The sequence below is a fragment of the Avibacterium gallinarum genome, assembly GCF_002921135.1.
GTDB classification, from domain to species: domain Bacteria; phylum Pseudomonadota; class Gammaproteobacteria; order Enterobacterales; family Pasteurellaceae; genus Avibacterium; species Avibacterium gallinarum.
The window spans coordinates 115,343-173,013 of sequence record NZ_PQVJ01000006.1; the positions used below are offsets into that span (position 1 = coordinate 115,343).

Sequence of the window (57,671 nt, forward strand, 5' to 3'; positions counted from 1 at the left end):
AGAAGACACTGTAATGGGGATTATGTTTTCCGGAATGTTCGCGCTAGGGCTCGTATTATTCAGCAAAGTGGAAACTGAGCAGCACTTAACGCATATTTTATTCGGTAACTTATTAGGCATCACACCGCAAGAATTAATCCAAACGCTGATTATCGCCGCCCTTGTTTTGCTGGTTATCTTGCTGAAAAAACAAGATTTTCTGCTTTTCTGTTTTGATCCCAATCACGCGCGCGTTATCGGGCTTGCGGTAACAACATTGCATTACGGTTTACTGTTTTTGCTCGCTTTAACCATTATTAGCACAATGCAAGTGGTGGGCATTATTTTAGTCACGGCAATGCTGATTTCGCCGGGGATTACCGCTTATGTGCTGAGTAAGAATTTCAACAAAATGCTCTTAATCGCCATTGCAACTGCCACAAGCAGCAGTTTTTTAGGCATCATTCTGAGTTATCATCTTGATGCTGCCACTGGCCCAACGATTATTTTATTGCAAGCCCTGTGTTTTGTGCTGGCTTTGGGCTATCGCAAATTTCGTCCCATCAAATAAGGTAGGTCGCCGATGAAAACAACGCTCAGCACCAATGCACTGTATATTTTGCTAATGGGGCTTGGTTTCCCGATTTTACGCCTGATGAGCCTACATTTTGACACTTTCAATAACAATGCCGTGCGTTTTTTATCGGGCGGTATTCTGTTTATCCTGATCTGCGCATTCAAATTTAGAAGTACCTTATTAGAGATTTTCAAACAGCCACGCTTGTTGCTCACCTTGCTGTTACTGGGCGTTTTTATGGCAGGGAATATGTATTTCTTTATTAATGGATTAAGGCTTACTTCCGCCCTTTCTGGCAGTATTTTTGGCATTTTAGCAATGCCTTTAGGGATTGCCATAGCAGCGATTTTTTTCGCTGATGAACGGCAAAAAGTGAAACAGCGTGGTTTTTATTTGGGATCGTTGCTTGCCATTATTGGCTCATTTATTTTTGTCTTGAATGGAAATCAGCAAGAGGGCGAACAGCAATTTGTCCTTGGCGCCGTGTTTTTATTTTTAGGTATTTTTATTCAGTCCCTACAAAATTTACTGGTGAAAAGTGCGGTGCAAAAATTGCCCGTTTTTGTCATTAGTGCGTCCACCGCCACCCTTGCAGGGCTGATTTTCTTAGCGCTTGCCCTATATTCTGGCAAAATTGCCGAACTTCAACACCCCCCAAGGCTAATGCTCAGCGCCCTTGCTTTGGCAGGGATTTATGGAATGGCAACGGGAATGTTGTTTGCTTTTTATATTGTGCAAAAACAAGGCATTGTCACCTTTAATTTGCTCCAATTGCTCGTGCCGATTTCTACCGCGATCATTGGTTATTACACCTTAGGTGAACGGATCAACCTTGCCCAAGCCTTAGGGGCAAGTGTTGTGTTAATCGGCTGTCTGATTGCGTTAAATCGAAGCAAAGTCTAATCTTTTAACGACAATGACTTAAGTACGGCGCACAGAAAAATCCTGGAAACTCTCATTATCAGGATAGTCTTCTATTATCACTTGTTTTACCACCGCACTGGGCGAGCCGAGCTGCAACCATTGATAAAGCTGGGTTAATTGTTCTTCCGACCCTTTGGCGATCACTAAAACACTTCCGTCCGAAAGATTTTTTACCCAGCCTGTTAGCCCAATTTTGCAGGCTTCTTTCCAAGTGAAATAGCGAAAACCCACGCCTTGCACACGCCCATAAACGGCAAATTTTTTAACTTTCATTTTCCCTCCCAATGATCCAAAATCACTCCAATGCCATTTAACCTCACAAATTTTAAGCAAAAATACAATTTTTTATTTTCATTTTTGCCAAATTAGAATAGCATAGCCAAGTACACTTTAGATGATTAAAGTGAATCAAAATAAAACATTATCCCTTATATGAAAGGAGCGAATATGAAATTTCGTTTTGCTGCATTAGCTACCGCAGCTTTATTAACCAGCACTGCAAGTTTTGCCGGTATGGTAACCAGTTCATCTAATGTTGATTTTTTAGCCATTGACGGACAAAAAGCAAGTAAATCTCTTTTAAAATCAACCAATTCTTTTAAAGCCGATGATGCGCAAACTCACCAAGTTGTGGTGCGTGTAAGTGAAGTGGTGAGATCAGGCGGTTCTGACCGTACATTATTTGAATCAAATCCAATCATCGTTACTTTCCAAGGTACAGCAGAAGATGTGGTTATTTCTGCACCACACCTTGAAGATGAGCGTGAAACCGCAGCTTATAATAAAAACCCTGTTGTTAGTGTAAAAACTGTTTCAGGAAAAAATGTGCCGTTTAAGCAAGATCTTTTAAAACAAGAAGGTTTCTTACCTGGCTTAAATCTCATTGACAATCTTTCTGAGTACAATGCGTCAGGGGCGGTTGCTTCAGTATCTTCTTTTGCGACAACCGCAATGCCTGCAGCACTTCCTTCTGCAGCAAAAGCGCAAAAAGGCAAAATTACCGTACAAGGTGAAAATGTGGTGGAACAACAATTACAATATTGGTTCCAACAAGCCGACAAAGAAACACAAGCACGTTTCTTGAACTGGGCGAAGAAACAAAAATAATCGCTAATGATTGATTAAGAAAAAGTGGGCTTTAGGCTCACTTTTTGCTATCTGGAGGAAAAATGCAAAATACCACTCGCCAGCTTACAGAAAGCAAACACATTGCCTTGGTTGCTCACGATCATTGTAAGCAAGATTTAATAAATTGGTGTAAAAAGCACCGCACTTTACTTTCTGAGCATACGCTTTATGGCACTGGCACAACAGGCAATTTAATCCAAGCGGAAACTGATTTACCCATCACCCCATTATTAAGTGGCCCGATGGGCGGCGATCAGCAACTTGGTGCATTAATTGCGGAGCAAAAAATTGATGTGCTGATTTTCTTTTGGGATCCAATGAATGCTGTACCGCACGATCCTGATGTCAAAGCCTTAATGCGTATTGCTACGGTGTGGAATATTCCTGTGGCAATGAATATGGCCAGTGCGGATTTTCTGGTGCAAAGTCAATTATTTAATCAAAAGGTGGAAATTCGCGTGCCAGATTATGCCAATTATTTAAAAGAGCGGTTAAAATAATGAAAATTTTTGCCTTTTAAGGATTGCACAAAGAATGAATAACTGGCTGAACGCAAAGGTTATCGCCACCATTCCTGTTTTTATTGCTGTCAATATTGCGGCTTTTTCCGTGTGGTTATTGGATATTTCGCAGCAAAGTATGCCGTTGGTACTCGGCATTATCGCAGGTGGTCTGGCGGATTTAGACAACCGCTTAACTGGGCGGTTAAAAAATATTTTTTATACCCTACTGGCCTTTTCGGTGTCCACCCTTAGCGTTCAGCTCACGCTCGGTAATGGCATTGCGTTCACTCTGTTAATGACGGTCATCACCTTTATTTTTACGATGATTGGCGCGGTGGGACAACGTTACAACACCATTTCTTTTGGCACGTTGGTGGTTGCCCTTTACACCACTCTAACCTATCAGCCCGAAACCCTGTGGTATCTCAATTCCCTATTAATTTTATTAGGCACATTGCTATATAGCATTACCGCCATTGTGGTTTATCTGTTTTTCCCAAACCGCCCCGTGCAAGATGCGGTGGCGAAATCTTTTGTGGCACTAGCGGAATATTTAGAAGCAAAATCCTTGTTTTTTGATCCTGATGATATAGATCAACTAGAAAGCAAGCAAATTACCCTTGCAATGAAAAATAGTCAGCTGATTAATGCCTTTAACGCGTGTCGCACTGCCCTGTTTTATCGTATCCGTGGGCAATATCGCCACACTCGCACCACGCAAATGATTAACTATTATTTTGCCGCGCAAGATATTCACGAACGCGCCAATTCCAGTTATTTTGATTATCAAGTTTTAACTCAGCAACTTAAGAATACGGATTTAATTTTCCGTATCCAACGCCTTTTAGAATTACAGGCGCAGGCTTGTCGCGATTTTGCGCAAAGTCTGCAACAAAACACCCATTACAGTTACAACGCACGTTTAGAACGTGCCATCACTGGGGTAAATCAATCCTTTGAACATTATGCGCAAACTCATCAAGATGATACGCAAAACACGGCGATCAAAACCTTAATTAATAATTTGCAAGGGGTGGATTGGCAGTTACGCCATTTAGGGCAAACACCTGAAGCGTCTGAAACACATCATCGTTGGGTCAAAATTCACGATGACAGCGATGTAAAAGGCTTCAAAAATATTTGGCTCACTATTCGCAGCCATTTAAGTTTTGATTCGCAGCTTTTCCGCCACGCCGTAAGACTTTCTATTGTGGTTTTTGTCTGCTGTACCATCGTAGAATTTTTACAGCTTTCGCGTGGTTATTGGATTTTGCTCACCGCGGTTTTTGTTTGCCAGCCGAACTATGCCGCCACTAAATTACGTTTAAAACAGCGTATTATCGGCACCATTTTAGGGGTGATTATTGGTTCATTATTGCCTTATGCACAGCCTACTTTGGAGTTACAAATGGGCTTGGTGGTTGCCACTAGCACCTTGTTCTTCTTTTTCCGCAGTAATAATTACAGCTTTTCCACTTTTTTCATCACCTTACAGGTGCTAATTAGCTTTAATATTATCGGGATTGATATTCACTCGGCCCTTTATTCACGCTTAATTGATACCTTAGCTGGCTCATTTATTGCGTGGGTTGCCGTGTCTTATTTATGGCCTGATTGGAAATATTTACAGCTCAATAAAGTGATTCATCAAGCCATTCAAAGTGACGGCAAATATTTGTTGTATATCATCAGCCAGTTACAATTTGGCAAATGTGATAGCTTGCAATATCGCATCGCACGGCGAAAAGCGCACGAATATGCCACCGCACTTAGCGCCACGATGTCAAATATGAACAGTGATCCAGAAAAATATAAAGATCACTTACAAGAAGGCTTTGAAATGCTAAAACTGAATTATTCCTTGTTAAGCTACATTTCCGCCCTCGGCGCATATCGCAAACACATTAAGCAAATTCAGCAAAATATTGATTTTATGGCAGAATATTACCCCATTGCGAAGAAATTGATTTACGCCTTGGAGCATATTGAATCCTTATCTCAGCCTGTATTTGACAAGCTACAAGAAAATATTCATCAATCCTTACAACAGCTCAACGAGCAACAAGGGGAAAGGCTAAGCCAATCTGAGGTAGGAATTCCTATTCAACAATTGAATATGATCAGTCAAATTCTCCCGCATATTTATGTGATTTTTCATAATAGAAAAATTGCACAAGAGAACTAAATTAGAAAGAAGAAAAGGAAAAAGAGAAAAGGCAAAGCATTTCGCTTTGCCTTATTCTTAAAGGATCTGAAATAATTTTGTTTATTCTACTACTGGGACAATTTTGGTTGCGTGAGAACCTTTATCACCGTGCACAGCTTCAAAATTGACTTTTTGCCCTGCTTTTAACGAACGATAACCTTCCATTTCAATCACAGAATAATGCGCAAAAATATCTGCGTCATTGCCTTCCGCTGAAATAAATCCAAACCCTTTTGCATTATTGAACCATTTAACAACACCAACTTCCATAATAAACATTTAACCTCTAAATGGATTTTCTATCTCAGATAGAACTTTGAAAACCAATAAAGCACTCGCCTTATTCCCTAATTTTTCGAGTAAATATTCAAATAAATTTCACTTTTTCGCAATAACAAATCTTCTAAAATCAAACAGAGATCACAAAATTTCTTTATATATGCGTTGCTTACACAGTTCAGCAAATAAAAAATTACTCCAAAATTTTTTATTTAGCTATGAAATTATTACTTAACGTGAATGATTTTCTGCATTTTGTTGATGTTGTTCGCGCAATGCTTTTGCTACCATCGCAATGGCTTCACCACTGCTTACGCCCTGCTCCATTAATGCTTGAATTTTTTCTACCGCTTCTTGCTGCTGTTCGTGGGTTAAACTTAATAATGCTTGATCTAACATATTTTTACCTTTATTCACCGAAAAGAAATCAGTAATATACCAACAAAATTTGCAAACACAACATAAGAGGAAACTATTATGCCTTTCAATTTAAAAAATCGTCATTTACTTAGTCTTGTGCACCACACCCCAGAAGAAATTAAGTTTTTGCTACAACTTGCCAAAGACTTAAAACGCGCCAAATATGCAGGCACAGAACAGCCTAAATTAAAAGGCAAAAACATCGCCTTAATTTTTGAAAAAACCTCCACCCGCACACGCTGCGCCTTTGAAGTGGCGGCTTATGATCAAGGGGCGAACGTTACCTACATTGATCCGAATTCTTCCCAAATTGGACATAAAGAAAGTATGAAAGACACCGCACGCGTACTCGGAAGAATGTATGATGCCATTGAATATCGTGGCTTTAAACAAGCGGTGGTGAATGAACTCGCCGAATATGCGGGTGTGCCAGTCTTTAACGGCTTAACTGATGAATTCCACCCAACCCAAATGCTGGCAGATGTGCTTACAATGATGGAACATTGCGACAAACCGTTGTCAGAAATTAGCTATGTGTATATTGGTGATGCACGCAATAATATGGGCAATTCATTATTATTAATCGGGGCAAAATTAGGAATGGACGTTCGCATTTGTGCGCCAAAAGCCTTACAGCCAGAAGCGGAATTAGTGGCAATGTGCCAAGAATTTGCGCAACAAACCGGGGCAAAAATCACCATTACAGAAGATGTGGATCTTGCCGTGAAAGGTGTTGATTTCGTGCATACAGACGTTTGGGTATCAATGGGCGAACCGCTTGAAAGCTGGGGCGAACGCATTGATTTGCTATTGCCTTATCAAGTAACCCCTGCGCTAATGCAACGCAGCGGCAATCCTAAAGTGAAGTTTATGCACTGCCTGCCTGCTTTCCATAATTGCGAAACCGAAGTCGGCAAAAAAATCGCTGAAAAATACCCGCACTTAGCAAACGGTATTGAAGTCACAGAAGACGTTTTTGAATCCCCAATGAACATCGCCTTTGACCAAGCAGAAAACCGTATGCACACGATTAAAGCGGTAATGGTAGCGTCTTTAGCATAATGACTTCATTGATATATAACTGCCACAAAAAATGCCCTTAATCGGGCATTTTTTATGCTAATAATTCCAACAACTGCCCTACGGTATAAAATGAACCAAAAACTAGCAGGACGTCATTTTCTTGCGAATTTTGCACCGCACTTTGTAGCGCTTGCTCCATTGAAGAAGATGAACTTGCTTTCAGCGTTTTGTTTTCTGATAACGCCACCGCTTGCAGTTCGGCTAACAATTCTTCACCACGTTGTCCACGATAGCCAGACAAGCTAATACAATGCCATTCATCAATCACATCAAGCAGTGGGGAAAGCACGCCTTGGGCATCTTTATCTTTCAAAATACCACAAACAGCCAGAATACGTTGCGTCGGTTTTTTAAGTGCGGTGAGTTTTTCCGCCAAATATTTTGCGGCGTGTGGATTATGCCCTACATCAATAATCACTTGTGGCAAGGCTTTTTCGTTACAATGTAACAGTTCACTTAAACGCTGTCGCTGTGCGCTATCCAAAGGTTGAAAACGCCCTGTAAGTTGGACATTTTGCAACGCTTCACGGATATGTTGTTCTGCAATGTTAAACGGCAAATAAGGCAACACCGCTAAAGCGGTGGCTGCATTCGCTAGGGGAATATGCGGAAAAGGCAGATTTTCTAACCGCACTTTTTTGCTTTCATTTTCGCCATTCTGACTGTGTTCACTTTGCCATTGCCAGTTTTGATCAGTTTGGCTGAATGTCCAATCTACCCCACGGCGGCTGAGCTGACAATGCAGCTTTTGCGCTTGTTCCAGCATTGTATTCGGCATATCAGGCTCACCAATAATGGCCGGTTTATTCGCTCGGAAAATCCCTGCTTTCTCAAAGGCAATTTGCTCACGGGTATCACCAAGAAAATCCGCGTGATCAATATCAATGCTGGTAATCACCGCAATATCGCTATCCACAATATTGGTGGCATCTAAGCGTCCGCCTAGCCCTACTTCCAAAATCACCACATCAAGCTTAGCCTGTTTAAACAAATACAACGCCGATAAAGTGCTGTATTCAAAATAGGTCAAAGATTGGGTTTTATTCTGCTCAATAAAGGCAAAAGAGGCACTATGTTGCGCATCGGGCAATTCTTGATTTTTAATGCGAACACGTTCGTTATAGCGAATTAAATGGGGCGAAGAATACACGCCCACCCGATAACCCGCATTGAGCAAGATCTGTTCCAACAAACGACAGGTTGTGCCTTTGCCATTTGTTCCACCAACGGTGATCACAAAAGGCGCAGGCTTGAGCAAATCAAGCTGTTCTGCCACCGATTTAATGCGCTCAAGACCTAAATCGATGGCTTTAAAATGGCTTTGTTCCAAATAAGAAAGCCACTGCGACAAAGGCGAAGTGGCTGTTAAAGAAGATTTAAGATTATTCATTCTCAGGGAGATTTTCTACTAATTCAGCTTGCACAAAAGGAGAAGGCTTATTAGAAAGTTTGCTTAACAAGCTCGCAAGGGTTTCACGCATATCACCACGTTTTACGATCATATCAATCGCCCCTTTTTCTAATAAGAACTCGCTGCGTTGGAAACCTTCTGGCAGTTTTTCGCGTACGGTTTGCTCAATCACGCGCGGGCCAGCAAAGCCAATTAAGGCTTTAGGTTCAGCAATATTAATATCGCCAAGCATAGCAAAACTTGCCGAAACCCCACCAAGGGTTGGATCCGTTAGCACAGAAATAAAGGGTACGCCTTTTTCACGCATTCTTGCCAAAACTGCACTGGTTTTTGCCATTTGCATTAACGAAATCAATGCTTCTTGCATACGTGCGCCACCACTGGCTGAAAAACAGACAAAAGGACAATTGTCTTCAATGGCTTTTTCCGCTGCTTTAACAAATTTTGCCCCAACCACAGCGCCCATTGAACCACCCATAAAACTAAAGTTAGACGCCGCAGCAACCACAGGCATACCATATAACGTACCTGCCATTGCGATTAACGCATCTTTTTCGCCTGTTTCTTTCTGTGCTGCGGTTAAACGATCTTTATATTTTTTTAAGTCTTTGAATTTTAAGATGTCTTTTGGCTCAAGATCTGCGGCAATTTCCACCGCACTTTCTTTATCTAATAAAGCTAATAAACGTGTACGCGCATCAATACGCATATGGTGTCCACATTTTGGACAAACTTCTAAATTACGCGTTAATTCATCACGATATAATACTTGTCCGCAAGAGGTACATTTTGTCCAAACCCCTTCTGGCACGTTGGCCTTGCGTGTGTTTGATGCCGTATTCTTACTAAAAATTCGATCAATCCAGCTCATTTTAACCCTTTCTTATTCATAAAAAATTCTGCTTATTACACCATAATTTGCACTAAGATTCTAGCTTTTAAACGCTATAACTGATCGGACAAATAAAGTGGCCCAAGTGCATTTTGCGGAATGGCAAATTGTTCAGGATAATGCACTTGCACTAAATAAAGCCCTTCTGGTTTGGCGGTGGGCGCAGCCAACTTGCGATCTTTTTGCGCAAGCAGCCAGCTTATCCACTCCACAGGCTGACGCCCTGCTCCCACTTCCATTAAGCTGCCTACAATATTTCGCACCATATGATGCACAAAGGCATTGGCTTGAATATCCACAATAATGTATTTTCCTTGTCTAATCACGTTCAAATGATGCACATTTCTCCAAGGCGTATTGGATTGACATTGTGCCGCACGGAAAGAAGAAAAATCATTTTCGCCCAACAATGCCTGCCCTGCTTGGTGCATTAATGCGTGATCTAATGGCTGATGATAATGGGTAACCCCTTCTGGCAAAATCGCCGAACGCAATTTATTGTTATAAATTACATAGCGGTAACGGCGTGCGGTAGCACTAAAACGCGCGTGAAAATCCTCATCAACCTGCTTTGCCCAAGACACCGCAATATCATCGGGCAAATTGGCGTTTACCCCAAAACTCCACGCACTTTCTGCACGAATGGCGCTGGTTTCAAAATGCACCACCTGCCCTGTTGCGTGTACGCCAGAATCCGTCCGCCCTGCGCAGAAAATTTGACAGTCTTCATTCGCCACAAAAGAAATGGCTTTTTCCAACCGCTCTTGCACGCTGGCAACACTCTCCTGCCGTTGCCAGCCAAAATAATGCTTGCCGTTATATTCAATGCCAAGCGCAATTTTCATTTTTCTATCCTAATTTCATCTAATGGGCTGGCATTATAAAGTAAATTTATTGCTTGATGAACCCTAACCAAGTGTTATCATACAGCCTTTGTATTTCAAAGGGTGTGATGATGAAAGTTGGATTAGTGTTAGAAGGTGGTGCGATGCGTGGAATGTTCACGGCTGGCGTGCTTGATGTATTTCTTAAAGAAAATGTGCATATTGACGGCATTGTGAGCGTGTCGGCTGGCGCGCTATTTGGTGTGAATTATCCTTCTAAACAAGCGGGGCGTGTTATTCGCTATAACCTAAAATACTTGAATGATAAGCGCTATCTTGGCTTTACTAGCCTATTTACCACAGGCAATATTGTTAATAAGGATTTCGCTTTTTATCAAGTGCCATTCACCCTTGATCCCTTTGATAACGAAGCGTTCAAACAAGCCGATACCGATTTCTACGCCACGCTCACCAATATTGAAACAGGGCAAGCGGAATATGTAAAAATCACCGACCCTTTTGCCCAGATGGAAACCTTACGCGCCACTTCCGCAATGCCTTTTGTTTCGCAATATGTTGAAATTAATGGTAAAAAATATTTAGATGGCGGAATTGCCGACAGTATTCCATTGGATTTTTGTCAACACTTAGGTTACGAAAAAATTATCGTCATTTTGACCCGCACTTTAGATTATCGCAAAAAACCGTCAGCAAAATGGCTGATTAATTGGTTCTACCGCAAATACCCACGCCTTGCCGAAAAGCTTATTCAACGTGCGGAAGACTATAATCAACAAATCGAGAAAATTATTAAGCTGGAACAGGAAGGGAAAATTTTCGTCATTCGTCCACCGCAAGATCTGCACATCAAACGCATTGAAAAAGATCCGCGAAAAATTCAGGCGATGTATGAATTAGGGCTGAATGAAGCAGAAAAACAAATGGATAGTCTTAAAGGCTATCTTAAAAAATAAAAAACAGCGTCCTTACAACAAGAACGCTACACATCAAGCAAAATTAAAATTGCTGCTTCCCCCCCCATTCTTTTGGTGCTTGATGTAAGGCTCGAACACGGGGGTGCTGCACAAGCCAACAAGGGATTTGGCGTTTCAACGTATAAGTTCCATAGCCTGTCATAATGCTTGCACAATAGATATGCTCTTTTTCACAAGCTTGAATTAGCGCCGCCAGCTCTAATTTCGCTTTCTCTCGGGTTAAACCGTGCAAATCCAAAAATAGCTCTGGAGAAAAATCACCACGGCGTAATTGCTTAAGCAGATAGGAATCCTCCCCCTCGCGTAAATATTTCACCGCCCCCTCTTCATTCAACAAAGGCTCATATTCGTCAGAAAAAAAGAACAAGGTATCTTCCCTTTCACGTTGCTCACGCTGCTCTTGTTTTTGTTTATTTTTTCTATAACCTGGCACAAATTCATTTTGCTTTAAAGGCGTAGCCCCTCGCACCGCATCACGAAACAATGCCATATCTTCATCGTTTAGCATATTTATTACTATAAACTTAGTTCCACAATACCTACAATTCTATCATAGAACTAGTTTCATTATTTCATTACGATAGAATCTCTTTACATTTGATTGAATTTCTACTCACCCCAGCGTTGGAATAAATCTTGTTCTAGCGCAATGCCAAATTGATCACAAAGGCGGTTGATGCTTTGGTTGATAATATCATCAATACTTTCAGGACGATGATAAAAGGCTGGCATTAAGGGCATTATGGTGGCGCCAATTTCTGCGGCTTGGGTCATCAAGCGTAAATGGCCTAAATGTAGCGGGGTTTCGCGTACGCAAAGAAAAAGCGGTTTGCGCTCTTTTAAACACACGTCTGCGGCACGAGTGATGAGATCATCGGTGTAACTGTGCGCAATGCCTGATAAGGTTTTGATTGAGCAAGGCAGAATCACCATTCCCAAAGTGCGGTAAGATCCCGAAGAAATTGCTGCGCCAATATCGCGCACATCATAGGTTTGATCCGCCAAGGCGCGCACTTGTTGAACGCTGTAATCCGTTTCTGCGCCCAAGGTTTGCTTGGCGGCGTTGCTGATAATTAAGTGGGTTTCAAGATCAGGGACGTTTTTCAATACTTCCAATAAACGTATCGCGTAAATCGCCCCTGAAGCGCCTGTGATGGCAATAATTAAACGTTGTTTGCTCATCATTAGCTCTCGTTGTGCATTTCAAGATTGGTCGCGTCTTTCTCACGCTTTTTCTTGGCACTATCATTGCGTAAATCGGCAATATGATCAAGATATTCGGGCGTAATGTCCCCTGTAACATATTTTCCAGTGAACACTGAGCAATCAAAATCTTTAATCGCAGGATTTTCTTGCTGAACAGATTGAGTAAGTGCATCAAGATCTTGGAAAATCAATTTATCCACACCTATGAGTTTGGCAATTTCGTCCACTTCTCGTCCATAAGCAATGAGTTCGTGTTTTGTTGGCATATCAATGCCGTACACATTTGGATAACGAATTTCTGGTGCCGCTGAGGCAAAATAGATTTTTTTCGCCCCCGCAGCACGTGCCATATCCACAATTTGCTCTGAGGTTGTACCGCGTACAATGGAATCGTCCACTAATAGCACATTTTTACCTTTAAACTCAGAAGAAATGGTATTCAGTTTACGGCGTACTGCACTCACACGCTGCGTTTGCCCCGGCATAATAAAAGTGCGCCCTACATAGCGATTTTTCACAAAGCCTTGGCGATAAGGCTTGTTCAAAATATGGGCGATTTGTAAGGCAATATCATTGGAGGTTTCAGGCACAGGGATTACCACATCAATGTCTAAATCTGACCATTCACGGGCAATTTTTTCGCCTAAATATTTCCCCATATGCACGCGTGCGGCATAGACAGAAACGCCATCAATATAGGAATCTGGACGGGCAAAATAAACATACTCAAAAATGCACGGCGTTAATTTTGGATTATCCGCGCATTGTTGTGCATAAAATTTGCCGTCAAAGGTGATATAAACCGCTTCGCCTGGTTGAATATCGCGTACAAATTCAAAGCCTACTACATCAAGTGCGGTGCTTTCTGACGCAAAAATATATTCTGTTTTACCATTTTCTTCTCGCTTTCCTAACACCAAAGGGCGGATACCATTAGGATCGCGAAACGCCACCATTCCGTGTCCGATAATCATTGCCACGCAGGCATAAGCGCCTCGAATATCATTGTGTGTTGCCTTAATGGCGTGGAAAATGTCTTCAGGCGAAAGATGTTGGGTATAAATATGATCCAGATGATAAGCAAGAATATTGAGCAAAATCTCTGAATCAGAATTGGTATTAACGTGGCGGCGAGCGCGTTCGTATAAGGTTTTTTTCAGCTGTTCAGAATTGGTTAAATTGCCGTTATGCACAAGGGTTAAGCCATAAGGCGAGTTCACATAAAAAGGCTGTGCTTCAGAAACGCTGGAGCTACCTGCTGTCGGGTAACGAACGTGTCCAATACCAGCATTACCTTGCAAACGTAGCATATGTACTTGCTGGAAAACATCGCTCACCAGCCCATTTGCCTTGCGTAAGCGGAAGCGATTTTCATCGTCAATGGTAACGATTCCCGCTGCATCTTGCCCGCGATGTTGCAACACCGTTAAAGCATTATAAATAGACTGATTCACTGGATTATGTCCAATTATGCCGACAATACCACACATTCGTGTTATCCCCTATTGAGTTAATGTTGAATTTAATAAACTGGAATTTTCCTGAATTTTTTGGAAGAACCATTCCACGATAAAACCAAAGTGCGGGATTAATTTTGATTCTTTCCACACTTCACTTTGGCTAAAGTTGGTAAAGGTATCTACGAAAAATAATAAGGCAGCGACAATTAGCACGCCACGCAATAAACCGAAACAGCCACCTAACACGCGATCAGTGCCTGATAAACCTGTTTTATCGACCAGTTGGCTGACTAAATAATTCACAATCGCGCCAATAATTAAGGTGGCAATAAATAAGATGGCAATGGCGGCGCCGTTACGAATATATCCTGATTCAATTTGAGTTAAAAAGTTGGCGACATAGGGATAAAAATGATTTGCCACCAAAAAGGCAACGACCCAGCTTGCAAGGGACATCACCTCACGCACGAAACCACGCAAAAGGCTGACAATAATGGAAAACGCAATAATTCCGATAATGATAAAATCTAAATAATTGTTCACGAAAATAATCTCTACAAAATATAGGATATTTATGACCGCCGTATTCTAACAAAAAACGAAAACGTTTGCGTAGCATTATTTGCAGTTTTTTATCCTAAGGGTTAAAAAGTGGCGTACTATATCACTCGCTCTTGGTAGGATCAACAAAGCACGCATTAAGAAAATTATAAGGATTGCCAAAAGTCTACGGGCAGTTTTTGCTCGGCTTTTTTTAATACTGATGCCAAATCTTGATAAGTGGGATTGTCTGGCACATTAACACCACTACCCGCTTTTTCCAATTGCTGACAAATTTGCGAAAATTGCACCGCACTTTGTGGTGGTAATGGAGTTTGCGCGCGTTTGCCAAGCCAATAAAGCCCTTGCAAAGGTAAACATAAGGAAAAAAGTGCGGTTAAAATGGTCGCGGCTAAGGCCACCATATCCCCTTTGGCATAAATTTGTTGCCACACTAACGCAAACACCGCCAGAAATGGCATCAGTTTTTGCGAAAACTGGGTGGCTTTGATAACGCGGTTTTCGGGAAAAATCATTCCTAATTTCGGGATTAACGGCCAAGTATTGAGATATTGTTGACCTTGTTGAAGTGCGGTGAAAAATTTCATTATTTTCCTTGTTTATACTGAGTTATGCTGATCGGTAATCAATTTGCCCATTATAGCTCATTCTTTTCCTTTCCTTCTTCTTTACTTCAATTTTATTTTTTATAAAAAATTTTAATTTTTAATCATTTTTTTGATAAATGTCGCATTTTTTCCACCTTGAGAATTTATTTTATTGAGTGAACAGTGTATCCTATACAGGATCTAACGACTTTTATATGTCGCTCCGTTTAGGCTATGTTAGACGGATTCCTTTTAACTTAATTAAAGATAGGTTACTTATGTCTCAAAAATTAGTTCTCGTACTTAACTGCGGTAGTTCATCACTTAAATTTTCTATTTTAGATCCTGTAACAGGTGAAGAAAAATTATCTGGTTTGGCAGAAGCATTTCATTTACCAGATGCGCGTATTAAGTGGAAATTACACGGCGAAAAAGGCAATGCAGAATTAGGTGCTGGTGCGGCACACAGTGAAGCCCTTGCATTTATTGTGAACAATATTTTCCCATTAGATCCATCATTAAAAGATGAGATTGTGGCAATTGGTCACCGTATTGTTCACGGTGGTGAGAAATTCACTTCTTCTGTAATCATCAATGATGAAGTTATTCAAGGGATTAAAGACGCGATCCAATTTGCGCCATTACACAACCCTGCGCACTTAATCGGTATTGAAGAAGCGTTCAAAATGTTCCCGCACTTAAAAGATAAAAACGTGGCGGTGTTTGATACAGCATTCCATACCACAATGCCTGAAGAAGCGTTCTTATACGCTATTCCTTATTCTTTATATAAAGATCACGGTGTTCGCCGCTACGGTGCGCACGGTACAAGCCATTTCTATGTAAGCCAACAAGCGGCTGAGCGTTTAAATGTGCCTGCGGATCAAGTGAATGTAATCACTTGTCACTTAGGTAACGGTGCATCAGTAGCTGCCGTTCGTCACGGTAAATGTATTGATACATCAATGGGCTTAACCCCATTAGAAGGCTTAGTAATGGGTACACGTTCTGGTGATTTAGATCCTGCAATCATTTTCTACCTACACGATAACCTAGGTATGAGCGTTGAAGAAATCAACACCCTATTAACCAAAAAATCAGGTTTATTAGGTTTAACCGAAGTAACCAGCGACTGTCGTTATGCAGAAGATAACTATGATGCAGAAGCCGCAGCAAAACGTGCATTAGATGTATTCTGCTACCGTTTAGCAAAATATATCGGTTCGTATATGGCGGTTATCGGTGAGCGTTTAGATGCTATCGTGTTCACTGGTGGTATTGGTGAAAACTCAGGACTTGTTCGTGAAAAAACCTTAGAGCATTTAAAACTCTTCGGCTATAAACTAGATAACGACAAAAACCTTGCAGCACGTTTCGGTAACGAAGGCGTGATCACCGCAGATAACACCCCTGTTGCAATGGTTATCCCAACAAACGAAGAATTAGTAATCGCACAAGATACTGCAAAACTTTGTAGCTAATTTTATAAACAGACTGCCGAATTATTCGGCAGTTTCTTTTTCATCATTTAACCTGAAGGTTTATTATGTCTCGCACAATTATTCTTATTCCTGTGAGTGCTGGCGTTGGTTTAACCAGTGTTAGCCTTGGTTTAATTCGTTCGCTTGAAGAAAAAGGCGCGAAAATTGGTTTTATGAAACCCATTTCACAACCAAATACTGGCGAAGATAAACTTGATCGCAGCACTTCTATCGTTCGTACTAGCACTTCTATTGAAACCGCTGAGCCATTTATGCTAAGCGTGGCGGAAAGCTTAATCGGACAAAATCAATCTGATGTTTTATTAGAGAAAATTGTTGAAAATCACCAACAATTAGCTAAAAACAATGAAATTATCATTGTTGAAGGTTTAATTCCAACGCGCAAACATAGCTATGCTAACAGCATTAACTATGAAATTGCCCAAGCGCTAGATGCAGAAATCATTTTGGTTGCTGCCCCTTCAACAGAAACACCAGCGCAGCTGAAAGAGCGTGTAGAAGCCGCTGCTTCACAATTTGGTGGTAAAAATAACAAAAACTTACTGGGTGTGGTTATCAACAAATTCAATGCACCGATTGATGAATCTGGCCGTACTCGCCCTGATTTAAGTGAGATTTTTGACGCTTATCAACATAGCCATAGCAACGTGGCTGAAGTGTATAAATTATTTGAAAAAAGTCCAATCAAAGTGCTTGCTTGTATTCCTTGGAATGCAGAACTTATCGCAACTCGCGTTATTGACTTAGTGAAACACTTAGGCGCAGCCATTATCAATGAGGGTGAAATCCAAACTCGCCGTATTCGTAGCATTACTTTCTGTGCAAGAAGCTTGCCAAATATGGTGGAACACTTCCGCAATGGTAGCTTGTTAGTGACTTCAGCAGATCGCCCTGATGTATTAGTTGCAGCTGCCCTTGCTGCAAGCAATGGCATTGAATTAGGTGGTTTACTTTTAACTGGCGGATACAAATTAGATAGCCAAATCAAAAAACTGTGCCAACCTGTTTTTGAAAGCACAGGATTGCCAATTTTCCGCATTGAAGGCAACACTTGGCAAACTGCTCTGGCATTACAAAGCTTCAACCTTGAAGTGCCAGTCGATGATAAAGAGCGTATTGAAAGCATTAAACAATACACTAGCCAGCAATTTGATGCGGACTTTGTTAATTCAATCGTGGCTGAATCTTCTCGCCAACGCCGTTTATCGCCACCTGCGTTCCGTTTCCAATTAACCGAATTAGCACGCCAAGCGAAAAAACGCATTGTGTTGCCTGAAGGGGACGAGCCGCGTACCATCAAAGCTGCTGCCCTTTGTGCAGAACGTGGTATTGCAGAATGTGTACTTTTAGCTAACCCTGCTGACGTTCAACGTGTGGCAGAAGCGCAAGGCGTACAATTAGGCAAAGGCATCACCATTATTGATCCAGCAAGCGTGCGTGAAAACTATGTGGCTCGTTTAGTCGAACTGCGTAAAAACAAAGGTATGACCGAAGCGCTTGCTCGTGAGCAACTAGAAGACACCGTGGTACTTGGCACAATGATGTTAGAAGCCAACGAAGTTGATGGCTTGGTTTCAGGTGCGGTTCACACCACGGCGAACACCATTCGTCCGCCAATGCAAATTATCAAAACAGCACCGGGTAACTCCATTGTTTCTTCTATCTTCTTTATGTTATTGCCAGATCAAGTGCTTGTTTATGGTGACTGCGCAGTAAACCCAGATCCAACAGCAGAACAGCTTGCAGAAATCGCAATTCAATCGGCAGATTCTGCGAAAGCCTTTGGTATCGATCCAAAAGTGGCAATGATTTCCTACTCTACGGGTACATCAGGTAGCGGTGCGGACGTTGAAAAAGTGAAAGAAGCAACGCGCCTTGCGCAAGAAAAACGCCCAGATCTTATCATTGACGGCCCATTACAATATGATGCGGCAATTATGGAAGATGTGGCACGTTCTAAAGCGCCAAATTCACCAGTTGCTGGTAAAGCCACTGTATTCGTGTTCCCAGATCTGAATACAGGTAACACCACTTATAAAGCGGTACAACGCTCTGCGGATCTCGTTTCTATTGGCCCTATGCTACAAGGTATGCGTAAGCCAGTGAACGACCTTTCTCGCGGTGCATTAGTCGATGATATTGTGTACACCATTGCATTAACAGCAATCCAAGCAACACAATAACAAAAACTCAGAAAAAAACCGACCGCACTTTAAATCTGCGCTTTTCCCTTAAAAATAGCGGTTAAGCGCAGATTTTTTTACATCAAAATTTTCTATGAAAAAATGCATAGTGATGACAAAATCACCGCATTAAGCTATAAAATTCACCACTTACAAAAGTTTCACTCTTTACATAAAATGACGATTCATTACTCAAAAAACATCTTTTCATTTAATTTCAATGAGTTAAATCTATCCACTTAAATTTTTTCAAAATTAATACGTAAAAAAATGTAAATAGTAGTTTATTTTTCCACATTTTTGTTACAGACTATGCACCGCAAACGTGGGGTTTGTATCTCATTATTGAATTATTTATTTAGGAGTAAAAATGAAAAAATCATTATTAGCCGCATTAGTATTAGGCGCAACCTTAACTGTAACTGGCTGTTTCGATAAAGAAAGCAAAGTTTCAGCACAAGTTGAAAATGCAAAATCAAGCGTTTCTGAAGCAAAAGACGCTGTAGCTCAAGCAGCATCAGATGTTAAAGATGCAGCAGTTGAAGCAGCAAAAGATGTGAAAGACACTGCAGTATCAAAAATTACTGAAGCTAAAGATGCAATCACTGAAAAAGCAAGCTCAATGGCTGACGCAGCAACACAAAAAGTGACTGAAATGAAAGATGCAGCGGCTGAGAAAGTAACTTCTATGGCTGATGCAGCGACTCAAAAAGCAGCTGAAATGAAAGACGCAGCAGTAGAAAAAGTAACTGGTGCTAAAGACGCAGTAGCAGAAAAAGCAGCAGATGTAAAAGACGCGGCAATGGATAAAGTTGCTGATGTTAAAGATGCTGCCGTAGAAGCAAAAGATGCTGCAGTAGAAAAAGCAAGCTCAGCGGTTGATTCAGCAGCACAAAAAGCCGCTGAAGTAAAAGACGCTGCAATGGACAAAGCCACAGCCGTTAAAGATGCAGCTGTAGAAGCAAAAGATGCAGCAGTTGAAAAAGTCACTGAAGCAAAAGACGCAGCAGTTGAAAAAGTTGAAAGTTTAACTAAATAATTTAGTCATCGAGTTATGATTAAAAAAGGCTAGAAATATTCTAGCCTTTTTACTGTATTTCTCTTTAAATTCAATCAATTCCTTGATAGAATTACCGAGTTTTTGGGGCTGATTCTGGATTCGACGGGATTAGCGAAGCCCAAGGTGCACGTCGAGGTGCGGTTGGCCTCGTAAATAAACCGCAAAAAAATAGTCGCAAACGACGAACAATACGCTTTAGCAGCTTAATAACCTGCTCATAGCCTTCTCTCCCCAGCTTCCGCTCGTAAGACGGGGATAAAGAGGAGTCAAACCCAAACGAGATCGCGTGGACGCCTCCGCTTGAGGATCGAAACGTTAAATTGAATCAAGCTAGCTTAACTATCGCGTGTCTGTCCGCAGTGGTTAAGTGAAATTAAAGACTAGACTAAACGTGTAGTGCTGAAGGTAGAGTAATTTCGGACGGGGGTTCAACTCCCCCCAGCTCCACCAAATTTGATATAATCCAAGCGTAGTATTAATTCTATTTGTAGAACTTTATAGCTTGGATCTCCCCTTAAAGTTATCCTATTAATCTAACTACTCTCCGCTGTTTATTAAACCTTTTTATTCCTCCTCTTTTTCTTAGATTAAGAATGGTATTAATTTCATCAAAAGCACAACATTATAAACTACTTCTAACCAAGGAAAATTCTCAATAAAAAACGGTAGAAATTCTTATCAAATTCCTACCGCACTTATGTTTTCAATGAAGATGAAAAATTAGAACCCTTCTTTCAAACTTACGGTTAAGCTGAAAATCAGGTGTTCTGGGTGGCTGTCTTTGCTGTCAGCGCAGAAATAGCCTTCACGTTCAAATTGGTAGGCTTTTTCTTCTTGTGCGTTAGCTAAACTTTTTTCCACAAAACCGTGTTTTACCACTAAAGAATTTGGATTTAACACTTCGTAAAGCTCTTCTGCCGCACCTGGGTTTGGCACAGTGAATAATTTGTCGTATAAACGGAATTCCGCTGGCACATTGTCTGTGGCTGAAACCCAATGAATTACGCCTTTGACTTTACGCCCATCTGCAGGATTTTTGCCTAAGGTTTCAGGATCATAAGTACAATAAACGGTGGTGATATTGCCCTCAGCATCTTTCTCCACACGCTCCGCTTTGATCACATAAGCATTACGCAAACGCACTTCTTTGCCTAATACTAAACGTTTATATTGTTTGTTCGCTTCTTCGCGGAAATCCGCTTGATCAATATAAATTTCTTTAGTAAATGGCAATTGGCGATGGCCTAATTCTTCGCGATTTGGGTGATTTGGTGCGGATAGCATTTCTTGCCCGTCAAAGTTTTCAATCACGATTTTTAACGGATTAATCACCGCCATTGCGCGTGGTGCATTTTGGTTAAGATCATCACGAATACAAGATTCTAACGCGCTGAACTCCACCACGTTATCTTGCTTGGTTACCCCAATGCGGCGGCAAAATTCACGGATTGACGCTGGCGTATAACCACGGCGACGTAAACCTGAAATTGTCGGCATACGCGGATCGTTCCAACCATCAACCACTTCATCTTCTACTAATTTCAACAATTTACGTTTAGACGTGAGCGTATATTCCAAGTTCAAACGTGAAAATTCATACTGATGTGGCAATGGGCGTTTAATGGAAATATGCTCAAGCACCCAATCATATAAACGGCGGTTATCTTGGAATTCAAGGGTACAAAGTGAGTGCGTAATGCCCTCAATGGCATCGGAAATACAATGGGTGAAATCGTACATTGGATAAATGCACCATTTATTCCCTGTATTGTGATGTTCCGCAAATTTAATGCGGTATAACACTGGATCACGCATTACCATAAACGGTGATGCCATATCAATTTTGGCACGCAAACTGGCTTTTCCTTCGGCAAACTCGCCATTTTTCATTTTTTCAAATAAGGCTAAGTTTTCTTCCACGCTACGATCGCGATAAGGGCTGTTTTTTCCTGGTTCGGTCAATGTGCCACGATATTCACGCATTTGTTCAGGTGAAAGCTCATCAACATAAGCTAAACCTTTCTCAATTAATTCAATGGCATAGCCATAAAGCGCATCGAAATAATCAGATGCATAACGTGCCTTTCCTTCCCAATGGAAACCAAGCCATTCCACATCTTGTTTAATGGAATCAACATATTCCACATCTTCTTTAACCGGGTTAGTGTCGTCAAAACGCAAGTTACACAAGCCTTTGTAATCTTCTGCAATACCAAAATTTAAGCAGATAGATTTTGCGTGGCCAATATGTAAATAGCCATTTGGCTCAGGTGGAAAACGGGTGTAAACGTGGTTTACTTTCCCTGTTTCCAAATCTTCATCAATAATATGACGAATAAAATTGGTAGGTTGATGTTCGTTCTCTGTAATATGGCTCATTTTGACCTCAAAATATTCTCGATTTTTGTAAAAAAATTGTCGTTTATTTTACTATGTTTAACGGCAGAATTCAAAAGTGCGGTTGATTTTCCTTAGATAAATGATACAATTCACGCCCTAAAATGAACGAACGTTCATTCAGTGTAAATTTATTTTTCTTAAGCTCTTCTTAAGAAAGATTTTCTACTATAATCATCGAATAAAACGATTGTTATTTTTCTCGGAGTTTTTATGCGTAAAAAAACGATTTTTTCCCTACTTACCATTGGGTTAGTGGCATTTGGTGCTTATAGTTATTTCACCCATTCTAATCAACAAGAAACAACCTATTTAACAGAAAATGTACGCCGTGGCGAAATCAAAAAATCAGTGATTACCGTAGGCTCAGTTCGAGCTTATAACCGTGTGGAAGTGGGAGCACAAGCTTCAGGTAAAATTGAGAAAATTCACGTCGTACTAGGACAACATATCAAACAAGGAGATTTAATCGCAGAAATTGACTCTAAAAATCAAGTGAATGCGTTAAATTCAGCACAAGCAGAATTAAAAGCCTACCAAGCTCAGCTCAATGCAAAACAAGTGGCTTATAATGTGGCGAAATCTGCCTATGATCGCCTTGCGAAATTATATGCGAGTAAATCCACGTCTTTAGATGAACTGAATGCGGCGAAAAATAATTTATCCTCTGCCAAAGCGGCGATTTCTGAAGTGGAAGCTGCCATTCAACGTGCGGAAATTCAAGTAGATACGGCAAAAACCAATTTACAATATACCCAAATTCTTTCGCCTTTAGACGGCACAGTGCTGTCCATTCCCGTATCAGAAGGGCAAACGGTGAACGCCAACCAAACTACCCCAACCATTGTACAAGTGGCGGATTTAACGAAGATTTTAATTAAGCCAGAAATTTCTGAAGGCGACATTACCAAAGTGAAAGCAGGAATGGCGGTGGAATTTACCACCCTTTCTGAACCAGACAAAGTCTATCATTCAACCATTCATTCTGTTGATCCCGCCATCACCACGCTCACGGATAACGAATATAAAGAAAGTGCCTCAAATACCAGTGCGGTTTATTACTATGCCAATGTTTTAATAGATAATCCTGATAACCAACTGCGTATTGGAATGACTACGCAAAATACCATTATCATTTCCGATGTACAAAATACCCTACTGGTTCCTACCATCACGTTACACAAGGAAGGAAAAGAAACCTTTGTTAATATATTGAAAGACAATGATAAAGTAGAAAAACGCACCGTTGTTACAGGGTTAAGCGATGATATGAATACGCAAATTTTAAATGGATTGGAAGAAGGGGAAAAAGTGATTTCCTCGCAAGTAACCAGTGATGAAAAAGTGGGAAATACTTTCCGCGGTCCTCGAATTTTATAAAGTGCGGTGGTTTTTTATGAATATTATTGAATTAAGCCACATCAACAAATTTTTCGGTGAAGGCGAAAACTGCACTCAGGTGTTAAAAGACATCAATTTAGACATTAAAAAAGGCGATTTTATTGCCATTATTGGCCAATCCGGTTCAGGCAAATCCACCTTGATGAACATTATTGGTTGCTTGGATACAGCGACATCAGGCTCTTATAAAGTCGATGGTTTAGAAGTCAGCCAGCTCAATCGTGATCGGCTTTCTGATTTACGGCAGAAAAAATTTGGCTTTATTTTTCAACGCTATAACCTGCTCTCAACGCTAAGTGCGGTGGAAAATGTGGCACTTCCTGCCATTTATGCAGGCATCGATCAACCTACTCGCCTACAACGAGCCAAACAGTTATTAGAAAAATTAGGCTTAGGCGATCACTTAGAAAACAAGCCAAATCAGCTTTCTGGAGGGCAACAACAGCGCGTGAGTATTGCGCGCGCTTTGATGAATGGGGGCGAAATTATTCTAGCCGATGAACCTACTGGAGCATTAGATAGTAAAAGTGGCGAAACCGTGATGGATATTCTCACCCAGCTACACAGCGAGGGGCATACCATTATTTTGGTCACGCACGATAAAAACGTGGCAAATTTTGCTAATCGTATTATTGAGATCAAAGACGGCAAAATTATTGAAGATCGCCGAAAATCGGAACAAATGACCCAAAAACAAGACATTGCACTACAAAGCAGTAAAAGTCGATTACAATTTTATAAAGATCAGTTTATTGAATCCTTCAAAATGTCCATTAAAGCCATTGTGGCACATAAATTGCGTTCTTTGCTAACAATGTTAGGGATTATTATTGGTATTACTTCTGTGGTTTGCGTAGTTGCCTTAGGTAACGGCTCACAACAAAAAATTCTTAGCAACATCAATGCAATAGGAACAAATACAATGGATATTTATAACGGTGCAGGCTTTGGTGATCGGCGCGCAGCGAAAAATCAAAATCTTACCGTAGCAGATGCCGATATGCTTGCCAAACAAAGCTATATTGCCAGCGTTACACCAAATAGTTCGGTAAACGGCACGCTCACTTACGGTAACCAAAGTTTCACCGCCCAAGTGCGTGGTGTGGGAGAGCAATATTTTAATGTCCGCGGTTTAAGCAAAGCTGAAGGCATATTTTTCAGCGCAGACGCCGTAAAACACAGCGAACAAGTAGCCGTGATTGATGAAAACACGTTACACGAAGTATTCAACAATCAAAATCCCCTTGGCAAAATTTTGATGATCAATAAAAAACCATTGCGCATCATAGGGGTAGCAGCCAGCAATAATATGGTAACGAATAATTCTAGCCTGAATATTTATATACCTTACACAACAGCAATGAACAAAATTTCTGGTAATAAAAAAATTAGCTCAATCACAGTAAAGATTAACGATGAAATTAGTTCTAAAGTGGCAGAAAAAGATCTCACTCGCCTGCTCACCGTGCGCCATGGCAAAAAAGATTTTTTTATATTCAACACCGATACGATCAAGCAAACTATCGAAAAAACAACAAATACAATGAAGTTGCTGATTTCTTCCATTGCCATTATTTCCCTTGTTGTAGGCGGCATTGGGGTGATGAATATTATGCTGGTTTCGGTAACCGAGCGAACCAAAGAAATTGGCGTACGAATGGCCATTGGCGCAAGACAATTTAACATCTTGCAACAATTTTTAATTGAAGCGGTGCTGATTTGCTTAATTGGTGGCATCACTGGCGTGGTGCTATCAATGGTGCTAGGCACAGTGTTTAATTGGCTGGTGAAAGATTTTACCATGATCTTTTCCACCTTCTCGATTATCGCCGCGCTGCTCTGCTCAAGCTTAATTGGCGTGATTTTTGGCTATATGCCAGCAAAAAATGCTTCGCAATTAAATCCAATTACCGCTTTAGCTCAGGAATAGTTTTTTGATAAAATTTCAACAATCAGGCAATAAAAAATCGGCAAAATTACACCGCACTTTATTTGCCTACGATTTTATTTAATAAGGAAAAAATGATGTTAAAACAATCCAAACTCTCACTTGCTATTGGCTTGTCTGTGTTGTTAGCTGGCTGTGCGAATCTTGACGATTCTTACAAAGCATCACAACAAGATTTCCAACAATATGAAGAATTAACCAAACAATACAACATTCAAGAAAATTGGTGGACGCTGTATAAAGATCCGCAACTAAATCAGTTAGTTGAACAAGCCTTGGAAAATAACAAAGATTTAGCCAAAGCAGCCATTGCTGTAAATACGGCGCTTTATAACGCGAATTTAATCGGCGCAAATTTAGTACCAAATTTCAGTGGTTCGGTATCTTCTTCAGCTAACAAAAATATTCACGATGGCGGCTCTTCCGTGATTAGCCACGGTGGTGCATTAAACGTGAGTTACACCCTAGATTTATGGCGTCGTTTAGCTGATTCAGCTTCTGCCGCAGAATGGCGACACGCTGCTAGCGAACAAGATCTTGAAGCGGCGCGCATTTCATTAATCAACTCTGTAATCTTAACCTACTATCAACTTGGTTACTTAAATGATGCGATTAGTACCGTGAATAAAACCATCAATTACTATTCCGAAATTAACCGCATTATGCAAAATAAATTCCGCCAAGGCGTGGCAGATCGCGCAAGTTCCGATCAAGCGCAACAAGCGGTTTTAACAGCGCGTAACAGCTTAATCAATTACCAAACGCAAAAGAAAACGGCAGAAGCCACCTTGCGTAACTTATTGAATTTAAAACCAAGTGATCCATTAAAAGTGAACTACCCGCATATTCTTAAAGTAAAAAATGTGGGGGTAAACCTTAATGTGCCTCTTTCTGCCATTGCCAATCGTCCAGACGTAAAAGGCTATCAATATCGCTTAAACAGCGCTTTCAAAGATGCCAAAGCAATGCAAAAAAGCTGGTTCCCAACCATTACCTTGGGCGGAAGTTTAGGTTCTAGCGGCAATAAAATTGACAACGCATTCAACACCCCTATCGCAGGCGGAACAGTCGGAATTAGCTTGCCATTCTTGAGCTGGAACACCGTGAAATGGAACGTAAAAATTTCAGAATCGGCTTATGATCTTGCACTTGTGAACTTTGAACAAAGCATCACCAAAGCCTTAAATGATATTGACACCAACTATTTTGCTTACAACCAAGCGCGTCAAAACTTCGCCAACTTGCAGCAAACCTACAACTACAACAAACGCATCACGCAATATTACAAAAACCGCTATGATGCAGGCATTGCAGAACTAAGAGAATGGTTAAACGCCGCAAGCACCGAACGCAACTCCGAGCTTTCCATTTTAAATGCAAAATACAACCTCATTCAAAGCGAAAACGCCGTATATAGCGCAATGGGCGGTTATTACTCTGTAAAATAATTATTATTGAGTAACAATTAAAACAAAAGTGCGGTGAAAAAATCAGAAATTTTTTACCGCACTTTTTCTTTTGGTTCTTATTTAGAAGAGTTAGATCTCATTAATAATACGATATACCCAGTTTTCTAATGGATCCTTATACTTCAGCATTTCTGCCCGCATTTCTTCTAACATTTCTTTTTTCACTTGCTGATATTCTGGGTCATAAAACAAATTATGTAACTCCTCAGGATCATTACGAATATCGTACAACTCTCCTACATCACTTGCATTGAAGACCAATTTATAATCTTTCCTACGCCACATTCTCTGTTCAAAATAAACAAAATGCCCTGCAAGTTGAGCTAATACCCCTTTACGAGCATTGGATTTATTTTCTCGCAAAATAGGCAATAGGCTTTCGCCTTGGAAAGTTTCTGGAACAGCTTGCCCAGCAACATCAAACACAGTTGAAGTCAAATCGTGCAGATAAACTAAATTATCGTCCACTTCATTGATACGTGAAGATTCAGGATCTTTAATAATCAGTGGAATATTGTAGGTGGTATCAAACATAAACTCACCTTTTTCAATCATTCTATGTGCTCCCATTGCATCACCATGATCTGCGGTAGCGACAATAAAACAATCTTGATAAAGATTATGTTTTTCAAGGAAGTCAAATAATTCACCGATAGCATCATCAATTAAGGTGATATACCCCCAGAATTTGGTGATCACTTCCTTCCAGCGTTCTTCACTTGCTTCCCACATTCCCCACATTTTAGAAATGGTACGATAATGGCCGGGTTTACCTTCTAAAGGTTTAAAGAAACTTTCATCAAGGACGACATCTTTTGGATCATACATTGAATAATAAGGCTCAGGAAAAATGCAAGGCGTATGCGGCCCCCAGAAATTAATCCAAGTAAAGAAAGGCTTATGCTCAGCAAGAGATTCCAAAATAAAACGTTTCGTTTCATCAATAATAAAATAGGGAATTGTTTGTTCTTTTGTTCCTGAAAGTAAACCACATAATTCTTGCACTCTTAAATGCGGATTATCGCCAAAATAAGCTAGGCTGACTTCTGGCGTAGGGAAGCCTTTTTCTGCAAGCCATTCAGGGTAACGGTTTGGCTGAGTCGGCGCTTGATCAAACACTAAATTTTTATAAACGTGGCTGCCCGGATAACCATATCCGTCAAAATTATGCCCTTTAATACCGTAATCTCTTGGAACAGATCTCGTACCAACGTGCCATTTTCCAGCAACATAACAATTATAGCCCTTCAGTTTTCCTATGTGCGGTTGTTCTGCCGGAATTTCTCCTGTTCCACCTTTTTCACCATTTCGAATAATGCCATGGGTAGAAGGCATTTGCCCTGTAAAAAGTGATGTTCTAGCAGGGCCACAAACTGAAGCTGGCGTGAAGGCATTATCAAAACGAACACCTTCTCTCGCTAAACGATCTAAATTCGGCGTTTTTACAATCTTATGCCCATAAGTACCGAGCATATCTTTTCTAACTTGATCTAAAAGAATATAAATTACATTTTTCATTAGTTACACCTTTTTCTTATTTCGACCAATTACCACAAATAAAATCACTTGAAGAATTGCGTAAGCAGCAAGTACCCAAAGTGGTTTACCATTTTCTGAAGCAAGTCCAATTGGAGAAAGTAACGCATAAAGAGAAACTAAACCTAATGCAAGTGATGCCACAGTGATATTAACATATTCCCAGTTGCTTAAATCTACATTGCTTTGGTTCGATACGTTATCAACATAAGGTGTTTTTCTGCGTAAGAACGAACCTAATACTAGCATTAATACGACATCAAAAACGAATAGTGCAGCCATTACATACACAAAATTCACTTTTACATTAAATACCCAAACAATAAGGAAATATAAAATAACATGTACCAATAAGGCAATACGCTCTGCTAGTCCCGATACAGTTTTATTGAATAATCCCACTGCAAATAGAGCAACAATAGGAATATTCACAAAACCTGCAAAACGTTTAGTCAGTAAGAAAATGCCATCTGTACCAAACATAAGCAATGGTCCAATAATGATGGTGATAACTGCCATGACTGCCGAGACTTTTTTCGCATAAACAATTAATTCAGTTTCACTAAAGGTTCTTTTGGTTAGTGAAGGCAATAAGTCTTTACAATAAATTGTTGCTGCTGAATTTAAGAATGAATTGAATGTACTTAAAATTGCACCAAATAAAGCCGCAATAAAGAAGCCTTGTAGGACTGTTGGCAAAACGCGATTAACTAATTCAGGATAAGATAAATCAATTGGATTTAGTCCTTCACCTAAAATATGGAAACTCAGTAACCCCGGTAAATTAAGAATAATCGGCAATAAGAGCAAGAAAAGCGCAGCAATTAAAATCCCTTTTTGCCCCGCTTTTAAATCTTTCGCACCTAATGCACGTTGCACAATCGCTTGATTGGTTGTCCAATAGAAAAAGTTTACGATCAAAATCCCCGTAAACATTGCTGGCCAAGGTACAGCATCTGTCGCACTACCAATAGCATTAAATTTTTCAACGTGCGTTGTGCCAATAATATGCAAACCTTCCATAAAACTGCCATTGCCTAAATAAATTAAGGCAAAAATTGGTACTAGAATAGCCCCAATGACCAAAATAATAGCATTCGCAGTATCTGATACTGCCACCGCTTTTAAACCACCAAAAATAGCATAAATCGCACCAATAACACCTATCGCCATTACGGTGTAAACAATGGATTCACCATAGCTAATTCCAAATACGGTTTCCAAATTGAAGATTTTATTGAAGGCAATTGCCCCTGTATAAAGTGCGGTGGGAATAACGATAAATAAATAGAATACTAAAAATAACCCAGACATTATTAAGCGTGTTTGACGATCAAAACGGCTTTCAAAGAATTCTGGAATTGTCGTGTAGCCATTACGAATATATTTCGGTAATAAATACAAAGCCAAAAAACAAAGCGGAATGACTGATTGAACCGTCCAAGCAATAATAGAAAAATTGCCTTTATAGGAATTGGCATTGACACCAATTAATTGTTCAGTAGAAAGTGAAGTTAATACCATTGAACACCCAATAACAACTGCACTCAACCCTCGTCCTGCAAGAAAATATCCTTTAGCTGTTGATAAATCATCATTTCTGGTTTTCCGCCAAGAAATCCAAGCCACAAAGCCAGTGACAATAATAAAACTGAAAACTGTCAGAAACATCACTTCCTCCCTATTAGCAGATTAAACTCATAATGAGATTAGTCTATTTATAATAAAGTGCCTATGACAGTAGTCATACTTTGGCTGTGATATTGATCACAAATCTTTCAGTTTAATTAGAATTAAATAAACATTCTTTTTCGCATAAAAAAGCCTTTCATCAGAAAGGCTTTTGAGGGTAACTTAGAAAACTATTTTTTCTTTTTCGCTTTTGGATTTGGTAAGTCGGTGATTGAACCTTCAAACACTTCTGCCGCTAAGCCTACAGATTCGTGTAAGGTTGGGTGAGCGTGGATAGTTAATGCAAGATCTTCTGCATCACAACCTATTTCAATGGCAAGACCAATTTCACCTAGCAATTCACCACCGTTTGTTCCTACGATCGCACCACCGATAATGCGGTGAGTGTCTTTATCGAAGATCAATTTGGTTAAACCATCTGCACAGTCAGAGGCGATCGCACGACCTGAGGCTGCCCAAGGGAATTTCGCCACTTCGTAGTTAATGCCTTCGGCTTTACATTCTTTCTCGGTTTTACCTACCCAAGCTACTTCTGGCTCAGTATATGCGATAGATGGAATCACTTTCGGATCGAAATAGTGTTTTTGTCCTGCGATAACTTCTGCTGCAACGTGGCCTTCGTGTACGCCTTTGTGAGCAAGCATTGGTTGTCCCACAATATCACCAATCGCGAAGATGTGTGGTACGTTGGTACGCATTTGTTTATCTGTATGGATAAAGCCGCGATCGTCCACTTCTACGCCTGCGACATTAGCATCGATCAATTTACCATTTGGTGTACGACCGATCGCCACTAATACAGCATCATAACGGCGTGTTTCGTTCGCTGCTTTGCCTTCCATTGAGACATAAATACCGTCTTCTTTCGCTTCAACTGCGGTTACTTTGGTTTCAAGTAATAAGTTGAATTTCTTCTCGATACGTTTAGTGTAGATTTGAACAATATCTTTATCCGCTGCTGGGATCACTTGATCAAACATTTCTACTACGTCAATGTTAGAACCGAGTGCGTGATATACCGTACCCATTTCAAGACCGATAATACCACCGCCCATAATTAATAGGTTTTTCGGCACTTCTTTTAATTTAAGTGCGTCTGTTGAATCCCAAATGCGTGGATCTTCGTGTGGGATAAATGGTAATTGAATTGGGCGTGAACCTGCTGCGATAATAGCATTATCAAAATGAATGGTGGTTTCCCCTTCATCGCCTGCAACGATAATGGTGTTAGGGCCTGAGAATTTACCGTAACCGTTTACCACTTGCACTTTACGCATTTTAGCCATTCCAGCTAAGCCGCCGGTTAATTGGTTGATTACTTTTTCTTTCCAACCACGGATTTTGTCAATGTCAGTTTGTGGTTCGCCAAATACGATACCGTGTTCTGCTAAAGATTTTGCTTCTTCAATCACTTTGGCAACGTGTAATAAGGCTTTAGATGGGATACAACCCACGTTCAAGCACACCCCTCCAAGGGTTGAATAACGTTCAACGATCACCGTATCTAAACCTAAATCCGCACAACGGAATGCCGCCGAATAACCTGCGGGGCCTGCACCAAGTACAACAACTTGTGTTTTAATCTCTTTATTCATTTTCTACCTCGTTAAATTCTTGCGGTTTTTACACCGCACTTTAACTAAACAGCGTTTCCCATTTTAATGAGAAACGCTAAGGAATTACATTACTAAACGACGAAGATCGCTTAATACACCATTGATGAAGGTGATAAATCTTGCACCGTCTGCCCCATCAATCACGCGGTGATCGTAAGAGAGCGATAATGGTAACATCAAGCGTGGAGTAAATTCTTTGCCGTTCCATACTGGTGTCATTTCAGATTTAGATACACCTAAAATCGCCACTTCTGGGGCATTCACGATTGGGGTAAATTGTGTACCACCAATACCGCCTAGGCTTGAAATGGTGAAACAACCACCTTGCATATCAGATGCAGTTAATTTACCTGCACGCGCTTTTTTCGAGATTTCGGCTAATTCACGTGAAAGCTCGATGATGCCTTTTTTGTTTACATCTTTAAATACAGGCACAACTAAACCGTTTGGTGTATCTACCGCTACGCCAATGTTGATGTATTTTTTCAAGATCAAGCTTTGTGCATCTTCAGATAATGAGCTATTAAAGCGTGGGTAAGCTTCTAAGGCTTTCGCTACCGCTTTCATAATGAATACAAGTGGGGTGATTTTTACATCAAGTTTTTGTTTTTCCGCAAGCACATTTTGCTCTTTACGGAATTGCTCTAAATCTGTGATGTCTGCTTTATCCCATTGTGTCACGTGTGGAATCATTACCCAGTTACGGTGTAAGTTCGCACCAGAGATTTTTTGGATACGGCCTAATTCAACTTGTTCTACTTCACCGAATTTGCTGAAGTCCACTTTCGGCCAAGGGAGTAAGCCTAAACCTGCACCATTCGCTGCGCCTGTTGATGCTGCGGATACAGAACCACTTTCAACGGCTTTCACTGCGGCTTTCACATAGGCTTGAACGTCTTCTTTCAGGATACGACCTTTACGGCCTGTTCCTTTCACTTTATCTAGGTTTACCCCAAACTCACGAGCTAAACGGCGAACCACAGGGGTTGCGTGAGCAAAACTTGCACTTGCTGTAACTTCTGCTTGGTTAGCAGGCTGCGCTGATTGTGCTGGCGCAGCAGGTGCTGCCGCTTGAGTTTGTGCAGGTGCTGTCGCTGCTGGTTGAGTCGCTGGGGCTGCTGCAGGTGCTGAACCCGCTACTTCAAAACGCATAATTAATGAACCAGTTGAAACTTTATCCCCTGATTTCACTAAGATTTCTTTCACTACACCGGCAAATGGTGCAGGAACTTCCATTGAAGCTTTATCGCCTTCAACAGTGATTAATGATTGCTCTTCAGAAACGCTATCGCCCACAGCAACCATAATTTCAGTCACGTTTACTTCATCACCGCCAATATCTGGAACGTGAACATCTTGCACGCCACCTGATACTGCTGCAGGTGCTGCTGGTGCTTCTGCCACTGGCTGAGCTGCAGGAGCAGAGGCGGAAATGGTTTCAAATTTCATTACTAATGAACCTGTTGAAACCTTATCACCCACCTTAATGAGAATTTCTTTTACCACACCAGCCACAGGCGCAGGCACTTCCATAGAGGCTTTATCGCCTTCTACGTTTAAGATAGATTGTTCTTCTGCAACGCTATCACCTACGTTTACTAAAATTTCAGTTACGTTTACTTCATCGCCACCGATATCTGGAACGTGAATTTCAATCACAGAACCACCCGCACTTTGCGGTGCTGCTGGTGCTGCAGCTTTTTCTTCAGCGGCAGGTGCTGGTGCAGCTGCTGCCCCTTCTAAAATAAACATTGGCGTACCCGTTGAAACTTTATCGCCAACTTTTACTAATACTTCTTTAATGACGCCCGCTTCTGGAGAAGGCACTTCCATTGATGCTTTATCGCCTTCAACATTAATTACTGATTGATCAATTTCAACCGTATCACCAGCTTTTACCATCACTTCGGTAACGGTTACTTCATCGCCACCAATATCTGGAATTTGAATTTCTTTAGCCATTTTCTTTTTTCCTCAAAACTCCCCCTACTAAAGCAAGGGGAGCGATGTTAATTATGCGTAAAGTGGGTTAATTTTATCTGCATCAATGCCATATTTTGCAATCGCATCTGCAACCACTTTCTTGTCAAAGATACCTTGTTTAACAAGCTCAGTTAATGCTGCGATTACCACATAATGTGCATTCACTTCAAAATGCTCGCGTAAGTTTTCACGGCTATCTGAACGACCAAAACCGTCTGTACCTAATACACGATAGCTTTGCGCTGGAACAAATGCACGCACTTGCTCTGCATAAAGTTTGATGTAGTCTGTTGCAGCCACCGCAGGTGCATCATTCATCACTTGAGCAATGTATGCTGTTCTTGGCTCTGCTTCAGGGTGTAATAAGTTCCAACGCTCTACATCTGCACCATCACGCGCTACTTCAGTAAATGAAGTTACGCTATATACATCAGAAGTTACACCGAAATCATCTGCAAGTAATTTCGCTGCTTCACGAACGTGGCGTAAAATCGCACCAGAACCTAATAATTGAACTTTGCCTTTACCTTGACCAGTTACTGTTTCGAATTTATAGATACCTTTACGGATACCTTCTTCTGCGCCTTTTGGCATTGCTGGTTGGTCATAAGTTTCGTTTAAGGTTGTGATGTAGTAGTACACATCTTCTTGTTCTGGCCCGTACATACGGCGAACACCGTCTTGGATAATCACTGGTACTTCAAAGGCGAAAGCTGGATCATAAGAGATACAGTTTGGAATTACCGCTGATTGAATATGGCTTTGGCCATCTTCGTGTTGTAAACCTTCACCGTTCAATGTTGTACGGCCTGATGTACCACCGATCATAAAGCCACGCGCACGTTGGTCGCCTGCTAACCACATTAAATCGCCCACACGTTGGAAACCAAACATTGAGTAATACACAAAGAATGGAATCATTGGTACGTTGTTTGTGCTGTAAGAAGTTGCTGCTGCAATCCAAGATGCGGTTGCACCTTGTTCGTTAATCCCTTCTTGTAACACTTGACCATCAATGGCTTCACGATAATAAGAAACTTGTTCGCGATCTTGTGGGGTGTAGTTTTGTCCGTGTGGGTTATAAATACCGATTTGACGGAATAAACCTTCCATACCGAAAGTACGTGCTTCGTCTGCGATAATTGGCACAATGTGTTTACCCACAGATTTGTTTTTCAACAATACGTTTAATGAACGAACAAACGCCATTGTGGTTGAAATTGGGCGAGATTGTGCTTCAAATAATTGCGCAAACTCTTCTAACGCTGGCACTTCAAGTTCGTGAGTAAAGCGTGGCGCACGGGTTGGTAAATAACCATTTAATGCTTGACGGCGCTCGTGAAGATATTTGTACTCTTCTGAACCTTCTTCAAACTTGATGTATGGTAATTTCTCAATATCTTCATCAGATACCGCAATATTGAAACGATCACGAACGTGTTTAACGCCCGACATATCCATTTTCTTAACTTGGTGAGCGATGTTTTTACCTTCAGCGGCATCACCCATACCATAACCTTTGATGGTTTTCACAAGCAATACAACTGGTTTGTCTTTAACTTGTTTTGCTTTATTGAATGCAGCGAAAACTTTTAATGGATCGTGACCACCACGGTTTAATGCCCAGATTTCATCATCTGTCATTTCTGCCACTAAGGCTTCAGTTTCAGGATAACGACCAAAGAAGTGTTTGCGTACATAAGCACCATCTTTTGCTTTGAAGGTTTGATAGTCACCATCAACTACTTCCATCATTAATTGTAATAATTTACCTGAAGTATCACGTTGTAATAAACGATCCCAACGGCGACCCCAAACAACTTTGATCACTTCCCAGCCACAACCGTTAAATTGTGCTTCTAATTCTTGAATAATTTTACCGTTACCTGTTACTGGACCATCTAAACGTTGTAAGTTACAGTTGATCACGAAAACAAGGTTATCTAATTTTTCACGTGCTGCGAAAGCAAGACCACCGCGAGATTCCACTTCGTCCATTTCGCCATCACCTAAGAATGCGTAAACGGTTTGATCTGCTGTGTCTTTCAAGCCACGGTTATGTAAATATTTTAAGAAACGTGCTTGATAAATAGCATTCAATGGCCCAAGACCCATTGATACCGTTGGGAACTGCCAGAATTCAGGCATTAATTTAGGGTGTGGGTAAGAAGAAAGGCCTTTTCCGTGAACTTCTTGACGGAAATTATCTAATTGCTCTTCAGTTAAACGGCCTTCAACAAAAGCACGCGCATAAATTCCTGGAGAAATATGACCTTGGAAGAAAACTAAGTCGCCACCATTTTTTTCGGTACGCGCTTTAAAGAAATGGTTGAAACAAACTTCATAGATTGTCGCAGAAGATTGGAAAGATGACATATGGCCGCCAAGCTCTAAATCTTTTTTAGAGGCTCTTAATACCATCATAATTGCATTCCAACGAATCGCACTACGAATACGGCGCTCAAGATCTAAATTACCTGGATAGTTCGGCTCTTCTTCAACAGGGATAGTATTAATATAGTCTGTGGTAACACCTGTTGGTAAAGATACTGAATTTGCACGAGCGTGCTGCATTAATTGCTCAATAATAAACTGTGCTCTTTCAACACCTTCTTCACGAATTACTGAATCGATCGCCAATAACCAATCATTGGTTTCGACTGGATCTACGTCATTTCTTAACATTTCTGACATAGTCTTTTCCTTATTTGTTAAGTTGAAGTTAAGTTCAATTTCTAGACGAAACTGAACAACGAATGGATAACTAATACCTATATCTAGGCTATTTTACAACTATTAAAACCCGTTTACAAATCTTTAACAAAGATTATAAAAAATATAAGATTTGTTGAAATTAGAAAATTTTTTGATAAGTCTTAGGAAAGGCAAAAAATTTATTAAAAAATTCCACCGCACTTTAAATAATCGGTAAAAATAGCAGATGACTGATAATTTTTACTTAAAGCGCTTTAATCTTTATCAATCCTACTCGTCAGCTGATTGACGGATAAATCTTATCAGCGATGAAGATTTCCCTTATAAGAAAAAGCCCATTCTCTCAATGGAATGGGCTTTGTTATATTGCATTTTTTATTTTTTCACTACAAGAACCACAGACTCACCAGCAACAACTTCGCCTGTTTTTTTCTCAATATGGCTAACTTCATCCATATTAGAAATTACTACAGGGGTAAGCACTGATTTTGCTTTGGCTTCAAGTAATTCTAAATCTAATTCAATAATGGTATCACCACGTTTAACGGTTTGACCTTCTTCGGCAACACGTCTGAAACCTTCTCCTTTTAATTCAACAGTATCAATACCAAAGTGAACGAATAATTCCACACCATCGGTAGATTCCATTGAGAAAGCGTGATTGGTTTCAAAAATTTTACCTACAACACCATCAACAGGGGCTACAAGTTTGTTACCTGTTGGGCGAATTGCGATACCATCACCAACAATTTTTTCTGAGAAAACAACATCTGGTACATCTTCAATGTTCACAATATCACCTGAAAGCGGTGCATAAATCTCTACTTCAACGGTTTTATTGCTTTTTGAACCAAATAATTTATCAAAAAAACCCATTTTTAGTCTCCTACTAAGTGAATGTTTGGGCTATTCTAGCCCAAAACTTGAATAATTGGTATCTAGTTTAACGCATTTTCTGCTAAAAAGTCTGCAACCAATTTTTCAATATCTGCTGCTGTTGGCTGTTCGAGCGCTTTATCAGCAAGCAATTTTGCATCTTGATAGTTTACATTGCGGATTAATTTTTTAATTCTTGGTACTGAAATTGCACTCATACTAAACTCGTCTAAGCCCATACCAAGTAGCAATAAGGTTGCTCTTTCATCACCCGCTAGCTCACCACACATACCTGTCCATTTACCTTCGGCGTGGGAAGCATCAATCACCTGTTTGATTAAGCTCAATACAGATGGGGTCATTGGGTTATATAAATGAGAAATTAATTCGTTACCACGATCTACCGCAAGGGTATATTGGGTTAAATCGTTCGTACCAATACTGAAGAAATCCACTTCTTTTGCTAAGAATTTCGCATTCACCGCCGCTGACGGGGTTTCCACCATCACACCAATTTGAATGTTCTCGTCAAAAGCCTTGCCTTCATTGCGTAGCTGCGCTTTTAATACGTCAATTTCTGCTTTTAATGTACGAATTTCTTCCACAGAAATAATCATTGGGAACATTACAGCCAATTTACCGAAAGCTGATGCTCTTAATACGGCTCTTAATTGAGCGTGTAAAATTTCTTTACGATCTAAGGCAATACGAATTGCACGCCAGCCTAAGAATGGATTCATTTCTTTTGGTAGATTTAAGTAAGGTAACTCTTTATCACCACCAATATCCATTGTTCTTAATACCACTAAACGGCCATTCATCGCTTCAACAACTTCTTTATAAGCGATAAATTGTTCTTCTTCCGTTGGAAGCTGATCGCGATCCATAAATAAGAATTCTGTACGATATAGGCCTACGCCTTCCGCACCGTTACGATCTGCCCCTTCCACATCGCGAATTGTACCAATGTTTGCTACCACATCAACGCGATGACCGTCTAAAGTCAACGCTGGTAGATCTTTCAATTTCGCTAATTCTGCTTTTTCTTCGGCTAATTGCGCTTCTAACGCTTTTAAGCGATCAATTTCTTCTTGGCTTGGATTCACATAAACACGATTATTCACCGCATCAAGAATTAAGAAATCACCCGTATTGACTTGTTGCGTAACGGTATTTGTCCCCACAATCGCTGGCAACTCTAATGAACGTGCCATAATTGAAGTATGAGAAGTTCTGCCACCAATATCAGTAATAAAACCAAGCACTTTATCAAGGTTAAGCTGCGCGGTTTCTGATGGTGTTAAATCATACGCGACAAGAATGGCTTCTTCGTTGATCTCACCAAGATCAACAATGTGCATACCTAAAATATTCTTGATTAAACGATTACCAATATCACGAATATCTCCAGCACGCTCTTTTAAATATTCGTCATCAATTTCTGACAACATTGCCACTTGCTGATCAATAATCGTGCTTGCAGCAACACCGGCATTCACTTTATTAGAACGTAAATAATCAATGATTTCTTCTTCTAATTCCTCATCTTCCAAAATCATTAAATGGCCTTCAAAGATTGCTGCTTTCTCTTCACCTAATGACGCATAAGCACGATCTTTAATTGCGGTTAATTGCTCAACGGCTGCATTACGTCCTTCATAAAAACGTGCAACCTCAGCTTCAACTTGATCGTCTTGAATTTTTTGCGTATCAAGTACGATTTTTTCTTCTTTTAAAACAAGTGCTTTACCGAAAACAATGCCGGGGGATGCTGGAATACCTGAAATCATAGTGACCTTCCGAACTAATAATTAAATCTGGCTATAAATAGAACAATAGCCACAAACAGACTTTCCCTTGAAAGTGAAATTTGTGGCTAATGGTATGATTACTCTAATGTAGGAATTAAAGCGACTAAATGATCTACTGCTTTTTGCTCATCTTCGCCTTCAGCAGAAATGGTGATCACTGTTCCTTGTGTTAAACCTAAAGTTTGTAATTTAAAAAGGCTTTTTGCACTTGCACTTTTGCCACCAGAAGTTACAGTGATGTCAGAAGCAAAGGCTTTCGCTTCTTTTACAAACTGAGCCGCTGGGCGAGTATGTAAACCATTTGGAGCAATAATTTCAACATCTTTTGAGTACATAGTAAAATCCTCTTAATAATTGTTTGAGTATAAATCTTGATCTGAAACCAAACGGTAAAGATTACCGTTCAATTATGTATTTATTTCATCTCTAAAAATAAATCTTGAAATAGTATTCAACTTAACACAACAATAATCAACCCCAATCGCCACAAAATTTGAACTAAGTCACAAAAAAACACTTAAAGCGGCGTTTTTTTATTCGGTTATTAACCTTTATTTAACCATTGTCCTGTGTGAAGAAGTGTCTATGCCCCTTTGTTTCAGATAAACTTTCAATTAAATTATGATAGTTTTTAAATCTTACGGGATCGATTTTTCCTTGCTCAACCGCTTCACGCAACGCACACCCCGGATCATTCAAATGTTTACAATCCCTAAATTTACAAGTGCCTAGCACATATTGAAATTCACGGTATCCTTTCGTAATTTGATCTGCGTCCAAATGCCATAAACCAAACTCACGAATCCCCGGTGAATCAATCAGATCGCCGCCTTGCGGTAAATGATAAAGACGAGAAGAGGTGGTTGTGTGGCGGCCTAATCCTGTTCCCTCGCTCACCGCACCAACCTGTGCATTCACATCAGGTAAAATGCTGTTGATTAAACTGGATTTGCCTACCCCTGATTGCCCCACAAAAATGGACGTGCCTTGCGATAAAAGTGCGGTGAGATTTTGCATATTTTCGCCTGTTTTAGCAGAAATCATTAGCGTTTGATAGCCAATTTTTTCATAAACCTTAAGTTGTTTTTCCACTGCCGCACGCTGGGTTTCCGATAATAAATCAGCTTTATTAATCACGATCACCGCAGGGATTTTCGCATTTTCACACACTACTAAATAGCGATCGACAATATTCCAAGACAACTCAGGCACCACTGCGGACACAATAATAATGCGATCAATATTTGCCGCGATCACTTTTAAGCCGTCGTAATAATCAGGGCGCGTAATTTCATTTTTACGCGGGTGAATGGCTTCAATCACACCGCTCACCCCTTGTAACTTCTCGCTGCCTTGACGCCACAATACTTTATCGCCAACCACTAAATTCGCCAAAGTGCGGCGTAAATTACAGCGAAAAATTTCACCTTGCTCATTTTCCACATCGGCGTGCAAAGAATAACGGGTTACCACTGTACCCTCTTGCGTTGGGCCAAGCATTTCATCTTGCCACTGAATATCCTCATTTCTTGATTTGTGACGTTGTAATGTTTTTGCATTATTAGAACGAATTCTACGCTGCTGATTGTAAGTTAATTTTTGTTTGCTCAAAGATAAATCCTTAAAGTGCGGTTGTTTTTCGGTTAAAATATGCCGAAATCATCAAAATAAAACTCACATAGGATACCCTAATGCAATTAGATAAACAAAACCTTATTTGGATTGACTTAGAAATGACGGGCTTAGATCCCGAAAAAGAACGCATCATTGAAATTGCCACCATTGTAACCGATAAAGATCTCAATATCCTTGCAGAAGGCCCTGTGCTTGCCATTCATCAACCAGATAGTTTACTGGCAAAAATGAGTGCTTGGTGTCAGAAAACCCATAGCGAAAATGGCTTAATTGAACGCGTAAAACAAAGCAAACTCACCGAACGTGCCGCGGAATTACAAACTTTAGATTTCCTAAAAAAATGGGTGCCTAAAGGTGCATCACCCATTTGTGGCAACAGCGTTGCGCAAGATAAACGCTTTTTATTCAAATATATGCCTGAACTCGCCGACTATTTTCATTATCGCCACCTTGATGTCAGCACCTTGAAAGAACTTGGATCGCGTTGGAACCCTGAAATGTTAAAAGGCTTTAGTAAGAAGAATACCCACCTTGCTTTAGATGATATTCGTGAATCTATTGCAGAGCTGGCTTATTATCGTGAGCATTTTATCAAAATGCCTTAGCCTATTTATTGCTAGGAAATGGGAAAAATCTCGCTTTCTGATCAATAACTAAACAAGCAATCAAATTTTTTATAATTTTACTTGCGGGCGTAAAAATTTTTCGTATAATACGCCCCGTTCCTTATGGAATATGCGGGAATAGCTCAGTTGGTAGAGCACGACCTTGCCAAGGTCGGGGTCGCGAGTTCGAGCCTCGTTTCCCGCTCCAATCTCCTTATCTCTTGCGGGAATAGCTCAGTTGGTAGAGCACAACCTTGCCAAGGTTGGGGTCGCGAGTTCGAGCCTCGTTTCCCGCTCCAAGTTTTTCTAATATTTTAATTAGCAAATTTTTTCTATTTATCTTTTTTATTCTTTCCTATTATCTGCTTTTTACTAATAAAAAAGCGATAGCCAAAGCTGAACATTTCAAATTAAAATAGAAAAATATTTTCTAGAAAAAACAAACAAAAAAGAGAATAAAAGCAGAAAAAGAAAAGTGCGGTAGAAAAACGCCAAATTTTCCACCGCACTTTCTATCTGATTAATATCGCCTTTTCACAAAATAACTTCTATATCAAAGGGTTATTTACCATTCTCAACCCATTTTCCGTCAATATAATCAGCACGCCATTTTGTGGCTTTGCCATTTTTTTCAGAGGTAATATATTGACGTTTTTCCTTACGGCTAAAGCGAACAATGGCCTCGTTGCCTTCAGGATCTTTCTGTGGTGCATCGGCTAAATATTGCAATTTTTCTGGCAGACGATCACGATATAGCGCCAATTCTGCCACTTTTGCAGCCCGAGTTTCACGAGATTTCGGGAAATTATGTGCAGACATAAACACGCCACTTGCCCCATCTCGCAACACAAAATACGCATCAGAATTTTCACATTTTAGCTCTGGGAAATGTACTGGCTCTTCTTTTGGTGGTGCAACTTCACCATTTTTTAAGATTTTGCGCGTGTTATCACATTGGGTACAAGCCATATATTTGCCAAAACGCCCCAATTTTAAGTGCATATCTGCGCCGCACTTATCACATTCCACCACTGGGCCGTCATAACCCTTAATCTTAAACTCGCCTTGCTCCACCACATAGCCATCACAATTTGGATTATTTCCGCATACATAAAGTTTTCTTTGTGGATCAATAATATAGCTATCCATTGCCGTGCCACATTTCGGGCAACGTTTGCGATCCATTAGGGCTTTGGTTTCAGAAGCTTCGTCCAGCACATTTAATAGTTCGGCTTCTGGAATTAAATTTATTGTCGTTTTACACCGCTCTTTTGGAGGTAAAGCATAGCCTGAACAGCCTAAGAATACGCCTGTACTTGCGGTACGAATCGCCATTGGGCGGCCACAAGTTGGGCATTTAATATCGGTTAGCACAAGGCTATTTGGCTTCATTCCACCTTCTAGCTCATCTAATTCGGCTTGGCTCAGCTGAGCAGAAAAATCTTTAAAGAATTGATTTAATTCCGCTTTCCAATTTTTTTCACCATTGGCAATTTGGTCTAGCACATCTTCCATATTGGCGGTGAAATCATAATTCATTAAATCAGTAAACGATTGGTTAAGGCGATCGGTAACAATCTCCCCCATTTTTTCTGCATAAAAACGGCGATTTTCCACCCGCACATAACCACGATCTTGAATGGTTGAAATGATCGCAGCATAAGTAGAAGGGCGACCAATTCCGCGTTTTTCCAGCTCTTTTACCAGTGCCGCTTCAGTAAAGCGCGCAGGCGGTTTTGTGAAATGTTGCTGTGGAATAACTTCTTTTAAATTTAGCTGATCGTTCACCGCAACGGCTGGCAGCACTTGATCTTCGGCACTTTTGCTCATTGGCGGTAACACTTTCGTCCAACCATCAAAACGTAAAATACGCCCTTTGGCTTTCAAGCCGTAATCGCCCGCCGTTACCGTGAGTGTTGAGCTGTCATATTGCGCCGCAGGCATTTGGCAAGCCACAAATTGACGCCAAATAAGATCATATAAACGCACCGCATCTTTATCCATTCCCTGCACATCAGCCGCCAACACACGCACATCTGAAGGACGAATGGCCTCGTGTGCTTCTTGCGCATTATCTTTGCTCGAATAAAAATTCGGTTTAGCTGGCAAATAGGCATCACCATAATTTGAACCGATATAATCACGCACCATATTTAACGCATCTTTACTCAAATTAGTGCTATCAGTACGCATATAGGTAATATAACCTGCTTCATACAAACGCTGCGCCAGCATCATTGTTTTTTTCACGCCAAAATTAAGGCGAGTACTTGCGGTTTGTTGCAAGGTTGAAGTAATAAATGGCGCTTTCGGTTTAGAGCTAGTTGGCTTGGTTTCTAAATCAGAAACGATATAGTCAGATTTTTGTAAAAAATCCACCGCACTTTGCGCTTGTCGTGCATTCTTCGGCTCAAATTTTTTCCCTTTAAAACTGGTTACATCAAGACGCAAACCAATTTTCTGTGCGGTTTCCGTTTGCACCGCCACTTCCCAATATTCTTCAGGTTGGAAAGCTTTGATCTCACGCTCGCGTTCTACTAATAATTTCACCGCAACCGATTGCACACGCCCTGCTGATAGACCGCGCGCCACTTTCTTCCATAATAATGGCGATACCATAAAGCCCACCACGCGATCAAGAAAACGGCGTGTTTGTTGGGCATTAACACGATCCATATTGAGATGTTCTGGGTGTTCAAAGGCTTGAGTGATGGCATTTTTGGTGATCTCGTTGAATACCACGCGGCTAAAGCGATCATCATCACCACCAATCACTTCACGCAAATGCCAAGCAATGGCTTCCCCTTCTCTATCCAAATCGGTAGCGAGATAAATATGATCGGCTTTTTTCGCCAGCGATTTGAGTTCCGCCACCACTTTTTCTTTACCTGGTAAAATTTGGTAGTTAGCTTTCCAATCGTGATAAGGATCGATCCCCATACGCTTCACCAAGGCATTACGTTCTTTTTCTTGCTTAATGGCTTGCTTTTGTTCGGGGCTTAATCCTTTGGTAGAAATTGGCTTGGCTTTTTCACCAGTACTCATTCCAGCGGTAGGTAAATCGCAAATATGCCCTACGCTGGATTTCACTATATAATCCTTTCCTAAATACTTATTAATGGTTTTCGCCTTGGCTGGCGACTCCACAATCACTAAAGATTTACTCATCTTTTTCTTTACCTAATTTCTGCTAACTTGTGTAAAATTGCCCGATATATTGCGGACTATCTGTGGATTGGTCAATCATTTTTTTAAAAAAGGAAGAATAAATGGATAAACTCAATGCAATTTCTGTCTTTTGTAAAGTGGTGGAAACGCAAAGTTTTACCCAAACCGCTATACAGCAAAATATCTCCGTAGCAATGGCAAGTAAGCTAGTTTCACAACTGGAAGAACAGCTGAAAACACGCTTGTTGCAGCGCACCACCAGAAAGATTGTGCCTACTGAAGCGGGGCTGCTTTATTACCAACGTTGCCAGCCTATTCTGGCAGAATTACAAGATGCCGAAGCCAGTATCAGCAATCTTGCTAGTGCATTACAAGGCAAGCTACATATTTCCGTGCCGCGGGATTTTGGCTTGCGTTTTATTGCGCCTAATTTGGGCTTATTCTTACACGCTAATCCTGATCTTGAAGTGGACATTGAATTTAACGATCGTTTAGTGGATTTAATCACCGAAGGCTTTGATCTCGCTTTACGCATTGGCAATTTGCAAGACAGTTCGCTGGTGGCGAAAAAAATTGCAAGTTCAACAATGCACATTGTGGGATCGCCCGATTATTTCGCTAAAAAGGGTATTCCACAAACGCCAGAAGAACTCTATCAACACAAAATAATGCTGTATAAATCCAATAATAATCAAGTATTTTGGGAATTTATCAACGGTACAAGAATTGAGCGCTTACGTGTACAAGCTGATGTAATGTGCAACAGTGGCTTGGCCTTGGCAGAACTGGCAAAATCAGGACTTGGCATTGTGAATTTACCACGTTTTCTGATTGAAAATGAATTAGCTTCAGGGAAATTAGTGGAAGTGCTGGCTGACTATCCACAACATCAGATTGATATGAATATTGTCTATCCCCACCGCCGTCATTTGGCGGCGAAAGTGAAAGCCTTTGTGGATTTTTTAAGTCAGCTTGGGTTATGCCAAGAAACCGCTAGCAATAAATAGAAGGAATAATAGAAATAAAAAGAAACAAAAAGAAATAAAAAGTGCGGTGCAATTTTCAAAAATTTTCCCCTTCTATTTACATAAAAGGGGAAAATAATTTTTAGCGTAACGTTCCGCAGTTAATACAGTATAAATACTGCCCTTTTGGATCGTTAAATTGGCTCAGTTGGTTGAGCTGTTGTTTTACTTCATTGAATGGTTTTGCCAAGCCAAGCGCACTGAATAATTGCTGTTGCGTGCCTTTGCCAAAGCTTTTCACCAAGGCATCAAGCATAGAATCATTGCGTTCAATTAACCATTCCACACTAAATTCTTCTGCACTTTGCTCGCCTTGTTTTGCTTTAGCTAATTCCTTTGCTTTTTCCACCGCACGATCAAAATCGCCGAGTTCGTCCACCAATTTATTTTGTAAGGCTTCCGATCCTAACCACACTTGACCTTGTGCGATTTTATCTACATCTGTTTTAGCTAGCTGACGGCCTTTGCTGACAAGCGAAAGAAATTTATCGTAACCATGTTCAATTTCCAGTTGATAAAGATCACTTTTTACTTTTGAGATGCCACCAAAAGAAGACTGCTGACTTAATGGTGAAGTAGCCACGCCATCAGCATTCACGCCAATTTCTGCTACGGCTTTCTCAAAGGTTGGGAACATGGCAAAAATACCGATAGATCCCGTAATGGTATCCGCATCAGCTAAAATATAATCTGCCGTGCTAGAAATCCAATAACCGCCCGAAGCTGCCATTGCTCCCATTGACACCACCACTGGCTTGCCTGCTTGTTGTAAATGAACGATTTCCTGACGGATAATTTCTGACGCAAAGGCACTGCCACCGGGGCTATTTACACGCAAAATCACGGCTTTGATTTTTTCATCTTCATAAGCCTGACGCAGCAATGTGGCAATCGTATCACCGCCAACACCATTGTCATCGGTTTCACCGTCAATAATTGCACCCTCGACATTGACCACCGCAATGCGTGTTTTACCTTCCCCTTCAATGCGATCAGGTAAATCTGCCAAATAGCGATCAAACGGCAACAATTTTGCTTTACCCTCTGCATTTTTGCCAAAAAGTGCGGTGAGTTTTTGTTCTAAAGTGAAACGATCAGCAAGTTGCGTCACAAATTTTTGCTGTTGAGCATAGGCCGTCAAATCCCCATTTAAGGCTTTCAAATTCGCAAAATATTGCTCCGCTTCAGGCAATACATTATCAACAGGGATTTGGCGATTGGTTGCGATCAGCGTTTTATAATCCGTCCACATTGTGCTTAACCAACGTTGCATATTGGCTCTGGCTTCTGCCGACATATCATTACGCAAAAACGGCTCAACGGCAGATTTATACGTCCCTACACGGAAAATATGTGGCGTGATTTTTAGCTTGTCGAGCAAATCTTTGTAATACAGGTTTTCCAGTGCCAAGCCTTGAATCTCCACTGCACCAATCGGGTTGAGATAAATTTCATCGGCATAGCTTGCGAGTACATATTGTTTTTGCGTATAGCTATCCGCATAAGCGATCACCGGCTTACCACTTTGCTTAAACTGATTAATCGCCTTGCCTACATATTTAATCGCAGGCAAATCAGCCCCTTCAAAACGGTTCAGATCTAACACCAAGCCTTTAATGCGTGGATCATTCACCGCAGAGCGAATGCTATACACCAAATCAAAGGTAGAAATTTGACGTGGCACATATTGAGAATCCACTTCTTTTAACAAATCTTGCAAAGAGTGGATTTCTTCACGATTATCCGCTAAATATCCATCTAAATTCAGCAATAACGCCCCTTCATCCGCGCTCAGTGGCGCTTGAGTTTCTTTATTTGCATTTGTGAGCAAACTCACCACTGTAAAAAGAAACAACACAAAAACAAGAAAGACTAAATTCATCACAACATTGCGCACAAAATTTAATCCTCGCCATAGCATAGAGCCTAGTTTCATCAGCGATTTCATAGATTTCCTTATTTTTTGATTTTATTTGAGAGAGCGTATCATAAACAGATTAACACCCAAATGCGAATTATTCTTTCCAGAATGCCTGTTTTTATCCACTTTGATCTGTTTTCTCGATCAGGATCGCAGAACTCACCAAAAAATCACCGCACTTAAAAAGGTTTTGCTATGGTTGATCTCGGCACAAGGAGAACCCAATGTTAAATTTATTCAAACGCCCGATCGAAGTGGAAACCTTAGAAGCTTGGGCAAAAATGGTAGAAGATATTGCCAAAGTTGCGATACTTGCAGTCCCCGTGATAATATTTGGTCAAAATGGAATACTATTTAAGATTATGAGTAGTCTTACATTAATGTTTGTTATTTATGCCACTCTCGTTGCTGGAAAGTTGCTTAGAAAACACAAATCCCAGCTATCAAAGGAGGATTAAATGGAACTCACCATTGGATTACTTGTTCTTTTAGGGATTGTTCTGGCTTTTTTAGCTGCCATTAACCACACCATAAAACAAGCTGAAAAAGAAGATAAAAAAAACTAATTCCAGATATCGAAGGAGGGCTAAATGGAGCTTACTATTGGATTATTAGTTTTATTGGCTGTAGTTTTAGCTTTTGGTGCAGGGATTAATCACGCAGCAAAAGAAGCCGATAAAGAGAGTAAAAAGAACTAATTACATAAGCCCCCGATATAAAGGGGGCTTTTCTATATCACCTATAAGAGCAAAAACTATGCTATAATCCACCGCACTTTTTATAACAAAAATGATCACAAAAGGACTGATTATGGACGCTTTAACCCTACTCACTTCACGCCGTTCTAACAAGAAACTCTTTGCGCCTGCGCCAAACCAAGCACAACTTGAACAGATTTTCCAAGCCGCACTGCACGTCCCTGATCACGGTAGATTGCAACCTTATCGCTTTGTAGTGATTGAAAAAGACGGTTTAAACAAACTTGGCGGCTTATTAAAAAGTGCCGTACAAGAACTTAACCTTGGTGAAGAGCGGTTGAAAAAAGCGGAAAATTTACCTAATCGCGCGCCAATGATCATTGCCGTAATCGCAAAAATCCAAAAAGATATTGCTAAAGTCCCCGCTTGGGAACAAATGCTTACCGCAGGTTGCGCCACCTACGCAATGCAACTTGCCGCTAATGCACAAGGCTTCGACAATGTATGGGTAACTGGCCCTTGGGTTGATGGCTCTGAATTACGCCAAGCGCTACAATGTGATCAAAACGATAAAGTAGTCGCTTTTATTATGCTAGGTACAGGCGAAGAAAAAGCCAGCCGTGAGCCTAAGCAAATCGATCTAGCAAATTTTGTGAGTTATTTATAATGTATTAGAAAAAATGATAAAAAATCACCGCACTGATAAAATGCGGTGATTCCATTTACTTCCTAAATACTCTCACATTCCCAAACCCATTTTCTTTTAAATAAAGAGCTTGGAGTTTGCTCATTACGCCGCGTTCGCAGTAAAGGACGTAATTTTTGCTTTGGTCTAATTCTGGGAATAAGGTAGAAAGTTTATAGAATGGGATTAAACGCACTTCCTGCCCTGCCAGTTCTAACGGGTTTTCGTCTGTTTCTTCGGGGCTGCGGATGTCAATGACGATGTCGTTTTCGCCTAATACGGAAATGGTATCCACTTCCACCACTTCTTTTTCCGTTTGTTCTGCAATTTGGCGAATATCTAAATATTGCGCATTTTGCACCGCACTTTCTAATACGCTGAAATCAAAATGATTTTCTTCGCTAAGGATTTTTTCTCGCACCGCTTTAACCGTTGGATTTTTTGAAATCACGCCACAAAATTCCGGCATTGATTTCGCAATATCGTCCGTGCCAATTTCTTTTGCCATTGCGATAATTTGTTCTTTATCGTGGGTAATAAGCGGACGTAACACAAGGGCATCGGCAGCCTCATCAATTAGGCGCAAATTGGTGAGGGTTTGGCTGGAAACTTGACCTAGCGCTTCGCCCGTAACAATGGCTTGAATGCCAAAACGTTCTGCCACTTTGCTTGCAGCACGCACCATCATTCGTTTTAACACCACGCCCATTTGGCCGTTATCGATTTTCTCTAAAATCTCTGCCACCACAGGCTCAAAATTAATCGCCACAAAACGTACTTTATGCGAGCCACTAAAGCGATTCCAAATGTGATACGCCATTTGTTTTACGCCGATTTCGTGTGCTGCACCGCCCAGATTAAAGAAGCAATAATGCACGCGCGAGCCACGGCGAATCAGCATATAACTGGATACGCCCGAATCAAAGCCGCCCGAGATAAGCGAAAGCACATCTTCTTGCGTGCCAATAGGATAACCACCCAGTCCTGTATGACGGGCTTTCACCAGCATCATTTTGTCGTCTTCAATATCAATACGAACGGTAACATCAGGTTTGCTGAGCTTCACTTTTGCGCTGGCGATATGTTGATTTAAGCCGCCGCCGACATAGCGTTCCACATCAAGGGAAGAAAAATCGTGCTTGCCTTTGCGTTTTACGCGCACACAAAAAGTTTTGTTTTCAAGGAGATGTGCCACATCTTGCAAAGTTTGTTGGAAAATATCTTGCACGTTGTTGAACGGTTTTTCTTCCACTTCAAGAAAATGATGAATACCGGGGATTCGTCCTAATAATTCAATTAATAAGGCGCGATTTTCCGCATTTTTTGACCGCACTTCGATATAATCCCAGTGCTTCACCACGGCCACTGTGTCGTCATATTTATTCAAAATATTGCGAATATTCCCTGTCAAAATTTTAATAAAGCGCTTACGCACGCTTTCACTTTTAATCATAATTTCAGGGAAAAGTTTAATAATAAATTTCATTGGAATACTTCTGTTTTAAGCAAAAAATTGGGCGGTATTGTACAACATCTTTTGCAAATCCCCAATTTTTCTCGCCCGTTGCTTGCACCTGTTTTGGGGCTAATCAAGGGAAACAAAAGTGCGGTGCTTTTTTCTGAGATTTTTTTGCGCAACAATCTTGCTATAGGCTTTAACAAGTCCATAAAAATACAGTACAATGTGGCATTTATTTAGCTTGAACTTAGGAAAAACAATGGCACGCAAACCTACCACAGACGAAAACAGCTTAGATTTTGAAACCACCTTAACCCAATTAGAGAGCATTGTTGCTCGTTTAGAAAGTGGCGAATTGCCTTTAGAACAGGCGTTAAAGGATTTTGAAAGCGGAATTAAGCTGGCGCAATTAGGTCAAGCACGTTTACAACAAGCGGAACAACGCATTCAAATTTTGCTTTCTAAAAGCGATAAAGCAGAATTAAGCGACTATCAAAACAACGAATAAGCAACCCAATAACTAAGCCACTGCTATGTACCAATTTGCACAGGATTTACAACAATTTCAACAGCGGATTAATCAATTTCTCGAGCAACAATTTGAGCAAATTGACACGCAACCCTCTCCCCTTGCGGAAGCAATGAAATATGCGCTTTTATTGGGTGGAAAGCGTGTTCGTCCGTTTTTGGTTTATGCCACAGGCAGAATGTTAGGGGCAGAACTCGTGCATTTGGATTATGCCGCTGCTGGCATTGAGGCGATTCACGCTTATTCTTTAGTTCACGATGATTTGCCTGCAATGGATAACGATGCACTGCGCCGTGGCCACCCCACTTGCCATATTGCCTTTGATGAAGCCACCGCTATTCTGGCGGGTGATGCGCTGCAAGCCTTTGCGTTTGAATTACTGAGCCAAACACCAAATTTATCTGCCGAGCAACGCCTTGCTTTGGTGGCAGAATTGGCAAAAGCCTCTGGCGTGCAAGGAATGTGTTTGGGGCAAAGCCTTGATTTGCAAGCTGAGCATCAACAAGTCAGCCTTACTGAATTGGAAAGAATTCATCGCAACAAAACGGGCGCGTTGTTACGCTGTGCATTAAAAATGGGCTTTCTTTGTTCACCGCATTTTGCCGACAAACAACTTTGTCAACAGCTCGAACGCTATGCCGATGCCATTGGGCTGGCGTTCCAAGTGCAAGATGATATTTTAGATATTGAAGGCGAAAGTGCTGTGATCGGTAAAACCGTGGGGGCAGATTTAGCTGCAGATAAAAGCACTTACCCGAAATTGCTCGGCTTGCAAGGGGCGAAAGAAAAAGCGCAAGAACTTCATCAACAAGCCCTTGATGCTTTGGCCAAATTACCTTTTGATAGCTCGCCATTAAAGGCATTGAGCGAGTTTATTGTAACAAGAAAAAATTAATATATTGGACACCGCCTAAGCCTTGTATTATTAAAGTGCGGTCGAAATTTAACCCTTTTTTGGATTTGATTAACAATGGAAAAATATCCTCTTTTATCACTGATTAATTCACCGGACGATTTGCGTCTTTTAAATAAAGATCAACTTCCCCAACTTTGTAATGAATTACGCGGATATTTGTTGGAAAGTGTTAGTCAAAGTAGCGGCCATTTGGCTTCTGGCTTAGGCACGGTAGAACTCACCGTTGCCTTGCATTATGTGTTCAACACGCCATTCGATCAGCTCATTTGGGACGTAGGGCATCAGGCCTATCCGCATAAAATTCTCACTGGACGCCGTGATAAAATGTCCACTATTCGCCAAAAAGACGGGCTTCACCCTTTCCCTTGGCGTGATGAAAGTGAATTTGATGTGCTAAGTGTGGGACATTCTTCCACTTCGATTAGTGCTGGGCTTGGCATTGCCGTAGCAGCAGAAAAAGAGAACGCAGGGCGCAAAACGGTTTGTGTCATTGGCGATGGCGCAATCACCGCAGGAATGGCCTTTGAAGCGCTCAATCACGCTGGCGCATTGCACACCGATATGTTGGTGATTCTCAACGATAACGAAATGTCTATTTCAGAAAATGTGGGCGCGCTGAACAACTATCTTGCCCGCTTGTTTTCTGGTTCTTTCTATTCCACCTTGCGCGAGGGCGGCAAAAAAATTCTCTCTGGCGTGCCACCGATTAAAGAATTTGTGAAAAAGACAGAAGAACACGTTAAAGGCTTCGTTTCACCGATTGGCACAATGTTTGAAGAGCTAGGCTTTAACTATATCGGCCCAATTGACGGCCATAATGTGGACGAATTAATTAGCACGTTAAAAAATATGAGCAGTCTGAAAGGGCCGCAATTCTTACATATTAAAACCAAAAAAGGCAAAGGCTATGCCCCAGCGGAACAAGATCCAATCGGCTTCCACGGTGTGCCGAAATTCGATCCCACAAGCGGAAAGTTGCCAAAATCCACCACCCCAACCTATTCGCAAATTTTTGGCAACTGGCTATGTGAAATGGCAGAGCAAGATCCGAAATTAATCGGCATCACCCCTGCGATGCGTGAAGGTTCAGGAATGGTTGAATTTTCCAACCGCTTTCCACAACAATATTTTGATGTTGCCATTGCTGAACAGCACGCTGTTACGTTTGCTGCGGGCTTGGCGATTGCAGGGTTTAAACCTGTAGTAGCCATTTATTCCACCTTCTTGCAACGTGCCTACGATCAGGTAATTCACGATGTCGCCATTCAAAATCTGCCAGTACTATTTGCCATCGACCGTGCTGGCGTGGTGGGCGCAGACGGACAAACCCACCAAGGTGCGTTCGACATTAGCTTTATGCGCTGTATTCCAAATTTAGTGATTATGACCCCAAGCGATGAAAATGAATGTCGCCAAATGCTTTATACCGGCTATCAATGCGGTAAACCTGCCGCTGTGCGCTACCCGCGTGGCAATGCTATTGGTGTAGAGCTTGAACCATTAGCAATGTTACCGCTCGGCAAGGGGAAAGTGCTGCGTGAAGGGGAAAAGATCGCCATTTTAAATTTCGGTACGCTATTACCAAACGCCAAAGCCGTAGCCGAAAAATTAAACGCCACCCTTGTGGATATGCGATTTGTTAAGCCGATTGATGAAACGCTAATTTTGCAACTTGCTGAAAACCATTCATTATTAGTTACCCTCGAAGAAAACGCCATTCAAGGCGGTGCAGGCAGTGCCGTGGCAGAAGTGCTAAATTCTCAGCCAAAAACCACCGCACTTTTACAATTAGGCTTGCCAGATTTCTTCATTCCACAAGGCACGCAACAAGAAATTTTGGCAGACTTAAAACTAGACGCACAAGGTATTGAAGAGCAAATCACTACTTTTTTGCAAAAAAGTAAAAAAATTTAAAATTTTTGTGAACTATTTCCTGCCTCGCTAGTCTTAGTAAATGCTAGTGCACTGCAAATTGCAGTTGTCTTTTTCAAACTAATTTCTTATTTAAGACCTCTCCGCCACTTGTTTTTAATGTGGCGGTTTTTTTATGGATAAAATTTGCTAAAATTCCACCGCACTTATCTTTATAGCAAGTTATCAACTTGCCATATTTTTCTTTTCTTCCAATTCCTCCCAACGGGCAAAAGCCTGTTCTAACGCTTGTTCCGCATCGGCAAGCTGTTGTAGTTTGTCCGCCGTATATTGGTGATCTTGCTGGAAGAAATTCGGATCAGACACTTCCGCTTGAAGTGCGGTGATTTTTTCTTCCAAATCTTCCAATTTTTGTGGCAGTTGCTCTAGCTCTCGTTGCTCATTGTAAGAAAGTTTCACAGGACGATTTTTCACCGGTTTGTGAGAAACTCTGTTCATTTCCACCGCACTTTCCGCTTGTTTTTCTTTCGCTTTTTTCTCTTTGGCCTGTTCTGCTTCTTTCAAAGCAAGCACATTGGCTTGTTGCTGTTTCGCATCGTGGAAACCGCCCACATATTTATTGATCACGCCATTGCCTTCAAAGATGTAGCATTCAGTCGCCGTGTTATCAATAAATTGACGATCGTGGCTCACAATCAGCAACGTGCCTTGATAATCTGCCAGCAATTCTTCCAATAATTCTAAGGTTTCCACATCAAGATCATTGGTCGGTTCGTCCAAAATCAGCAAATTATTGGGTTTGAGCAATAATTTTGCCAATAATAAGCGGTTACGCTCACCGCCAGAAAGGGCTTTGACTGGCACCATTGCGCGCTTAGGTGGAAATAAGAAATCTTGCAAATAGCCTAAAACGTGGCGTTTCACGCCATTGACTTCAATATCCTGCTTGCCGTCCGCCACATTATCCATCACAGTTTTTTCAGGATCGAGATCGACACGATATTGATCGAAATACGCAATTTCTAATTTTGTACCGCATTTAATGCGCCCTGAAGTTGGCTGAATTTCGCCTAAAAGCAATTTAATCAAGGTGGTTTTTCCAATCCCATTTGCCCCGACTAAGGCAATTTTATCGCCACGCAAAATGGTGGTTGAAAAATGCGAAATCAGTTTTTTCCCTGCAATTTCATAGCTTACATCTTCCACTTCAAAGACGATTTTGCCTGAACGGGTGGAATTATCCACTTGCAACTTGGCGCTACCCTGCACATCTCTACGCTGACGGCGTTCTTCACGCAAGGCTTTCAAGGCTCGCACTCGCCCTTCATTACGGGTTCTCCGCGCCTTAATCCCTTGGCGAATCCACACTTCTTCTTGCGCTAATTTTTTATCGAACAGCTCGTTTTGTAGGGCTTCCACACGCAGATTTTCTTCTTTTTCAAGGAGATATTTCGCATAATCACCGGGGTAAGACACCAATTTTCCTCGATCAAGATCAACGATACGGGTGGCCATTTTGCTGATAAAAGCACGGTCGTGAGAAATAAAGATGATCGAACCTGCAAAACTCAGCAGGAAATTTTCTAGCCATTCAATGGCATCAACATCAAGGTGGTTAGTGGGTTCATCAAGCAACAATACGTCAGGATCGCACACCAAAGCGCGCGCCAATGCTGCCTTACGCAACCAGCCGCCTGATAAATCCGCCAATCGCATATTTGGCTCAAGCCCTAATTTCATTAGAGTTTCACGGATTTTATTTTCAAACCGCCAACCATCGGCGTGTTCAAGTTGAGCTTGAATTTCTGCCAAACGATTTAGCGTGCTTTCGCTATATTCTTGCTCAAGCAAATCCGAAGTGCGGTGATATTCTTTCAATAAATCGGCCAAATGGGCAATGCCCTCCGCCACATAGTCAAACACATTGCCTTGCGCATTGCGTGGGGGATCTTGTTCAAGGCGCGAGATCACCAGATCACGCTCAAATTGCAGGCGGCCATCGTCCATCACCATTTCGCCTGCCAAAATTTTCATTAAGGTAGATTTGCCTACCCCATTACGCCCCACCAAGCAAACGCGCTCGCCGGATTCAATGTATAAATCCGTGTGATCTAACAAGGGGTGATCACTAAAAGAAAGATAACCGTTAGTTAAACTAATTAACGCCACACTCTGTCCTTATCTCAAAAAAATTTTGTGGATTTTAACAGGTTTATGAAAGGGTTTATAGAGGGATAAAAAAGAGAAATCCCCTATTGACTAGGGGATCCAATTAGAGAGAGGCAATTTCTTCAAAGGTTTGTGGTGAGCGCTCAATCATCTTCAAGAGTAATGTGGCTTGTTTATTTGGCGTGGTTTTGCCTTGTTCCCAACCTTGATAAGTGCGTACGCTCATTCTCAATTTCTTAGCAAAAACCGATTGTGATAGATTAAGTTTTTCGCGAATAGACTTCACTTCATTCGCGCTTATTTCACCCATTTCCGCTGGAAGCTCACGCTCAATGGTTTTGAGGGTGGTTTTGCCTTGTTGATAATCAAGGTAAGCATTCAATCCCTCAATAATTTCATTTGCAATGTTCCGTTCCATTATTCCTCCTTAATATGCTTAATAAGTTGCGAAATCGCTTTTATTTCTTCCGGAGCTAAATCATCTTTCTGTTTCTTACTATAAGCAGTAATCATCAAAAAATGACATTGGCGACTAAGCCAGTAATAAATCACTCTTGCTCCGCCTCTTTTTCCTTTGTTACGCTTTTCATCCGAAATACGGATTTTTCTTACACCGCCCGAACCTTGAATCAAATCCCCCTTTTCTGGATTTGCTAATAATTCATTTTGCAAAACAAAATATTCATCATCAGTCATTAACGCTTTTCGATAGCGTTCAAAAGGAGGCAATTCAATAAAAACCGCTTTCATAGTTTCTCCAATAAAACTCAGAAAATTATACGCGAAAAGCGTATAGAAAGTAAAGTTTTACTAAACTATCCACATTTATTTCAAAAACGGCTTTAACGCCACCACACAACGCTCAACCACTTCATCAAATGTTCCATCAATATCAATATGAATAACATCTGGCTCATCAGCTTGTGGGGTTTCTAAGGTATCAAATTGGCTTTTGAGCATTTCTGTTTTCATATAATGCCCTTTGCGATTTTTCATTCGCTCTAGCACTAAATCAAAGCTACCTTCTAAAAACAGGAATTTCACGCTTTCGTTGCCATCACGAATTTGATCGCGGTATTTTTTCTTCAATGCGGAACAAACAATAATCCCTTGCTCACTTTTTTGTTCTAAGCTGAATGCTGCATCACGGATACGTTCAAGCCAAGGAGCACGATCTTCATCATTGAGTGGTTGCCCATTGCCCATTTTGATGATATTAGCTCTAGGGTGGAGATCGTCCCCATCAATTAATTTTAACCCTAAACGGCGGCAAACCTCCGTACCTACGGAAGTTTTTCCTGTGCTAGAAACGCCCATTAAGATAAAACTTTTGCCTTTTGTTTTTTCCATTTTCTTTTCCTTACCGCTAAATTTTATTTCTACTGTGCTAACCATAACAAAAAATTGCAGATTTTAGTTACTGGTAACATTCTATTTTGTGATCATTCTCACAAATTTTTAACAAAAATCGCTATTTTCGTCCTAATCATTTGAACTTTAGCTAGAATTTCCCTAATAATATGCCTATCTATTTTACCTTGCTAGTTAATTTTAATGTTACGGGTAAATTAGCAATCCGTTCTTGGTCGTTGGCTAAGAAATTAATCATCAAATACTAAGGATCTTATATGTTGATTTTCACTTTGATAGCTTCAGTATTGCTGTTGCTTTTATTAATTATGAAATTCAGAGTTCACGCCTTTGTCGCCTTAATTATCGTTAGCTTGCTCACGGCACTAGCCACTGGCGTGCCATTCAATGAAAT

The 57,671-nt window shown here is 40.8% G+C and carries 48 protein-coding genes, 2 tRNA genes, 1 other RNA gene and 1 pseudogene (2 of these 52 running past the window's edge); 24 read left to right on the forward strand and 28 right to left on the reverse strand.

Annotation, left to right across the window (positions count from 1 at the left end; genetic code table 11):
- Together C3007_RS02165 and C3007_RS02170 are read left to right on the forward strand one after the other, a co-directional pair.
- A protein-coding gene (locus C3007_RS02165; RefSeq protein WP_103852874.1) for a metal ABC transporter permease crosses the window boundary here: on the forward strand, nucleotides 1–550 show its 3' portion. It extends 281 nt beyond the left edge of the window; the window shows 550 of its 831 coding nt (coding positions 282–831); its start codon lies off the left edge, out of view; the stop codon is at nucleotides 548–550.
- A 12-nt stretch (nucleotides 551–562) separates the two neighbouring features.
- Nucleotides 563–1,459: a DMT family transporter gene (locus tag C3007_RS02170; protein ID WP_103852875.1), complete on the forward strand. Its 897-nt coding sequence runs from the start codon at nucleotides 563–565 to the stop codon at nucleotides 1,457–1,459.
- Nucleotides 1,460–1,477: 18 nt separating this feature from the next.
- On the opposite strand, the gene C3007_RS02175 is transcribed toward C3007_RS02170, so the two are convergent.
- Nucleotides 1,478–1,753: an acylphosphatase gene (locus C3007_RS02175; protein WP_103852876.1), complete on the reverse strand. Its 276-nt coding sequence runs from the start codon at nucleotides 1,751–1,753 to the stop codon at nucleotides 1,478–1,480.
- A gap of 174 nt (nucleotides 1,754–1,927) precedes the next feature.
- Between C3007_RS02175 and C3007_RS02180 the strand changes: the two genes are divergently transcribed.
- The 3 genes from C3007_RS02180 to yccS all read left to right on the forward strand — a co-directional run bounded on the left by C3007_RS02180 (nucleotide 1,928) and on the right by yccS (nucleotide 5,296).
- Entirely contained in the window at nucleotides 1,928–2,587 is a 660-nt protein-coding gene (locus tag C3007_RS02180) for a curli polymerization inhibitor CsgI-related protein (protein ID WP_103852877.1), read from the forward strand.
- Between the two features lie 62 nt (nucleotides 2,588–2,649).
- Nucleotides 2,650–3,108, forward strand: coding sequence for a methylglyoxal synthase (gene mgsA, locus C3007_RS02185; protein WP_103852878.1), 459 nt, complete (start codon nucleotides 2,650–2,652; stop codon nucleotides 3,106–3,108).
- 34 nt (nucleotides 3,109–3,142) lie between these two features.
- A complete protein-coding gene (gene yccS / locus C3007_RS02190; RefSeq protein ID WP_103852879.1) occupies nucleotides 3,143–5,296 on the forward strand; it encodes a YccS family putative transporter in 2,154 nt (717 codons plus the stop codon).
- Nucleotides 5,297–5,377: 81 nt separating this feature from the next.
- Here the strand turns inward: yccS and cspD are convergent, their stop codons facing one another.
- The gene (gene cspD / locus C3007_RS02195; RefSeq protein ID WP_103852945.1) at nucleotides 5,378–5,587 is read right to left on the reverse strand and encodes a cold shock domain-containing protein CspD; all 210 of its coding nucleotides are present in this window, start codon (nucleotides 5,585–5,587) and stop codon (nucleotides 5,378–5,380) included.
- Nucleotides 5,588–5,827: 240 nt separating this feature from the next.
- Nucleotides 5,828–5,995 carry a YoaH family protein gene (locus tag C3007_RS02200; RefSeq protein ID WP_103852880.1) on the reverse strand — a complete coding sequence of 56 codons (168 nt, stop codon included), beginning with the start codon at nucleotides 5,993–5,995 and terminating at the stop codon, nucleotides 5,828–5,830.
- A gap of 78 nt (nucleotides 5,996–6,073) precedes the next feature.
- On the opposite strand from C3007_RS02200, the gene C3007_RS02205 reads away from it, so the two are divergent.
- Nucleotides 6,074–7,078 (forward strand): ornithine carbamoyltransferase, encoded by a 1,005-nt coding sequence (locus C3007_RS02205; RefSeq protein WP_103852881.1) that lies wholly within the window; start codon nucleotides 6,074–6,076, stop codon nucleotides 7,076–7,078.
- A 52-nt stretch (nucleotides 7,079–7,130) separates the two neighbouring features.
- Here C3007_RS02205 and folC read toward each other — a convergent pair whose 3' ends face one another.
- From folC to truA, 3 genes are all read right to left on the reverse strand, one after another.
- Nucleotides 7,131–8,489: a bifunctional tetrahydrofolate synthase/dihydrofolate synthase gene (gene folC, locus C3007_RS02210; RefSeq protein ID WP_103852882.1), complete on the reverse strand. Its 1,359-nt coding sequence runs from the start codon at nucleotides 8,487–8,489 to the stop codon at nucleotides 7,131–7,133.
- On the reverse strand, nucleotides 8,482–9,381 hold the full coding sequence (gene accD / locus C3007_RS02215; protein ID WP_103852883.1) for an acetyl-CoA carboxylase, carboxyltransferase subunit beta: 900 nt from the start codon (nucleotides 9,379–9,381) through the stop codon (nucleotides 8,482–8,484). The genes folC and accD overlap by 8 nt, the downstream gene beginning before the upstream one ends.
- Nucleotides 9,382–9,455: 74 nt before the next feature.
- Complete coding sequence (truA, locus tag C3007_RS02220; RefSeq protein ID WP_103852884.1) at nucleotides 9,456–10,247, reverse strand: tRNA pseudouridine(38-40) synthase TruA; 792 nt, start codon at nucleotides 10,245–10,247, stop codon at nucleotides 9,456–9,458.
- 110 nt (nucleotides 10,248–10,357) lie between these two features.
- Between truA and C3007_RS02225 the strand changes: the two genes are divergently transcribed.
- On the forward strand, nucleotides 10,358–11,200 hold the full coding sequence (locus C3007_RS02225; RefSeq protein ID WP_103852885.1) for a patatin-like phospholipase family protein: 843 nt from the start codon (nucleotides 10,358–10,360) through the stop codon (nucleotides 11,198–11,200).
- Nucleotides 11,201–11,226: 26 nt separating this feature from the next.
- Here the strand turns inward: C3007_RS02225 and smrB are convergent.
- The 5 genes and pseudogenes from smrB to yfbV form a co-directional block, all read right to left on the reverse strand.
- Nucleotides 11,227–11,729, reverse strand: a pseudogene (gene smrB / locus C3007_RS02230) (endonuclease SmrB).
- A 101-nt stretch (nucleotides 11,730–11,830) separates the two neighbouring features.
- Nucleotides 11,831–12,403 carry a UbiX family flavin prenyltransferase gene (locus tag C3007_RS02235; protein WP_370445390.1) on the reverse strand — a complete coding sequence of 191 codons (573 nt, stop codon included), beginning with the start codon at nucleotides 12,401–12,403 and terminating at the stop codon, nucleotides 11,831–11,833.
- Nucleotides 12,404–12,405: 2 nt separating this feature from the next.
- Nucleotides 12,406–13,917, reverse strand: a complete 1,512-nt coding sequence (gene purF / locus C3007_RS02240; RefSeq protein ID WP_103852887.1) for an amidophosphoribosyltransferase — start codon at nucleotides 13,915–13,917, stop codon at nucleotides 12,406–12,408.
- Between the two features lie 12 nt (nucleotides 13,918–13,929).
- Nucleotides 13,930–14,430, reverse strand: a complete 501-nt coding sequence (locus tag C3007_RS02245) for a CvpA family protein (protein ID WP_103852888.1) — start codon at nucleotides 14,428–14,430, stop codon at nucleotides 13,930–13,932.
- 164 nt (nucleotides 14,431–14,594) lie between these two features.
- Nucleotides 14,595–15,035: a terminus macrodomain insulation protein YfbV gene (gene yfbV, locus C3007_RS02250; RefSeq protein WP_103852889.1), complete on the reverse strand. Its 441-nt coding sequence runs from the start codon at nucleotides 15,033–15,035 to the stop codon at nucleotides 14,595–14,597.
- Nucleotides 15,036–15,313: 278 nt separating this feature from the next.
- On the opposite strand from yfbV, the gene C3007_RS02255 reads away from it, so the two are divergent.
- The 4 genes from C3007_RS02255 (at nucleotide 15,314) to ssrA (ending at nucleotide 20,230) form a co-directional block, all read left to right on the forward strand.
- A complete protein-coding gene (locus C3007_RS02255; RefSeq protein ID WP_103852890.1) occupies nucleotides 15,314–16,516 on the forward strand; it encodes an acetate kinase in 1,203 nt (400 codons plus the stop codon).
- Nucleotides 16,517–16,581: 65 nt separating this feature from the next.
- Nucleotides 16,582–18,720, forward strand: a complete 2,139-nt coding sequence (gene pta, locus C3007_RS02260) for a phosphate acetyltransferase (protein WP_103852891.1) — start codon at nucleotides 16,582–16,584, stop codon at nucleotides 18,718–18,720.
- Between the two features lie 370 nt (nucleotides 18,721–19,090).
- A complete protein-coding gene (locus tag C3007_RS02265; protein ID WP_103852892.1) occupies nucleotides 19,091–19,759 on the forward strand; it encodes a hypothetical protein in 669 nt (222 codons plus the stop codon).
- Nucleotides 19,760–19,863: 104 nt separating this feature from the next.
- Nucleotides 19,864–20,230: a transfer-messenger RNA gene (gene ssrA, locus C3007_RS02270) on the forward strand.
- A gap of 270 nt (nucleotides 20,231–20,500) precedes the next feature.
- On the opposite strand, the gene glnS is transcribed toward ssrA, so the two are convergent.
- Nucleotides 20,501–22,159, reverse strand: a complete 1,659-nt coding sequence (glnS, locus tag C3007_RS02275) for a glutamine--tRNA ligase (protein ID WP_103852893.1) — start codon at nucleotides 22,157–22,159, stop codon at nucleotides 20,501–20,503.
- A gap of 231 nt (nucleotides 22,160–22,390) precedes the next feature.
- Between glnS and C3007_RS02280 the strand changes: the two genes are divergently transcribed.
- The 3 genes from C3007_RS02280 (at nucleotide 22,391) to tdeA (ending at nucleotide 26,974) form a co-directional block, all read left to right on the forward strand.
- Nucleotides 22,391–23,557 (forward strand): efflux RND transporter periplasmic adaptor subunit, encoded by a 1,167-nt coding sequence (locus tag C3007_RS02280; protein WP_103852894.1) that lies wholly within the window; start codon nucleotides 22,391–22,393, stop codon nucleotides 23,555–23,557.
- Nucleotides 23,558–23,573: 16 nt separating this feature from the next.
- Nucleotides 23,574–25,508 (forward strand): MacB family efflux pump subunit, encoded by a 1,935-nt coding sequence (locus C3007_RS02285; RefSeq protein WP_103852895.1) that lies wholly within the window; start codon nucleotides 23,574–23,576, stop codon nucleotides 25,506–25,508.
- A gap of 95 nt (nucleotides 25,509–25,603) precedes the next feature.
- Nucleotides 25,604–26,974: a toxin/drug exporter TdeA gene (gene tdeA, locus C3007_RS02290; protein ID WP_103852896.1), complete on the forward strand. Its 1,371-nt coding sequence runs from the start codon at nucleotides 25,604–25,606 to the stop codon at nucleotides 26,972–26,974.
- Between the two features lie 90 nt (nucleotides 26,975–27,064).
- Here tdeA and C3007_RS02295 read toward each other — a convergent pair whose 3' ends face one another.
- From C3007_RS02295 to rsgA, 9 genes are all read right to left on the reverse strand, one after another.
- The gene (locus C3007_RS02295; RefSeq protein WP_103852897.1) at nucleotides 27,065–28,513 is read right to left on the reverse strand and encodes a sulfatase family protein; all 1,449 of its coding nucleotides are present in this window, start codon (nucleotides 28,511–28,513) and stop codon (nucleotides 27,065–27,067) included.
- A 3-nt stretch (nucleotides 28,514–28,516) separates the two neighbouring features.
- Complete coding sequence (locus C3007_RS02300; RefSeq protein ID WP_103852898.1) at nucleotides 28,517–30,202, reverse strand: solute:sodium symporter family transporter; 1,686 nt, start codon at nucleotides 30,200–30,202, stop codon at nucleotides 28,517–28,519.
- 191 nt (nucleotides 30,203–30,393) lie between these two features.
- A complete protein-coding gene (gene lpdA / locus C3007_RS02305; RefSeq protein WP_103852899.1) occupies nucleotides 30,394–31,818 on the reverse strand; it encodes a dihydrolipoyl dehydrogenase in 1,425 nt (474 codons plus the stop codon).
- 84 nt (nucleotides 31,819–31,902) lie between these two features.
- Nucleotides 31,903–33,801: a pyruvate dehydrogenase complex dihydrolipoyllysine-residue acetyltransferase gene (gene aceF, locus C3007_RS02310; protein ID WP_103852900.1), complete on the reverse strand. Its 1,899-nt coding sequence runs from the start codon at nucleotides 33,799–33,801 to the stop codon at nucleotides 31,903–31,905.
- Nucleotides 33,802–33,852: 51 nt separating this feature from the next.
- Nucleotides 33,853–36,516 carry a pyruvate dehydrogenase (acetyl-transferring), homodimeric type gene (aceE, locus tag C3007_RS02315; protein WP_103852901.1) on the reverse strand — a complete coding sequence of 888 codons (2,664 nt, stop codon included), beginning with the start codon at nucleotides 36,514–36,516 and terminating at the stop codon, nucleotides 33,853–33,855.
- Between the two features lie 396 nt (nucleotides 36,517–36,912).
- The gene (gene crr / locus C3007_RS02320; protein ID WP_103852902.1) at nucleotides 36,913–37,413 is read right to left on the reverse strand and encodes a PTS glucose transporter subunit IIA; all 501 of its coding nucleotides are present in this window, start codon (nucleotides 37,411–37,413) and stop codon (nucleotides 36,913–36,915) included.
- 62 nt (nucleotides 37,414–37,475) lie between these two features.
- The gene (gene ptsI, locus C3007_RS02325) at nucleotides 37,476–39,203 is read right to left on the reverse strand and encodes a phosphoenolpyruvate-protein phosphotransferase PtsI (protein WP_103852903.1); all 1,728 of its coding nucleotides are present in this window, start codon (nucleotides 39,201–39,203) and stop codon (nucleotides 37,476–37,478) included.
- A gap of 98 nt (nucleotides 39,204–39,301) precedes the next feature.
- Nucleotides 39,302–39,559, reverse strand: coding sequence for a phosphocarrier protein Hpr (gene ptsH, locus C3007_RS02330; RefSeq protein WP_100295592.1), 258 nt, complete (start codon nucleotides 39,557–39,559; stop codon nucleotides 39,302–39,304).
- A 220-nt stretch (nucleotides 39,560–39,779) separates the two neighbouring features.
- Entirely contained in the window at nucleotides 39,780–40,835 is a 1,056-nt protein-coding gene (gene rsgA / locus C3007_RS02335) for a small ribosomal subunit biogenesis GTPase RsgA (RefSeq protein ID WP_103852904.1), read from the reverse strand.
- A gap of 80 nt (nucleotides 40,836–40,915) precedes the next feature.
- Between rsgA and orn the strand changes: the two genes are divergently transcribed.
- From orn to C3007_RS02350, 3 genes are all read left to right on the forward strand, one after another.
- Nucleotides 40,916–41,464: an oligoribonuclease gene (orn, locus tag C3007_RS02340; RefSeq protein WP_103852905.1), complete on the forward strand. Its 549-nt coding sequence runs from the start codon at nucleotides 40,916–40,918 to the stop codon at nucleotides 41,462–41,464.
- Nucleotides 41,465–41,596: 132 nt separating this feature from the next.
- Nucleotides 41,597–41,672: transfer RNA gene (locus tag C3007_RS02345), tRNA-Gly, on the forward strand.
- Nucleotides 41,673–41,687: 15 nt separating this feature from the next.
- Nucleotides 41,688–41,763 (forward strand) — tRNA-Gly (locus C3007_RS02350).
- A gap of 262 nt (nucleotides 41,764–42,025) precedes the next feature.
- On the opposite strand, the gene topA is transcribed toward C3007_RS02350, so the two are convergent.
- Nucleotides 42,026–44,632, reverse strand: a complete 2,607-nt coding sequence (gene topA, locus C3007_RS02355; RefSeq protein ID WP_103852906.1) for a type I DNA topoisomerase — start codon at nucleotides 44,630–44,632, stop codon at nucleotides 42,026–42,028.
- Between the two features lie 101 nt (nucleotides 44,633–44,733).
- Here topA and C3007_RS02360 point away from each other — a divergent pair, with 101 nt between their 5' ends.
- Nucleotides 44,734–45,639, forward strand: a complete 906-nt coding sequence (locus C3007_RS02360; protein ID WP_103852907.1) for a LysR family transcriptional regulator — start codon at nucleotides 44,734–44,736, stop codon at nucleotides 45,637–45,639.
- 100 nt (nucleotides 45,640–45,739) lie between these two features.
- Here C3007_RS02360 and sppA read toward each other — a convergent pair whose 3' ends face one another.
- Entirely contained in the window at nucleotides 45,740–47,596 is a 1,857-nt protein-coding gene (gene sppA / locus C3007_RS02365; RefSeq protein ID WP_370445391.1) for a signal peptide peptidase SppA, read from the reverse strand.
- A gap of 206 nt (nucleotides 47,597–47,802) precedes the next feature.
- On the opposite strand from sppA, the gene C3007_RS02370 reads away from it, so the two are divergent.
- Nucleotides 47,803–48,036, forward strand: a complete 234-nt coding sequence (locus C3007_RS02370; RefSeq protein WP_103852909.1) for a hypothetical protein — start codon at nucleotides 47,803–47,805, stop codon at nucleotides 48,034–48,036.
- Between the two features lie 352 nt (nucleotides 48,037–48,388).
- Nucleotides 48,389–48,943, forward strand: a complete 555-nt coding sequence (locus tag C3007_RS02375) for an NAD(P)H nitroreductase (protein WP_103852910.1) — start codon at nucleotides 48,389–48,391, stop codon at nucleotides 48,941–48,943.
- A gap of 55 nt (nucleotides 48,944–48,998) precedes the next feature.
- Here C3007_RS02375 and thiI read toward each other — a convergent pair whose 3' ends face one another.
- Complete coding sequence (gene thiI, locus C3007_RS02380) at nucleotides 48,999–50,447, reverse strand: tRNA uracil 4-sulfurtransferase ThiI (protein ID WP_103852911.1); 1,449 nt, start codon at nucleotides 50,445–50,447, stop codon at nucleotides 48,999–49,001.
- A 232-nt stretch (nucleotides 50,448–50,679) separates the two neighbouring features.
- Between thiI and xseB the strand changes: the two genes are divergently transcribed.
- The 3 genes from xseB (at nucleotide 50,680) to dxs (ending at nucleotide 53,779) form a co-directional block, all read left to right on the forward strand.
- Complete coding sequence (gene xseB / locus C3007_RS02385) at nucleotides 50,680–50,928, forward strand: exodeoxyribonuclease VII small subunit (protein ID WP_103852912.1); 249 nt, start codon at nucleotides 50,680–50,682, stop codon at nucleotides 50,926–50,928.
- Between the two features lie 25 nt (nucleotides 50,929–50,953).
- Nucleotides 50,954–51,844, forward strand: a complete 891-nt coding sequence (gene ispA, locus C3007_RS02390; RefSeq protein WP_103852913.1) for a (2E,6E)-farnesyl diphosphate synthase — start codon at nucleotides 50,954–50,956, stop codon at nucleotides 51,842–51,844.
- 75 nt (nucleotides 51,845–51,919) lie between these two features.
- Nucleotides 51,920–53,779 carry a 1-deoxy-D-xylulose-5-phosphate synthase gene (dxs, locus tag C3007_RS02395; protein WP_103852914.1) on the forward strand — a complete coding sequence of 620 codons (1,860 nt, stop codon included), beginning with the start codon at nucleotides 51,920–51,922 and terminating at the stop codon, nucleotides 53,777–53,779.
- Between the two features lie 183 nt (nucleotides 53,780–53,962).
- On the opposite strand, the gene C3007_RS02400 is transcribed toward dxs, so the two are convergent.
- The 4 genes from C3007_RS02400 to C3007_RS02415 form a co-directional block, all read right to left on the reverse strand.
- Nucleotides 53,963–55,906 (reverse strand): ABC transporter ATP-binding protein, encoded by a 1,944-nt coding sequence (locus C3007_RS02400; RefSeq protein ID WP_103852915.1) that lies wholly within the window; start codon nucleotides 55,904–55,906, stop codon nucleotides 53,963–53,965.
- Between the two features lie 103 nt (nucleotides 55,907–56,009).
- Nucleotides 56,010–56,324, reverse strand: a complete 315-nt coding sequence (locus C3007_RS02405; RefSeq protein WP_103852916.1) for a helix-turn-helix domain-containing protein — start codon at nucleotides 56,322–56,324, stop codon at nucleotides 56,010–56,012.
- Complete coding sequence (locus C3007_RS02410) at nucleotides 56,324–56,656, reverse strand: type II toxin-antitoxin system RelE/ParE family toxin (protein WP_103852917.1); 333 nt, start codon at nucleotides 56,654–56,656, stop codon at nucleotides 56,324–56,326. Before C3007_RS02410 ends, C3007_RS02405 begins: the two co-directional genes overlap by 1 nt.
- A 75-nt stretch (nucleotides 56,657–56,731) precedes the next feature.
- Nucleotides 56,732–57,256 (reverse strand): gluconokinase, encoded by a 525-nt coding sequence (locus C3007_RS02415; protein ID WP_103852918.1) that lies wholly within the window; start codon nucleotides 57,254–57,256, stop codon nucleotides 56,732–56,734.
- 278 nt (nucleotides 57,257–57,534) lie between these two features.
- Between C3007_RS02415 and C3007_RS02420 the strand changes: the two genes are divergently transcribed.
- Nucleotides 57,535–57,671 carry the 5' end (the start) of a GntP family permease gene (locus C3007_RS02420; RefSeq protein WP_103852919.1) on the forward strand. 1,213 nt of this gene lie beyond the right edge of the window, so only the first 137 of its 1,350 coding nucleotides appear in the window; the start codon lies at nucleotides 57,535–57,537; its stop codon lies beyond the right edge, outside the window.

Coding starts and splice junctions, on each gene's coding strand:
- C3007_RS02170 (WP_103852875.1), top strand. CDS start 563: ATGAAAACAACGCTCAGCACCAATGCACTGTATATTTTGCTAATGGGG.
- C3007_RS02175 (WP_103852876.1), bottom strand. CDS start 1,753: ATGAAAGTTAAAAAATTTGCCGTTTATGGGCGTGTGCAAGGCGTGGGT.
- C3007_RS02180 (WP_103852877.1), top strand. CDS start 1,928: ATGAAATTTCGTTTTGCTGCATTAGCTACCGCAGCTTTATTAACCAGC.
- mgsA (WP_103852878.1), top strand. CDS start 2,650: ATGCAAAATACCACTCGCCAGCTTACAGAAAGCAAACACATTGCCTTG.
- yccS (WP_103852879.1), top strand. CDS start 3,143: ATGAATAACTGGCTGAACGCAAAGGTTATCGCCACCATTCCTGTTTTT.
- cspD (WP_103852945.1), bottom strand. CDS start 5,587: ATGGAAGTTGGTGTTGTTAAATGGTTCAATAATGCAAAAGGGTTTGGA.
- C3007_RS02200 (WP_103852880.1), bottom strand. CDS start 5,995: ATGTTAGATCAAGCATTATTAAGTTTAACCCACGAACAGCAGCAAGAA.
- C3007_RS02205 (WP_103852881.1), top strand. CDS start 6,074: ATGCCTTTCAATTTAAAAAATCGTCATTTACTTAGTCTTGTGCACCAC.
- folC (WP_103852882.1), bottom strand. CDS start 8,489: ATGAATAATCTTAAATCTTCTTTAACAGCCACTTCGCCTTTGTCGCAG.
- accD (WP_103852883.1), bottom strand. CDS start 9,381: ATGAGCTGGATTGATCGAATTTTTAGTAAGAATACGGCATCAAACACA.
- truA (WP_103852884.1), bottom strand. CDS start 10,247: ATGAAAATTGCGCTTGGCATTGAATATAACGGCAAGCATTATTTTGGC.
- C3007_RS02225 (WP_103852885.1), top strand. CDS start 10,358: ATGAAAGTTGGATTAGTGTTAGAAGGTGGTGCGATGCGTGGAATGTTC.
- C3007_RS02235 (WP_370445390.1), bottom strand. CDS start 12,403: ATGAGCAAACAACGTTTAATTATTGCCATCACAGGCGCTTCAGGGGCG.
- purF (WP_103852887.1), bottom strand. CDS start 13,917: ATGTGTGGTATTGTCGGCATAATTGGACATAATCCAGTGAATCAGTCT.
- yfbV (WP_103852889.1), bottom strand. CDS start 15,035: ATGAAATTTTTCACCGCACTTCAACAAGGTCAACAATATCTCAATACT.
- C3007_RS02255 (WP_103852890.1), top strand. CDS start 15,314: ATGTCTCAAAAATTAGTTCTCGTACTTAACTGCGGTAGTTCATCACTT.
- pta (WP_103852891.1), top strand. CDS start 16,582: ATGTCTCGCACAATTATTCTTATTCCTGTGAGTGCTGGCGTTGGTTTA.
- C3007_RS02265 (WP_103852892.1), top strand. CDS start 19,091: ATGAAAAAATCATTATTAGCCGCATTAGTATTAGGCGCAACCTTAACT.
- glnS (WP_103852893.1), bottom strand. CDS start 22,159: ATGAGCCATATTACAGAGAACGAACATCAACCTACCAATTTTATTCGT.
- C3007_RS02280 (WP_103852894.1), top strand. CDS start 22,391: ATGCGTAAAAAAACGATTTTTTCCCTACTTACCATTGGGTTAGTGGCA.
- C3007_RS02285 (WP_103852895.1), top strand. CDS start 23,574: ATGAATATTATTGAATTAAGCCACATCAACAAATTTTTCGGTGAAGGC.
- tdeA (WP_103852896.1), top strand. CDS start 25,604: ATGTTAAAACAATCCAAACTCTCACTTGCTATTGGCTTGTCTGTGTTG.
- C3007_RS02295 (WP_103852897.1), bottom strand. CDS start 28,513: ATGAAAAATGTAATTTATATTCTTTTAGATCAAGTTAGAAAAGATATG.
- C3007_RS02300 (WP_103852898.1), bottom strand. CDS start 30,202: ATGTTTCTGACAGTTTTCAGTTTTATTATTGTCACTGGCTTTGTGGCT.
- lpdA (WP_103852899.1), bottom strand. CDS start 31,818: ATGAATAAAGAGATTAAAACACAAGTTGTTGTACTTGGTGCAGGCCCC.
- aceF (WP_103852900.1), bottom strand. CDS start 33,801: ATGGCTAAAGAAATTCAAATTCCAGATATTGGTGGCGATGAAGTAACC.
- aceE (WP_103852901.1), bottom strand. CDS start 36,516: ATGTCAGAAATGTTAAGAAATGACGTAGATCCAGTCGAAACCAATGAT.
- crr (WP_103852902.1), bottom strand. CDS start 37,413: ATGGGTTTTTTTGATAAATTATTTGGTTCAAAAAGCAATAAAACCGTT.
- ptsI (WP_103852903.1), bottom strand. CDS start 39,203: ATGATTTCAGGTATTCCAGCATCCCCCGGCATTGTTTTCGGTAAAGCA.
- ptsH (WP_100295592.1), bottom strand. CDS start 39,559: ATGTACTCAAAAGATGTTGAAATTATTGCTCCAAATGGTTTACATACT.
- orn (WP_103852905.1), top strand. CDS start 40,916: ATGCAATTAGATAAACAAAACCTTATTTGGATTGACTTAGAAATGACG.
- topA (WP_103852906.1), bottom strand. CDS start 44,632: ATGAGTAAATCTTTAGTGATTGTGGAGTCGCCAGCCAAGGCGAAAACC.
- C3007_RS02360 (WP_103852907.1), top strand. CDS start 44,734: ATGGATAAACTCAATGCAATTTCTGTCTTTTGTAAAGTGGTGGAAACG.
- C3007_RS02370 (WP_103852909.1), top strand. CDS start 47,803: ATGTTAAATTTATTCAAACGCCCGATCGAAGTGGAAACCTTAGAAGCT.
- C3007_RS02375 (WP_103852910.1), top strand. CDS start 48,389: ATGGACGCTTTAACCCTACTCACTTCACGCCGTTCTAACAAGAAACTC.
- thiI (WP_103852911.1), bottom strand. CDS start 50,447: ATGAAATTTATTATTAAACTTTTCCCTGAAATTATGATTAAAAGTGAA.
- xseB (WP_103852912.1), top strand. CDS start 50,680: ATGGCACGCAAACCTACCACAGACGAAAACAGCTTAGATTTTGAAACC.
- ispA (WP_103852913.1), top strand. CDS start 50,954: ATGTACCAATTTGCACAGGATTTACAACAATTTCAACAGCGGATTAAT.
- dxs (WP_103852914.1), top strand. CDS start 51,920: ATGGAAAAATATCCTCTTTTATCACTGATTAATTCACCGGACGATTTG.
- C3007_RS02405 (WP_103852916.1), bottom strand. CDS start 56,324: ATGGAACGGAACATTGCAAATGAAATTATTGAGGGATTGAATGCTTAC.
- C3007_RS02410 (WP_103852917.1), bottom strand. CDS start 56,656: ATGAAAGCGGTTTTTATTGAATTGCCTCCTTTTGAACGCTATCGAAAA.
- C3007_RS02415 (WP_103852918.1), bottom strand. CDS start 57,256: ATGGAAAAAACAAAAGGCAAAAGTTTTATCTTAATGGGCGTTTCTAGC.